The sequence below is a fragment of the Acinetobacter sp. 24-47-66 genome (assembly GCF_056779755.1).
Genome location: NZ_JBWYIL010000010.1, coordinates 1 through 56,302, shown reverse-complemented (window position 1 = coordinate 56,302; position 56,302 = coordinate 1). Strand labels below are relative to the sequence as shown.

Sequence of the window (56,302 nt, the reverse complement as noted above, 5' to 3'; positions counted from 1 at the left end):
GGTCACATTACCTACCTTTCTGAAGAAGCCATGAAACAAAAATTTGGTCGTGATTTAAAATCTGGCAAATTCATGTATGGTTTCGATGTTGAATTCCAAGTTGAAAGTTATCTTCGCTATCAAGGTGAACAATTTAGTCGTAACTTTGATGCGAACACCTACTTGATCATGACTAAAGCTTTGGATTACTTCGATCCTTCTCGTGAGTATGAACAATCTTTAGTTAAAGCAATGTCGAATACAAAATGTAAATTCCTTGTGATTTCATTTACTACGGATTGGAGATTCTCTCCTTCCCGATCTGTTGAGATTGTGGATGCATTGATTACCAATCATAAGCCTGTGAGCTATGTTGATATTGATGCAGAACAAGGTCATGACTCGTTCTTGTTCCCTATCCCTTTATATGTCAAAACTTTAAGGGCTTTCTTAGGTGGTGTAGACCATCTTGCTTCAACCCCTAAGGAGACCGTGTAATGCGTATCGATCAGAAGCTTGCAGAAAAATGGATTAAACCTGATTCAAGCATTTTAGATCTTGGTTGTGGCGATGGTGAGTTACTGGCTCATATGAGCAAAAAGCACAACATTCGTGCATACGGATTAGAAATCGATCAAGAAAAGATTGCAATTGCAGTCAGTCGAGGGTTAAATATCATCCAACAAGACTTGAACCTCGGTTTGGGACGCTTTGCAGACCAGTCATTTGACTATGTTGTCATGGCACAAGCTTTGCAAGCTGTAGATGCACCTGATGTGCTTTTGCGCGATATGGTGCGTGTTGGGAAACAAGCAATTATTACTTTTCCTAACTTTGCACACTGGAAAACACGCTCTTTCCTTGCTTTAAAAGGGAAAATGCCTGTTTCGGATGCCTTACCCTATATGTGGTATAACACTCCAAATATCCATCTGTGCACGTTTAAGGATTTCGAAGCACTTTGTGCTGAGAATCAAATTAAAATTATTGACCGTTTAGCCGTGAATGGGAATCAACAAGGGAGTTTGCTCAGCAAGCATATCCCGAACTTGTTTGGCGAGGTCGCGATTTATCGAGTGAGCGCTCTATGAAAAAGTTATTCTTAGGTACTTCATTATTTCTAGGGTTGTTGAGTTTCCAAGTTCATGCAGATTATGTACCTCAACAACCATCAACTTCTGCACTAGCTGCACAGTATTCACGTATGCCTGTATCTGAGCTCCAAAAAGCTGCTCGAGCAGGTCAACCGGCTGCCCAGTTTTATCTGGCAACACATTATCAACATGGTAAAGATGTTGCTAAAGACCTAAAGCAAGCTTTCGTTTGGTATAAGGCAGCAGCCGATCAAGGTATTTCATCTGCTCAGCTGAATGTGGGTCGTATGTATGCTGACGGTATTGGTGTTGCTAAAAATGAAACCTTAGCTCGCCAATACTTCGAAAAAGCAGCAAGTCATGGTGACAATCGTGCAAGCTTCAATTTAGCCGTTATGGAAGAGCAAAAGAAAAACTATATGAGTGCTTACCAATGGTATGAGCTTTCTACACGTGATGGCATGTTAGATAATAAAGTGATCAATATGTCTGAGACAAAAAAGACGGCTTTGGCTGCCAACCTGACACCAGAACAAATTCGTACTGCACGTGATCGTGCTGATCAATGGATTCAAAGCCGTTAGTAACGCTTATAAGTTTGAAGAAAGCACCTATCGGTGCTTTTTTTATTCGATCATCTTCTTCATTCTTATGAATTTCAGATCTTCGAATATGTCCACTTCACTCTGTGAAGTAAAACCTAATTTTTTATAAAAATGAACAGCCCCTATATGCGCATTGACTGTTATCTGCTGGATATCCGTTTGATTTAATTGATCTAACACATAATTAAATAAAAGAGTTCCAACGCCTTGAAATTGCAGATTTGGATGAACAAAAAAATGAAAAATATGAGTGGGTTGTTTGTAAGCAATCATCCCAACAAGCGACTGCTTTAATTCTGCAACAAAGTATTTTATCTCTTGATGATTGATGTGCGATACAAGAGCTTATTTTGAAAATAGGGACTTACTTTTTGGTATTTCATCAAAGTGGTTCAAAGCTAAAGCAATACAGGACGCAATATTTTCAACATCTGCGATCTCTGCTTGACGAATATGAATGCTATTTAAATTTCTCATGTTTAATGATTGGTTATTTTAAAGATGAGTTCATCTGTATCATCGCAAATATCCGTTAGAATAGCTTCAAATTTGAAACAGAAAGTGATTCAACATGGCGTCTAAAGATTGGTTAGATCAAGGTACTTTGGTTTTAGCGAGCAACAATAAAGGGAAAATAGCTGAGTTCGAAAAGTTATTTGAAGAATTAAAACTCCCTGTTAACGTTGTGCCTCAAGGACAACTGAACATTGAGGATGCGGTGGAAGATGGGTTAAGTTTTGTAGAAAATGCCATTATCAAAGCACGACATGCTTCTAAGATTTCGGGTAAACCAGCTATAGCAGATGACTCAGGTATTTGCATCCCTGCACTTGGTGGTGCTCCTGGTATTTACTCTGCACGTTATGCTGGTGAGCATGGCGATGATGCTGCCAATAATGCTAAATTACTGGCAGATTTAGCACCATTACGTAACAATGGTGACGTGATTGAAGGGATGTTTGTGTGTGTACTCGCCTTAGTTCAACACGCTGAAGATCCTTTACCTCAGATTTTCCAAGGAATCTGGAAAGGTGAAATTTTGGAAGTAGCACGTGGCAAAAATGGTTTTGGCTACGACCCACTGTTTTGGCTACCTGAACTCAATATTAGTAGCGCTGAAATGACCAAAGAAGACAAAAATAAGATCAGTCATCGTGGTCAAGCCATGCAGTTATTCAAAGCAAGCCTCGAAACGAACTAAACGATCAGTCCATGATAAACCATGGCAAATAAACCAATTGTCATGCAACTTACGATGGTACCCGCTGCGATATATTGGGCTGAAACACCTGTTCCTGAATAATGTGTTTCTAAAGCAACAATATTCGCTGCGGGTGGTAATAAAAAAAACATAGACATCAGTGCAATAACAACCAGTTCGTGAGGAATCGGTAGAAGAAAATAGGCTACCGCACAGCACACTAAACCAAATAGAAATTTAATCAAAGCAAGTTTTAAACTTTCAATTAAATCGGACAAGTGAATTTTTACTTGAGATAACCACATCCCAAGGACACACATCCCTGTAAAGGTCATTAACCACTTATCCAATATATACAATGATTGAATCATTGCATTCTGCTGAAAATGACTAACATTCCATAACGAAAGAAAACCAGCAACTAATAAAGCTAAAATCGGTGGAGAGAAAGTCAATTTTCTCAAAATCTCCATCGCAGACTGCTTTTCAGCACTTAATACGGTCACTGCACAAATATTACCAAAAATAGAGCCCCCGACATAAAGTGCAACCATAGGACTAGATGCTTGCGCACCAAAAATAGCGAATGCAAATGGAAAGCCAAGCCAAGCCATGTTCAGGTAACTGGAACATAAGGAGACTAATTTGTCTTTTGTACGGTAATAAACAAATAAATACAGCAAAAATGAAGCGATAAAACTAAATAACATCAACCATATACTGCCCTCTTGGTAAAACACCATATTGTAAATAATGATGAGAGGAATCAGCACTTTCGCCAACAACATCGCCATAAAGGGACGAATTTTTTGTAAATATTCTACGCCAAAATAGCCGATGAGAAAGGAGACTAGTGGGAGTAGAAGAACCATATTAAATATGAAATAGATTTTTTCTCATCTTAGCACAACATCTATTTCACTTCAGAATAAGTCTCTTGCACACATAAAAAATCCATGACTTCAAACTGAAATAATTCCGTCAACTTGCTGTCATAAAGAACTGTTGAAATCATTCAAGATCATTTTCAATAAGGAATATATCATGGCTGGATTATCAATTTGGCACGTACTTATTTTCGCAATTGTCGTTTTACTTTTGTTCGGTACGTCTAAGCTAAAAAATTTGGGTAAAGATGTTGGTGGTGCGGTTAAAGATTTTAAAAAATCAATTAAGGATGACGAAGACCAGAGCACATCTGCTCAATTAAAAGAACCACGCACGATTGAACATCAAACATCTCATGATTTGAACTCAACAGCGAAACATTAAAGGTAGGTAACAGTAATGCTGAATATTGGTATGGCTGAACTATTAATGTTTGGCATCATTGCATTGCTTGTTCTTGGACCTGAAAAGCTTCCTGAGGGTGCGCGATTTGCTGGTAAATGGTATGGCAAAATTAAGCGTATGGTCAGCAATGTACAAAATGATATTGATCGTGAACTAAGAATGTCTGAACTTAAAGAACAAATGCAGACTGAAATGAAGCGCATTCAAGAATTAGAAGAAAAAATGAAAGCGCAAATGCAGGAAATTGAAAAACACACAGTATTAAGCGATGAATATTTAAATCCACCTATCGATCAACAGGTTCTCTCTGAAACAAGATCTATTTATGTGTATTTAAGCGTTCAGCAAAGTACAGCAGTTCCTTTTAGAGGACACGCTACACCTAAGCAAAGTTTTATTCATATTCAAAATTCGGCGCAACACAATAAACCGTATGTAGTCTTAGCGGAGGCAGTATGAGTCACAATACTCTCCCAAATATCATCTCTTCAAATGAAGATAATCCTCAGCTTGAAGAAATGCCAATAACCAAGCATCTTATTATTTTAAGAAAATATTTATTTAGAATAGTTGGGGTCATTCTCGTTTTATTCTTTTGTTTATTACCATTTGCAAATCAAAGCTATCAAATGATGTCTGAGCCTCTTAGAGCTCAACTCCCAATAAATTCATCAATGATTGCAACTGATGTCACCGCGACATTTATGGCACCATTTAAGTTAAACTTCTTCGTTGCTCTAATGATCGCCATGCCATTTATCATTTATCAAATATGGGCTTTTGTCAGACCGGCGCTATATAAAAATGAGAAAGCTTTAGCTCTACCATTACTCATCGGAAGTATTACATTATTTTATGCGGGTGTTGCTTTTGCTTACTTTGTAGCCCTCCCTTCGATTTTACATTTTTTCATTAGCGTTGCACCTGAAACGGTAGCACCCATGACTGACATTAATAGCTATCTGAGTTTCTGTTTAAAGTTATTCTTGGTTTTTGGTTTAACTTTTGAAATTCCAATTGTGACTTTATTACTCATTATGATTGGGGTAGTTACCACAGAACAATTGGTTGAAAAAAGACGTTTTATTATTGTAGGTTGTTTCTTCGTTTCTATGTTTGTGACGCCACCTGATGCACTATCGATGATTATGTTGGCGATACCAATGTGGATGTTATTTGAATTGGGACTTTTCTTTGGAAAATTACTCGAAAATAGAAGAGCAAAGTCAATACTTTGATATTTTGACCCTTTTAAACATAGGCGAGTCTTAAGACTCGCCTTTTTCATACTCTTTAAATAAAAGCTTAATTCAACTGACATAAATCTATCATTTGATTGTCATGATTGCGCATTAAGTTGTTTGTGACGCTAAAAACTACCAAGCAAGATGCTAGGAACGAACATGACTGATTTAATACCTTTTAACGATGATTACGATAGCAATGATTCGGGGAATCCAGAATTTCACCATTTACTTGAAAAGCAAATTACGCGTAGAGATCTCATTAAGAAGACTGCTGGTGGTGCAGTAGCATTGACAGTAGCGGCTTCAGTCGCAGGCTGTAACAGTGACGACAATGACAATAACAACTCAAATCCTTCACTACCTGAATTCGACAAATCAAAAACGCCAACTGAACTAACATTTAAAGCGGTTGATAAAAATATTAAAAATGAATTCACAGTGCCTGAAGGATATGAAGCACGTGTTATTTATGCACTAGGAGACCCGCTTTTTGAAGGTATGCCTGAATGGGATGCAGATAATATTCCGAGTGGTGCTTCATTTACCATGCGTTCAGGTGAATGTCATGACGGTATGACATATTTCGGCATGAAAAATAGCCGTTATGATCAAAATGAGTCAAATGTAGGTTTACTGGTACTCAACCATGAATATGTAGATAACAAAGCAATTTTACATCCAGCGAATAATACCATTTCAGCGGATATTCGTTCTGAAGATGAAGCATTACGTGAAATCAACTGTCACGGCGTTTCAGTGATTGAAGTACAAAAAAATCCAACAACTCAACAAGTCACTCTAAATAAACGCTCTGTATTCAACCGTCGAATTACAGCTGCAACACCAATCGATTTCGCTGGTCCTGTAAAAGGGCATGAATTGGTGCAGACCAAGATCAGTCCAGAAGGCACATTTACATTAGGTACGATCAATAACTGTGGTAACGGTTATACGCCTTGGGGCACGTACTTAACCACCGAAGAAAACTTTAATCAATACTTTACTCGCGATGACAAAGATCGTTCTGAAAAGGATTTGGAGTCATTAAAACGTTATAAAATTGCTTCAAATAGTTCTTATAAGTGGCACACTGTTCAAGCACAACTATTCCCTCAAGATGTCTATGAGCGCTGGTTAACCAAAGTCTCTGCATCTTCTGCAACTCAAGATTTTAGAAACTCACCAAATACATTTGGTTGGATTGTTGAAATTGACCCATTTGATGGTCGTCAGCGCCCAGTAAAACGTACAGCTCTTGGACGTTTCGCTCATGAAGATTGCCGTGTGAGTCGTGCCATTCCTGGGCAACCACTAGCCTTCTATATGGGGGATGACTCTCAAGGCGAATATATCTATAAATTTGTTTCAGATGCGGTTTGGGACCCTAAAGATATCAACGGCGGTTATGCTGCTGGTGATAAATATATGAATAACGGTAAATTCTATGTTGCTAAATTTAACTTTAATGAAGCAACTCAAAAGACGTCTGGTGAGTGGATTGAACTCAATATCTCCAATCCATTAATTGCTAATTATTCAAAATACAAATTTACAGATCAAGCTGATGTATTGGTAAATGCCCGTTTAGCAGGTGATGCAGTTGGTGCAACCAAAATGGATCGTCCAGAATGGGTTGCAGTAAACCCAGAGAATGGTGAGGTTTATGTCACCTTAACCAATAACTCATTACGTGGAAGTGAGCATACAATTGATGCTGCTAACCCTCGTAACTATGCTGATAATGATAAAGGTGGTACTCCTCGCGGGAATATCAACGGACATATTATTCGTTTCCGTGAAACTGGTGATACTGTTACAGCAAAAACATTTGTATGGGATATCTTCTTATTTGGCGCAGAAGAAGATTCACTTCCAGGTGTAAACCTATCTGGACTCACATCAGCAAATGATTTCTCAAGTCCAGATGGCCTATGGTTTGATCCACGTGGTGTCTTGTGGATACAAACTGATGATGGCGCTTATACAGATGAAACGAATTGCATGATGCTCGCTGCACTTCCAGGTCAAGTAAGTGATGGTAAAGTGACTTCTGCAAATGCTGGTTCAAATAATGCCACTCAACTTACTCCTGCTGGCGCACAGCTTGATGATTCAAAGTTACGTCGTTTTTTAACAGGTCCTTCAGGCTGTGAAATTACAGGTGTAACGATGACACCAGACTATAAAGCTATTTTTGTGAATGTTCAGCATCCTGGTGGTACTTGGCCTGCAAATCACAGCAATAGTATCAGCGGTGGTAAAGGTACACGTCCTCGCTCTGCGACGGTCGTGATTACTCGTAAAGATGGTGGCGAGATTGTTGGGGAAAGTCTAGAAAAGAAAGAAAACACTCCTGCTGCTTAATTCAAACATTGAAATAGAAAATGCCGACTACGATGTCGGCATTTTTTTTGAGAGATGCAAATCAATTTTGACTATGTGATTCTGATACGTACCTTGCTGCGTTTTTTCAAGCCAAGTCCATTGATTTCTTTTCATCAATAAATAGTTTGAGCATCGTGTTCCATATATCGGGCTTCGTATAAAAGTAGAAGATAACAGCTGCTCCATTTCCACTGATATTCCTGTTTGAGGTAATAAATCTAAATCAATTTTTCTTTCATCTTGTAAGATACCCCAAACGGCGTACTCTAAATCATACGCTTTTTGAGCATTGGGATTTAATTGCAATAATGGTAAGAACTCTTGTGTAAAGCGTTTACGCAAATGTTTGGTTTTTTCCCATGGATCACTTAATACACCATTGGAAACCACATATACACCTTTGGCAAGAACTTGTGGAGATTCACCACGATTACTCATATAAACCGCTTGATCAGAGGTTCCGATAAAAAGGTTAAATCCAGCGTAATCACATTGCTTTTTTTCTAATTCTTGGGCAAATCGGATCGGTGCTAATTCAGACTCCAGATATTGCTGAATGATATGTCCTCTTGAAGTTGGATATTCCTTCTTATCATTTGCATCACGGTAATTTGTCACAAGTGCCCAACGCCCTGCAGCAGTAATCCCCATCCATGTCCCACCAGATTGTAAATCTTGACCTGCAATAATTGGGCTATTTTCCCACTTATGAATTTGTGAAGCAGGTCGGTGATAAAACTCATCCCGATTTGAAATTAAGCATAATGGTGTTTCATCCAACACTTGCCATGCGATTGCTACAATACACATCGTTGCATCCTTAGAACTTTACACATTGAATGTACAACATTTTTTCAGTCTTTCCGTTAGAATCGACACAAAACATAATATAAAGGAAAAGCAATGCTGACCTATCCTTCTATTGACCCAGTGGCAATATCTGTGGGTCCATTACAAGTTCACTGGTATGGACTCATGTATCTACTCGCATTTTTATTTGCGTGGGGCTTGGCAACATTCCGTGCTAAGCAACGAGGATGGACACCAGACATGGTCTCTGATCTCATCTTTTACGGTGCATTAGGTGTCGTGATTGGTGGTCGAGTAGGCTATGTGTTCTTTTATGGTTTTGATCAATTCCTTGCAAATCCGATATGGTTATTCCAAGTTTGGACAGGTGGCATGAGCTTCCATGGCGGCTTCTTAGGTGTCATGTTTGCCATGTTATTGTGGTGTAAAAAATACAAAATGACTTGGTTCCAAACACTGGATTTTATTGCCCCATGTGTTCCAACAGGTCTGATGTTTGGTCGTATTGGCAACTTTATTGGCGGCGAACTTTATGGCCGACAAGTCACAGATCCAAATTTCGCATTGGGTATGGTTTTCCCTACAGATCCTTTACAACTCGTACGACATCCATCCCAACTTTACCAAGCACTCTGTGAGGGTTTGATTCTTTTTATTGTTCTGTGGTGGTTTAGTTCTAAACCTCGTCCACGCATGGCTGTTTCTGCTCTATTCTTAATTGGATATGGTATCGCTCGCTTCACAGTTGAATTCTTCCGTGAGCCAGATAATGGTCAATTATTTATCGGATGGATGAGCAAAGGACAATTCCTTACAGTTCCAATGATTCTCATCGGCCTATGGATGCTTTGGTATGCCTACCAAAAGAAAGTATATGACTGGGGTCCTTTACAAAATAATGGCAAATAAGTAAATCATGCCCTCAAAGGTGAACATCTTGTTCACCTTTTTTTGTGCTAGAGTTTTGACTTATTTACTTTGATTCAGATTACTATGCTCGAGTTTTGGTTTGATCCTAAAGTTTCAATACAACACAAAGCTTTATTTTTTATTTTGATTGCGAGTGCTACCGCTACGTTATATTGGATGCAACCGCTTAACTTCGATGCCATCTTAATGTTTGTGGGCACAGGTATCGTTTTTCTTATTTGCCGTTACTGTAAAATTCATTTCGCTTCACACCATCCAACAGGGTTGATCTACCGATTATTTACTTGGATTCCTATCGCTCTGCTACTTGCCTTAATTTTCATGCATGCAAAGGATGGAGAAATTCTTTTACCTGGTGCTCAAGGATTAGGATTTATGGCTTTATCTATTTGCTTATTTTCTCCACTGTCTCTACTTCATCAACATCAGCATTAAGACGTCATTATGTTAAATTTCTGGTATTCGGAACGATGCACACGCACGCTTAAATTGATCATTTGTATATCAACGTGTGTAATGATTCTGTTGACAGCTGAAATTAAAAAACTTGATTTTCTATCGACACTCATGAGCTTATGTTTAGGCTTAAGCGTACACATTATTCATCATGTTTTGATCCAATCTAAGCGTCTAAAGCATCAGCTGAAAGCATATTATGCTTTTAGTCCTTTCGTCTCGATTGTATTTTTTATCGTCATGCTTTCAGCGCTGAACTTTCAAAATAGCAGAGAGTTTTTTGCACTTTTTGTACAACTCATAGGTTATAGCGCAGTGGGATTGTTCGTAGTGAGTTTATATGCATCTCGTACACCCCGCTGAATTTCAAAACAACTAAGCAAATGAAAATAAATATAAAATTAATCACACTCACTTAACGCTTTGCTACAGAACAGTATTATTTCTACTCCAAAACTGTGCCTATACTCAAAGAACGTATCTAATTTAGATTAAATGGAGTACATCATAATGAGTCAAAATTTAACGACCGTATCTAACTTCCAACTTGAACGCTATTTAGGTACTTGGTATGAGATTGCACGCTTACCAATGAAGCATCAACCTGAAGACAGTACGGATATTTCAGCAGTCTATACCTTAAACAGCGATGGAACCGTACGTGTTCAAAATCGTTGTCTTGATGGCAACAAAGAACTGGATGAGTCTATTGGCGAAGCCACAGTTGCAGATGCTGAACATGGCAAATTAGAAGTCAGCTTTTTGCCTGAAGGATTTCGTTGGATTCCATTCACTAAGGGTGACTATTGGGTACTTAAGATCGATGAAAATTATCAAACTGCTTTAGTCGGTGAACCTAATCAAGAATATCTTTGGATTCTGCACCGTGAACCTGTGTTCAATGAATCTATCAAACAAGCGTATCTTGCATATGCTCAATCCATTGGTTATGACCTAAGCGATCTAATTCATACTGTACATACAGGACACAAAACTGCTTAAGCCCTAAAATTTTGTGTTAAATGAGAGCACCCTAAAGGGTGCTTTCTTATTTCTTTAATTACTCGCTTTCAAAGAGTCTATTCCGTAAGGAAGATATTAAAATGCATGCTGCTTTAGTATAAACTGATGCCAATGAAATTTTTGGCATTGGTTTATTCTTCAAATGCCACATTCAAATCGATCAGGACATTTATGAAAGCGTATTTAGACCTACTACAACATATCCTCGACAATGGCGGTGATAAAGGTGACCGTACTGGTACAGGTACTCGTTCTGTATTTGGTCATCAAATGCGCTTTGATCTTTCTAAAGGTTTTCCTCTACTGACCACAAAGAAAGTTCACTTCCGTTCAATCGTGGTTGAATTACTTTGGTTCCTTAAAGGTGATACCAATGTTAAATATCTCCAAGATCATAAAGTTACAATTTGGGATGAATGGTCGACAGCTGAGCAGACTGCTCGTTTTGGACGTCCTGAAGGAGAGCTAGGTCCAGTATATGGACACCAATGGCGTAACTTTGGTGCAACTAAAAAAGACGATGGTTTATACGAGCAAGATGGTTTTGATCAAATCAAATGGTTAATTAATGAAATTAAAACCAATCCAAACTCCCGTCGTTTAATCGTATCAGGTTGGAACCCAAAAGAAGCTGGACAAGTGGCACTCCCTCCTTGTCACACGCTTTTCCAGTTTTTTGTTCAGGATGGAAAATTATCATGTCAGCTTTATCAACGTAGTGCTGATGTTTTTCTTGGCGTTCCATTTAATATTGCAAGTTATGCACTTCTCACCCATATGATTGCGCAAGTCTGTGATCTAGAAGTCGGTGATTTTGTGTGGACAGGTGGTGATACTCATCTTTACGCCAATCATTTCGAGCAAGCACAACTTCAATTAACACGTGAACCACTTCCATTGTGCCAACTCAAACTGAATCCTGAAATTAAAGATATTTTTAATTTCAAATTTGAAGATATTGAAATCGTAAATTACGAATCGCATCCCGCAATTAAAGCACCTGTTGCAGTTTGATTTTAACTAAGGTCTTTTGGGATCACCGTTGGTACCAATCGTGATCCAACTTTACATTTCCCTCTTTAACTCATATTCGCTGGAAGAATAATCATGGCATTTCAAGGTTTAGAAGTCGTACACGTCGTTGCAATGGATCAACAACGTTGTATTGGCAAAGGAAATGATTTGCCATGGCATATTTCAGCTGATCTCAAACATTTTAAAGAAATTACTCAAGGTGGTGTTGTGGTCATGGGACGTAAAACACTTGAGTCTATGGGTAGAACACTTCCTAAACGTGTAAATTGGGTCATTACACGAGATACGTCATGGCAGTTTGAAGGAACAAAAATCGCGCATACAATCGAGAGTGCACTTGAGCAGGCAGTCCATGATGTAAAAGCTTCTGAAAAGCCTGGATCTATTTTTATCATAGGTGGTGGAGAAATTTTTAGCCAAACGATCTCTATTGCGGATCGCTTAGAACTCACGCATGTTGAATTAGACGTTCAAGGTGATGCTCATTATCCCGAGATTCCACCTGAATTTAAAAAAGTGGCATCAGAGCAACACATTGATGACAAAACAAATATTGCATTTGAGTTCGCAACCTACCAAAAATAAAGCTTTCTTACATATAGCCAATAACAATGCATAACATCGGTAAAAGAGAGTTTATTCTTGCACTTGCAAAGGGAGCTTTTCACTCCCTATTTAGTTTATTTGTCATCTTCTCTTCGATTTGGTTATGTATGGCCTTATGGGTTCAAGAGCCATTTGGCTGGTTAGTCAGTCGTATTATCATTGGCTTTTGGGTCGCTTTTGCCTTAAGTGTTTTAGGCATATATGCAACACAACATTTTTTTAGCCGTAGTAAAGATGTTGTCTTATACATTATCTTTTTTGCGTTCAGTTTAGTTTGGTATTTTAGCATCCCTGCCAAACAAGACCGTGAGTGGAATCCTGAAGTCGCAAGAATTCTCAATTATGAACGTCAAGGTGATTGGGTCACTTTACACAATGTGCGTAATTTTGCATGGAATGAAGACGGAACCTATCAAGAACGCTGGGATACACGTCAGATTGATTTGAATCAAATCAGTGGCATTAACATCATTACTTCATATTGGATGGGACCACAAATCGCCCACACTTTAGTCAGCTTTGATTTCAAAAACTCTAAACCACTGACCTTTTCGATTGAAATTCGCAAAGAAAAAGATGAAGAGTTTTCTGCTATTGGTGGTTTTTTTAGAAAGTACGAAGTCAGTTTAGTTGCTGCTGACGAGAAAGACATTATTTATACACGTAGCAATGTACGTAATGAACAGGTTTATTTTTTCCCAATCAACATGAAAGCTGCTGAAATGAAAGCTTTATTTGAGGAATATTTAGAGCAAGCAGATCAACTTAATCAAGAACCAAAATGGTATAACACCTTGACCAGTAACTGCACCACTTTGGTTTTTGATATGGTTCAAGCGATTTCCAAACATGAACTGCCAGTGGACTACCGATTATTAGCCTCAGGTTATTTACCTAATTATCTGTATGACTTGGGGGCATTACAACATCATTGGGATATCAAAACATGGTACAACAAGGCACATGTCAACCCAAGAACAGACCAATTTAATCAATTTAAATATCAAAGTAGTGAAAATTATTCAAAAATGATTCGTCTGGGTCTCCCTCAGAGTCAGCCAGAGCTTGCACCTTAGCGTATCAGTTGATATACATAAAATTGACTTGAATTTAATTTACATTAGAAAGAAATAACACAGGGGCATTTCATATGTTAAAACAACTTTTAGCCGTATCCGTTATAGGTTCAGCATTACTTTTTACAGCATGTACCACAACACCATCTGCTGAAAAGCAGCAACAAGCACTTAATCAATTGCAAAATAAAACTTGGATTTTGACACATATCGGCGCAACAGAATTTAAAACCGACCCTACTGCACACAATGTTCCAAGTATTCAATTTGATGCAGCATCTAGTCGTTTGAGTGGTGCAGATGGTTGTAACCGTTTTATGGGTGCATATAGCATTAAAGCTGACAAAATTAGCTTGAGTGAAGTTGCGACTACACAAATGATGTGTGTGAATACTCAAGAACTTGCAAATCGCTATAATGCTGCCTTGGCAAAAGTCGCGGCATTCCAAGTCTACGACAAAACGCTTCGCCTACTCGATGAGAATGGTAATCCAGTATTGCAATATGAGTCTGCAATTCAACCGCGTTAACAGTTAAGCAACCATTCCATTGGTTGCTTTTTTTGTTCTACACCCCATTATTTCAGTCATTGCAACTCAATAAGGTGAATCTCATGCAACAAGCTTTGCTCGGTGGCGGATGCTTTTGGTGTGTTGAAGCAGTTTTCCTTCAACTCAAAGGTATCACTAAAGTCGTGAGTGGTTATGCGGGTGGGTATACGGTCAATCCAAGCTATGAAGATATTTGCAAAGGAGATACCCATCATGCTGAAGTGGTTTTAGTGGATTTTGATGAAAGTCAAATTAGCTTTGCTCAATTGCTTGATGTATTTTTTGCAACACATGATCCAACCACACTCAATCGCCAAGGTAATGATATAGGCACTCAATATCGCTCTGTCATTTATTATTTTGATGAAGAACAGCGCCAGATTGCAGAGAAAGCGATTCAACAGTTAAAAGCAGAAGGTTTAGATATTGTTACAGAACTAAGCTCAGTACCGACCTTCTACCCTGCTGAAGAATATCATCAAAATTTCTTTGCTCGTAACCCGACTCAGGGTTATTGCAATTTTAGTATCCCACCAAAACTTTTAAAGCTTCGCTCTAAATTTGAAGGTTTACTCAAAGACTAATACAGGTATAAAAAAAGCGACCTTATGGTCGCTTTTCTCATGTTAATCAGTTAATTATCTGTGGCAAAGGCAATGTCAGCAAGCCCGGCTTCGCTTGCACGTGACATCACTTGAGCAACAGTATCATAACGTGATTCTTTATCTGCTTTAAGAATAATCGTCGGTTGTTGTGCTGAACCACCGGCATCGTTAAATCTTTTTTGCAATTCATCTAAGCTGATAATTTCTGAATCCCATGCAATCTCACCCTGTGAGTTAATGCTTACTTGAATCGATTCAGGTGGTGGATCAATGATATCCGCTGTCGTTTTTGGTAAAGTTAATGGAATTGATGGGTTAGCAACGGTCGCTGTCACCAAGAAGATGATCATCAAAACCAACATAATGTCAATTAACGGGATGAGGTTCATCTCCGTCATGCCTGTATCGTTGTCTTCACCCAATTGAAAAGCCATTAAGCTTGACCTCCAACGTAACTTTCTTGAGTCGCTTTCACTTCAACTTTCTGCGCAGAAGAATCTTGTTGCAACATCGTGTCGATTAACAGACTGTGAGCATGATCTTGTAGTTCATTACTTAATGTACGATTAAAGCGAATACAAATGTTGTATGCGATCACTGCTGGAATAGCAACTGCTAGACCAATACCAGTCATAATCAGGGCTTCACCCACAGGGGTTGCAACTTGTGCAAGTCCTGCTTGACCGCTTTTACCTACTGCAACCAATGCATGGAAGATTCCCCATACTGTACCAAATAGCCCTACAAATGGTGCAAGTGAGGCAATTGTTCCGAGTACAGCAACACCTTTTTCAGCAGATGCTTTTTCCAAAGCAATCTGACGCAATAAAGCTTGCTCAGCCACAGCTTTACGTTGTTCAAATCCCAAAGGAGCGAGTTTCGCTTTTAATCCTGCTAATGCTTTAGAGAGTTGAGCATAAGCAACTTCTTTCAGTTGACGTGTTCCCATCACACGTAAAACGACAATTGTCCATGTCGCAATAGACATTGCGAGTAAAACGAAATAAAGCGTCTTACTGACTGCATCAGCATGTTGCCAATAAACTGAAAAGTTCATACTCGAACTCCTAATAAAAGTTAGCCGTTAGAATTCAACTTAAGTTCAAATGGTTGTTCCGCTCTAAACGGATAAGCCACGCCATTTTCCTTATAAGGTCTGAATTTTGCATTACGCACTGAGCGTAAAATCTTTTGATCAAGCGAATCAATTCCACTTGATTTTGTGATTCTGGCATTCACTACATTACCGTTAGTGTCCGCTTCAATCGATACTACAACAGTACGATCAGAACCTTGTAAATCTCGGTTGGTATATGATGGCTTCGGTGTACGAGACCATGATATTTGCCCAATACTTAAATTCTTTGGTGTATTACGTGCTTGCTGCTCACGACGTTCTTGTTCGCGTCTTTCATTTTCCAAGCGCTCACGTTCTTGTTGCTCACGTAGCTGTTGGTCACGCAATGCTTGCTCACGTCGCTGCTGTTCAAGCAACTCACGATTTTTACGTTCTTGCTCTAAACGCTGTTGTTCCTGCTTTTGCTTTTCTAATTTATCTTCTTGAACAATTGCTTTTTGTTCGACAGGTTTAGGCTTTTCAGCAATGACTTTGGGTTTAACCACAGGAGGTGGTTCAACGACTTTAGGTTCTGGTTTTGGTTGAACTTGAGGTTTCACAGGTTCAACAGGAGGTGGCGGCGGTGGCGCATCCTCTTTAATCTGAACAAAACGAACCTTAATTGGATCTTTATCAATAGGTTTTAATTCAGGTGTTTTCATCTGACTCACGGCAAATAAAACACCAATATGCCCGATCACCACTGCAATGAGCGAAGTAAGCACTTTCTTTTTCATTGAGATTGGATTTTGCATCATAGGAATGGAAGATGGGCTCATTAAAATTTATGACCTGATATACATTGACGCTGTCTTCAGAAGGAAGATTTCAATCAAACTTATCGGTTAGTACAATTAAAGTACGCCAATAATAAATGAGAAGTGTTTTCATTTGCAACTATTAATTCTGCAGTTTTGATGAGTTTTTTTGATCATCAATAAAAAAGGCATGCTCACGCATGCCTTAATAAATCAGTGATATTTAATTAAAAATCACTGGAATACCACAGTTTTATTACCATCAACAATGATACGGTCTTCTAAATGCCACTTAACAGCACGCGCCAAGACATTACGCTCAACGTCTTGACCTAATTCACGTAATTGATCAACTGTAAAATCATGGCTGACACGCTCGACATCTTGTTCAATAATCGGACCTTGATCCAAATCAGCTGTCACATAATGCGCTGTTGCACCAATCAGTTTTACGCCTTTTTCATACGCTTGCTTATAAGGGTTAGCACCCACAAAAGCTGGAAGGAAAGAATGATGAATGTTGATCACTTTCATTTCCCACTTAGAGACGAACTCTTCATCAAGAATCTGCATATAACGTGCGAGTACAAGTAAATCATTACCTTGCATTAACTCATCAATTTTTGCATATGCTTCGCGCTTGTTCTCTTTATTGACAGGCACAACTTCAAAAGGAATACCGAAGTTTTCCACAGACTCACGTAGATCTTCATGATTCGATACAACCTTAGTGATTTCACAAGGTAATCCACCACGTGCATGACGCCACAAAAGCTCAAGCAAGGCATGGTCGACTTTCGATACCAAAATACCGACTTTCTTTACATCTGACACTAAAGCTAAACGCCAATGCATGTTGTAACGTTCAGCTACGTTTGTGGCGAAAGTTTGTAGAATATTTTCCTTACGGCTTTGCAAATTGTCGAGTTCAAACTCAACACGCATGAAATAACGCCCGCCCTGAGCTTCTGTTGCATATTGATCAAGCGCAGTGATGTTTGCCCCTTGATGATACAAAAAGCTCGATACAGCCTGCACGATTCCTGGTTTATCTTCGCAAGTAATCAGTAAACGTGCTGTGTTAGCAGTTGTCATATTCATGATGATTTATATCACTTAACAGTTAAATTGAAAAACAGCCGCGTATTCTAACTCTTTTTTTAATGCTTTCAAATTATCTTTGCTGAAATCAATCTTCTCGATCAGCAGAAAGACTGGCAAATAATTCAGATGTTCCCAGCGTTTCAAGCAAGCGCTCATAAGTCTGACGACTTTCACCACGTAAATAAGGACCTTCAAGAAACACCATTTGACGCAGTGCCTGCCAAACCCACTTTTCATCTAAATGGTTGGAATCTTTTAAATGACCAGACATATAGAGAAAATTCGTCCAGTTCGTTAGGACGATCCATAGGTTGATGATCAACGCTTCAATTTCAGACTCTGTCATTTGCATGAGACCTGCATTGACGAAGGCTCTGTAAATCTTTTGACCTTGTTGCATCACTTTACCTGCGAAACGCGGGTAAATTTTTCTAAAGTCATCATTATTTTCTGTTAAATGATATACATCACGATGCAGAAAACGATAGGCCCATAACTGACTACTGAGTACTTGAAAGTATCGGATTTTATCATTGGCATTTACATCACGGTCTTCTGGCAATGCTAGCAGCTCTAAAGTTGCATGCTGATATTGCTCCATCAGCTCTTTAATGATCTCTTGCTTGTTACGAAAGTGATAATAGAGATTACCAGGACTAATACCTAACTCTGCTGCGATATGGTTAGTTGTGACAGATCGCTCTCCACGTTCGTTAAAGAGTTGCAAACTAATTTGCAAGATTCGGTCTTTGGTTTTTAACGTTTTGGAATGCGACATCCTAATACCATCTATAACAAGAATAATGACGTTTAGCCCAAGCTAACATAAAAGTGACTTGACTTTTAGAGTATTTACTCTAAAAATAAAAATCACATCAACCCTTACATTAGTGGTACTGGTCATGAACAGTCAAACAAAAACAAATTTAATGACGACTGAAGCATCGGAAGTTCAGCATTTACATGATCTTCTAGCGCTTCAGAAAGCAGCCTATCGACGTTATCCGAACCCGACAGCAAAACAGCGTATTGAACGTTTGGCTCGTCTTAAAGCAGTTTTGATTAAATATCAGGACCAAATTGCAGAAGCAATTAGCCAAGATTATGGTAATCGTTCGGTTTCTGAAACTAAAATTGGTGAACTGCTCACTTCACTCGAGCAAATCAAATATTACAGCAAACATTTAACAGAGTGGATGAAGCCTTCTAAACGCCATATCGGTATTTTACATCAACCTGCAAAAGGTTGGGTTCAGTATCAACCTTTGGGTGTTGTCGGTATCATTTCCCCTTGGAACTACCCTTTATTATTGGCGATTAGCCCATTAGTATGTGCCTTGGCAGCGGGCAACCACGCCATGATTAAAGTTTCAAGCACCTCACGTAATTTTGGTTATGTATTACAAAATGCTCTATCTGAAGCATTCCCACAAGAGTTAGTTGCCGTTGTTACAGGTGGTGGCGTAATCTCTGACACATTCAGTCATCTTGCATTTGATAAATTAGTCTTCACAGGCTCTACCAATGTTGGTAAGACTGTGATGAAAGCAGCATCTGAAAACTTAGTTCCAGTTATTCTAGAACTTGGTGGTAAATCACCAGTTATCGTGCACCCTTCAATTGACTTAAAGGATGTCGCGGAGCGTGTTGCATTCGGTAAATTATGGAATGCGGGTCAAACTTGTGTCGCACCAGATTATATTTTCTTACCACGCGGCAAAACTTCGGAGTTTATTCACCAGTTTGAATCTGTTGCGAAAACGATGTATCCAACATTACGTGACAACCAAGATTACACCTCTATAGTGAGCGATAAGCAAAATAAACGCTTACAAGGTTACTTAGAAGATGCGATTCAAAATGGTGCTCAAGTCACTGAAATTAACCCATTAAAAGAAGAGCTTGCTTCTGTACGTAAAATTGCGCCAACCCTTCTGACCAATATCACCCCTGATATGGAAATTATGAAGAACGAAATCTTTGGTCCAATTTTACCAATCTTAGAATATGATCAAATAGACGAAGTTATCGAGTTTATTAATGACCGACCACGTCCACTTGCATTATACTATTTCGACTTTAACGATGCTCGAGCAGAATACGTTTCGCAACGTACTCACTCTGGACACTTTGGTCAAAACGCTGTTGTTACTCATGTTGCACAAGATGATCTACCATTCGGTGGCGTTGGTGCATCTGGTATGGGCAGATACCATGGTCCCGAAGGCTTCTTCAGTTTATCAAATGAACGCTCAGTTATGTCTATTCCAAAGCTATTCAGCTTGAAATACGTACTGCCTCCGTTTAATAGACCGATCCCTAGTCTTATCCGTAAAGCCTTTCTTCGTTAAATGATCAAGGCATGATCTATCAAAACAGGTCATGCCCTGTTTTTATCAATTTCGCTTGTCTTTTAAGCGTATTTTTGATATAAAACGCCCCTTGAATGAATTCAATCCGTTTTATTTTGACTGGCCATACAGATTTGCTGTTGGCTAAATCAATGGAGTTACACCATGTCTAAGGTTTGCCAAGTTACCGGCAAGCGTCCAGTCGTTGGTAACAACGTCTCACACGCCAACAACAAAACTAAGCGCCGGTTCGAGCCGAACCTGCACCACCACCGTTTTTGGTTAGAAAGCGAAAAACGTTTCGTACGTCTTCGTCTAACTACTAAAGGTATGCGTATTATCGACAAATTGGGCATCGAAAAGGTTGTTGCTGACCTACGTGCTCAAGGTCAAAAGATCTAAGGAGCAACGAAAATGCGTGATAAGATTCGCCTAGTTTCTTCTGCTGGTACAGGTTATTTCTATACCACTACTAAGAACAAACGTACTATGCCGGAAAAAATGGAAATCAAAAAATTTGATCCAAAAATCCGTCAACACGTAATCTTCAAAGAAGCTAAAATCAAATAATTTTAGTTCTTTAAAAAAATACGACCCATTGGGTCGTTTTTTTTGCCTTTTTTTTCTTCAGGTTGTTAAAATTTAATCTCAGTTTGGCATTTTTTATGCTTATACAGCTCAAAAGCCAATTCATAATTTATAAATATTTAAGGGGTGATTAGTGCCACATGATGTAGATTTAATTATATTGCTTGCGGTTGGTTTTGGCTTAGCCCTTATTTTTGGCTTTATCGCCGCACGTTTACGTCTACCCCCTCTTGTTGGCTATCTCATTGCCGGCATTATTATTAGCCCCAAAACCCCCGGTATCGTCGCCGATATCACACTAGCCAATCAACTCGCAGAACTGGGTGTCATGTTTTTGATGTTCGGTGTCGGGATGCACTTTTCACTGAAAGATTTAATGCAAGTTCGGCGTATTGCTGTCCCTGGTGCAATTTTACAAATCACAGTGGCTACCATCCTCGGGATTGGCGTCTCCATGCTATGGGGATGGAGTTTTGGGTCAGCATTGGTGTTTGGCTTAAGCTTATCTTGTGCGAGTACTGTGGTACTCCTGAAAGCTTTGGGTGACCGAGGCTTACTGGATTCAGTCAATGGAAAAATTGCTGTGGGATGGCTACTCGTCGAAGACCTAGTCATGGTGCTCGCTTTAGTTTTATTACCCGCTACAGCTGTACTCCTTGGCGGAACAGCACTGGAAGGCGCTGATCCAGATCAAAATGTCTTTGTGACTTTAGGAATAACCTTACTTAAAGTTGCGGGCTTTATTGCCTTTATGCTGATTATTGGTAAGCGCCTCATCCCTAAAATTATTCAGTTTGTCGTACGCTTAGGTTCTCGCGAGCTATTTACATTGACTGTGGTTGCAGCAGCCGTATCCATTGCCTATGGTTCGTATGCAGTTTTTGGCGTTTCAATGGCATTAGGTGCATTCTTTGCTGGGATGGTGGTTAAAGAGTCTGACTTCAGTCATCGTGCTGAAGAAGAAACGTTACCACTGCGTGAGATATTCTCCATCCTATTCTTCGTCTCTGTCGGAATGTTGTTTGACCCAACAATTATCGTTGAAGAACCACTTCATATTCTGGCTGTGATTGGCATTATTATGATCGGAAAAACATTGGCAGCAATGGCGCTGGTTTTATTCTTCCGCTATCCATTAAATACCGCACTTACAGTAGGTGCCTCACTCGCTCAAATCGGTGAGTTCTCCTTTATCTTGGCAACACTCGGTCTATCTATAGGATTATTAACCCCTGAAGCTCAAAACTTGATTTTAGCCGGGGCATTATTTTCTATTTCGCTCAATTCTGTTTTATTTTCAGCCATTGAACCCGTACAGAAATGGATTCGTGAGCGCTCGCATTTGGCTCGTTTGCTTGAGCGTAGTGGTGATCCATTGGCGATGTTACCTGACGAGGTCTCACAGGACTACCTGCGCGATCAAGTGGTCATGGTCGGTCATGGAGAAGTTGGACGTCGCTTAACAAAAACACTGATGGAAAATAACATCAAAGTGGTGATTGCTGAAGAAAATCGAGAAATTGTTGAAAAACTACGTGCAAAAGATATTGCTGCAGTATCAGGTTCAGCAACAGAACCGGGCGTATTAATTCAAGCGCATATACAACATGCGAGGCTTTTAATTATCTCGCCGATGGATATTTTAGATATTCATAAGATTGTAGATACTGCCAAACTTCTGAATCCACAGATTCAAGTTTTGATCTGTGCGGAAAGTAAAGAAGAAGCTGAAGCAATACGTGCAGATGAAATTGGTGAAGTGTATTACGCGAAGGAAGAAATGGCGAAGAACATGAGTAATCATATTCTAAATCAAATTGAAATCGCACATCATCATGCACCATCTCACTAAGTAAAATAAAAACCGCGCTATTTGCGCGGTTTTTTCTTAGCTATAAAACTGTGGTTTTTCATCTACGACTTCCGCATGCCATTCATTCGATTGTTTTTCGAGAAGTGCAAATAACGCAGCCTGAATCATGTGTTGGGCAATCAAAGGCATATGATCACCTAATAAAGCTTTCACTTCATCATTAAATTGAATTTTCACAAGTGGCTCATCTTCAGATGCAGATGCAGCGTGACGAAGCGCTAACTCGCCATTCTCAAGTTGCACCAATTCTAAAATTGCTTCTTGTGTTCCGAATAATTCTTTCAATTGCTCTATAGACATATACCCTCCATGATTCACATGGTGGCAAAATGCTGAATGCACTTTGCATTGCTTAGACTATTTTATATAAGTTCTAAAATTTATATTTCAAGTCTAATCGTTTAAAACTGTCATGATTACAATTAAAACTCAACCATTTCGTTACGAAAACCGTCAATAAGATGGGTTAAGTCACGATGCCACTCTCGAAGAATTTGAATGTCTGGCAACCACGCTTGAGGTGTCTGCGTGACTTTAATAATAAGATTTGAAGAAGTCTCATCCTCAGGTTCTGGTGCACTTGGTTCAGGTGCATACTGGCACATACGATAAGCGCGCTTTAGTTCTGCAATAAAACCATCCTTTGCAAGATGCTGTAACACGGTGATTTCTGGAGAAATTTGCCCTTTAGCGGCCATATGCTCTTCAATAGATTTTAATGTCGGTGAAAAATCATTTAAACGGTAATAACGCACCAACTCTTGCAAAAATGCCAAGACCGCTCCATGCAAATGAAAGACTGCCGCTTCACGATGGGCTTGAGCTTGTTGAATATGATCTGTCTGTTCTGCTTGCTGACATGACAGACGAGCAAAATAGAGTTTTTGATTAGTGCGATCTGCATGAAAACGAGCAACACGAGACATGAAAACTTCCTAACAACATTTATGTCATACAACTTAAATGTTGACGCCATATCACGCAATGCTTTTAAGAAAAAAATCAAGATTAATTTTAGATCAACAAGATTGATTGAAAGCCTGATTATTAATGCATACTGCTTAAATAAAAAAGCCAGCCAAATGCATGGCTGACCCTTTCGAATGAATCTAAGGTTATATTAGCGAACAATACCCTTAAAAATTCCTAATGGATTATAAGTCCCATCGCCTTTTTCATTGTCATAATGAAATTTGACCTGATCTTGATCGCCACCTAACAGTGTTCCAGCCCTGTAAAGACCTTCTGAAATCGCAAGGAAGCCAACATCAATTGCTTGATGAACTGTACCAACACCAGGAATTAGGCTCAATGGCTTCCAAATTGGAGCTTGAACATTCAATGTGCTCGAAAATAGGTTTGATGCGTTTTGAAGCGTGTCACCGATTAACGTACCTGCACCTGATACGATTTCTGTTTCTAGATGATTTAATTCTTGAATAGACATTTTTATAACCTTTTGGGGTTTTATAATGGAGCTTTTATACTACACACTTCACTCAAACTTATTCAATCTATTATTAAGATATACTTCACAATAATTTGTATATAAATGTGATTTTAAGTGTATATTTTTAATAAAAATATTAATATATAACAGAAATGCATTTCAAAAATATGTCAACTCTTCAAAGTACAAAAGTTGGTCAAAAAAGCTAAAAAAGATTCATATTTATTAGTAAAATTAAATAAAATATCAAATAAAAAGGAGCAATAACTGCTCCTACTTTATTTAGACATCAAGTTATGCTTCTGGCTTTTCGTCTGCAGCTTTTACTCGAATACCTGCACCTTTAACTTTACGGGTGTTCAGCCCCTTAATTGCTTTCACAGCTTCACGGCCATGTGGCATTTCAACAAAGGCAAATCCTTTCGATTTGCCTGTTGCAGCATCTAATACCAATGTACATGAGTCTACTGTTCCAAACTGCTGAAATAACTCCAGAATCTCAGCTTCAGTAATGCTGCGCTCTAAGTTACGAACTAAAATTTTCATGAAAAAACCTTAAGAAGATAGGCAAAAAAACCAAAAAGTACGCGCCTACTCTACTTTTTGTATGAAACAATCTAGATAGTTTAATCGAGATCAATCCCAAAATCTAAATTAATCGACTGTCGCTCAATCAAAGCACTCTTAACCGTTTGCTGTCTGGTTTTATAATGTGTTTCACTTGTACACAAATGTCTTGAAAGATCATTGAGAAAATAGCTTTCGATTTTTCGCCCCTGTTCATCGACTTGTTCCCTCGCCCACGTCACCAAATTTTGCTTGGTTAGAATCAATTCATTTTGTGCACGGGTAAGTGCTACATAAAGCACACGACGTTCTTCTTCAACTTCATCAAAATCCCCTTGAGCTCTTGCGTGTGGATACTGACCAGGTGTCACATTCGCCACGTAACAAACTTTTTGTTCAGTTCCTTTCGCAGAATGTATCGTGATCAAAGTCACAACATCAGTCTCTGATTGACGCTCGATTTCACTGATTGAAACTGGATCAAGCACGTAGGCTTCTAAAAACTCACTTAACTGAGTATGTTTTGAAGCTAACTGTTTCACCAACTCAAAGTCTCCTTGACGACGCCCCCAATCCTTTTTGTAATTTTCACTCAACTGAATTTCTATTGCCTGAATTGCCAAGCTTACGCAAGCTTTAACTTCGGTCTTTAACACATTCAACTGCTTCATAATGAGTAGAGCCTCAGCAGGAATACGTCCAAATTTTTCTAGTTTTTCCGCAATGACGTCATCTTGAGGGTCCTGTAACAACTGTTGCGCTAAACGGCTTGCGCCAACATCACCGACCCCATCCCAAAGCGTCAAAAAACGCATCCATGCAATATCGTCTGAAGGATTGGCAATGACGCGTAGTAAGCTCAGTAAATCCTTAACATGCGCAGTTTCAAGAAGTTTCATACCACCAATAAATCGATATGGAACATTGGCTGCAATGAAAGCTGCTTCAATATGACGAGCTGCAAAACTTGAACGCACCAAAACCATATGATCGCGCCATGGACTGCCTTCTAAAAAATGTCGTTCTTTAATATCTATGGCAATCCATTTAGCTTCATCAAACTCATTCGGGAAAATATGAATTTTAGGCTTTATGCCTGTACCTCGATACGCATTTAAGCGCTTGTCATATTTAATCTCACTTTGATCAAGCAACCAATTTGATAAATCTAAAATTTCTTGAGTAGATCGGTAGTTTTTTTCTAATTTAAAGATCTGTGCTGCTGGCACACGCTCTTTAAAATGATGAATGTTTTCGAAATCTGCTCCACGAAAACCATAAATCGATTGAGCATCATCCCCGACACAAAACAAACTTACTCGATCCTTTAAAGGCTCTAATAGCGCCCATTGCAATGGATTGGTGTCTTGCATTTCATCCACAAGCATATGTCTGCAAATCGAGGCCACATAATCGACTAGTCCCTCAGACTGTGCTAAAGCTGATGCCACGATCGCAAGAATATCGTCATAATCAAGAAAGCTACGTGCCTGCTTTCGAGTTTCATATTCTTTCATGATTTCTGCAATCAGGTCTTTCATTGCTAAGAATTCAGGCATTTGCTTTTCTATGACAACACTTAGCTTTTGACGCGTATTTCTAGCATATGAATACAGATCACATAATTCAGCAGGCTTCGGGAGCTGATTGGGATTCTTCTTATCATCTTTACCACGTATCAAACGAAACATCATGAGTTGATCATCACGATCAATAATTGAGAATTGCGCTAAGCCGAAAGCTTTTGGTATACGACGCAGCAAGTACATACAAAAAGTATGGAATGTTGATGCTCGTAATCCTTTTGCTTGTTCACCGAGTGCCAATTCGACACGCGCCACGATTTCACTGGCAGCACGACGCGTAAACGTCAAAATTTGAATTTGATTGGCGGGTACACCTTGATCAATGAGATAAGCAGCACGTGCCACAATCGTTTTGGTTTTACCACAGCCCGCACCCGCCAACACCAAACTATGTAAGGCTTCTGTGGTTGCAGCTTGTTTTTGTTGAGGATTTAATTCATCAATCAGGCTGTCTAAACTCATCGCTACTCATCAATTTTACAATAACAATAGTTTAACAGAGCTAGATTTAGAAAATACAAACACGCTTCAGTTTTAAACCTCAAAGCCCACTTACATAGAGAATTAGATATACTGCCTTACGATATTTTGTACCGTTAAATCTAAATTCTGAACTGCATTTTTCAAGGATTCTGACAAACTTTGATCCAGTGGATTAATACTACAAATGTGATGAAACCCTTGTTCGTACAATGGTTCTACCCCTTCACCAACTCTACCAGCGAATGCAAATACAGGCTTGTTGTGCCGATATGCAACTTGAGCAACGGCAAATGGGGTTTTACCAAATTGAGTCTGAGTATCAATTTTCCCTTCACCCGTAAATACATAATCAGCTTGCGCAATTTTTTCAGCCAATTGAGTTTCCTCAATGATTAATTCAGCACCGGATCGAATATCTGCGCCTGTAAATGCCATCAAACCAAATCCCAAACCACCTGCTGCACCAGCACCAGATCGATGACGTAAATCGACTAAAAGCTGCTGCTCTACCACCCCTGCAAAGTGTGATAAATTATGATCCAATACTTGCACCATTTCAGGTGTAGCCCCTTTTTGCGGACCAAAAATATACGATGCGCCAAGTGGACCACATAATGGATTGTTTACATCTGAAGCGATAACAATTTCTGTTTTAGTCAATCTTGGGTCGAGTTGTGACACATCAATGGAATCGATTTGGTTTAAGTTTCCACCTGTTGGCTCAAATGCTTCATGATATTGATTAATAAATTTCACGCCCAAAGCATGTGCCATACCCGCACCACCATCATTGGTCACACTCCCACCTAATCCGATGATGATCTTTTTCACACCGAATTCAAGAGCTGCGACAATCAGTTGCCCTGTCCCTACAGTATTAGTGAACAAAGGATTTCTTAAATGAGGTGGTATTAAATGAATGCCATTGGCTTTCGCCATTTCAATGACTGCTGTTTGTCCCTGATCAATTAATCCAAAATGAGTCATGACACGCTCATCAGCGAATGGGCCTTGTACTTCGCACGCGATTTTTAATCCTGATTTTGCCATGACCAATGCATCAATGGTTCCTTCACCACCATCTGCCATTGGATTCAAAATACATTGTGCATCGGGTAAGACTTTATGGATTGCATTTTTCATAATCATGCATACCTGCTCAGCAGGCATGCTTTCTTTGAAAGAGTCGGGAGCCAAAATAAAAGTTTCTATCCTTTGCTGCATACTTTATTGCTATTCTCATATTTAAATTAATTCAGATACTTATTTATTACATTGAGATTTTCAATTTTTCAAATAGAACCCTTATATATATTGTAATAAACTTACAATTCCCCAAAAAAAATAACGGTATAACAATGCAAAAATATCAAATATTTAAAAAAACTTTAGTGCTGTGTACATTCATTTTTGTATGTAATCAAGCTACCAGCTCGTCTGCAACCAATTCACACAGTAGTGAAAATATTCAATTATCAGCACTTTCAGCCAAATGGAAATGTACTGAAGAAATGGATTACATGGGTTATGCTGCGAAAAGCGAAATAGTGTCTGAGTTCAAACCAAATGGTCAATATTTTGAAAAAAATCAAATGACCTTTATTAAAGATAACGAGAAAGCAATTGCTTATACCCAATCTGAAGCTCAATGGAGTTTACAAGAACATATACTCACAATTGATCAAAATAAATTACTGAAATTTGAAATAGACAATGCTCAAGTTGAAGAGCAATTAAACCTTAAATCAGCTTTAGCTGATCCTGATGCTGTGAAATTACTAATTAAAAAACTCGATAACAAAGAAATGATTGCGAATTTCATTCTATTTGATACAGAAATAGAAAATCTCTCAAGAGTATGTGTAAGACAATAAATTTAATGTCATAAAAAAATGCTGACCTAAGTCAGCATTTTCTGTTATTTAAACGTTAAGCTTCAATCCATTTACCATCTTGGTAAATCAAAGACCATTTCGTTTGTTTACCTTCAGGCGTTTCAGAACCAATATATTGCGCTTGATTTTTACGACTAAACTTCACTAAAGTTGGGTTTCCATCAGGGTCAGTATCTGGCGCTTGCAGAATAAACTGATACTTTGGATCTAGCTGTTCAGCAACCGTACGCAATTCCGCAACCTTAGGAGCACGAGTTTCACGCACTTTAGGGAATTTACTTGCTGCTAAGAATAAGCCTGCTGCTCCATCACGTAATACGAAAAAGTCGTCATGTTTCGTTGAGCGCAAATGTTCCATTTTAATCGGGTCGACACGAGGAGGTGCTGGTTGACCATTCTTCAATACTTTACGTGTATTTTCACAGCTTGTGCAGGCAAAATAAGGACCAAAACGCCCTGTCTTTAACTGCATCTCACCATCACATTTGTCACATGGAATTGTTGGACCATCGTACCCTTTAATTTTGAACTCACCTTCTTCAAGCTCAAAACCTTCGCAGTCTGGATTGTTCCCACAAATATGAAGTTTACGACCACCATCAATAACGTAACTATCCATTGCTGTTTCGCAAATTGGGCAACGTTTTTTCGACATTAAATCTGCGGTTTCTGCAGACTCATCATCAGATAATGCGGCCAAGGACTCTACTGGCGTTAAGTTGAGTGTACCTTTACAACGTTCTTTCGGTGGTAAGTTATAGCCAGAACAACCTAAGAATACACCTGTGGTACCGGTACGAATCTGCATCGGACGATCACATTCTTTACAATGCACAGCATCAACTTCAACAGGCTGATTACGGCGCATGCCATTTTCACCCTGTGCAGTAGTCAGACGTTTCTTAAAATCACCATAGAAACTATCTAATAATTCTTTCCAATTACGCTCACCATCTGCAACTTTATCCAGTTGACCTTCTAAATCTGCAGTAAATGCATAATTCATTAAGTTGTTAAAACTTTCGTCCAAACGATCTGTTACGATTTCACCCATCTTCTCTGCATAGAGACGACGGTTATCCAATTTCACGTAACCACGATCTTGAATCGTTGAAATAATCGCTGCATAAGTCGAAGGACGACCAATACCTTTTTTCTCAAGCTCTTTCACCAAAGATGCTTCTGTAAAACGTGCAGGCGGTTTAGTGAAATGTTGCGAAGGATCTAACTTTTGAAGTTGTAGAACTTCACCCACTTTCACAGCAGGCAGTAAAACATCATCATCCGACTTGTTCTGGCCACGTACTTTCGTAAAGCCATCAAATACCAAAGTACGACCTTTAGCTTTAAGCTCTACACCGTTTGCATCGACCAAGATCGTCGAAGACAAATATTCAGCAGGTGTCATTTGACATGCAACAAACTGACGCCAAATCAGATCATATAGACGCTGAGCATCGCGATCTACGCCTGCAAGCTGATCACCCTTCAACGCAACGTTTGACGGACGAATCGCTTCATGGGCTTCTTGCGCACCTGCTTTATTTCCAAAACGGTTTGGCTTTGCAGGAAGATATTTTTCACCATACTCGGTTTCGATATGTCCACGTACCATATTGACCGCATCATCACTCAAGAATGTAGAGTCGGTACGCATATAGGTGATATAACCCGCCTCATACAAGCGCTGTGCCATCGTCATCGTTTTCTTTACAGAGAAACCAAGTCGAGTACTTGCTGCTTGTTGTAAGGTCGATGTGATATAGGGTGCGCTCGGATTAACTTTGGTCGGTTTATCTTCACGGGCAGCAACTTTAAATTCAGCTTCTTTTAAGACATCCAATAAAGCATCTGTTTGTGCTTTGTTTTGAAGTTTTAATGTCTTACCTGACTGTTTGACTGCTTCTAAACGAATATCATCTTTTTTAGATTTGGTATCTGCAAAAACTTGCCAATATTCTTCAGGAATAAAAGCACGAATTTCTCGCTCACGCTCAACCACAAGTTTCGCAGCAACTGACTGTACACGACCCGCAGATAAACCACGTGCGATCTTCTCCCACAATAGTGGTGAAATCATAAAGCCAACAATACGATCAAGGAAACGGCGTGCTTGTTGTGCATTGACTTTATCAATATCTAAACGAGCAGGCTGTTTAAATGCTTCTTGAATGGCATTTTTAGTAATTTCGTTGAAAACCACACGTCTATAACGAGAGTCATCACCACCAATAACTTCTTTTAAATGCCAAGCAATCGCTTCTCCTTCGCGGTCCAAATCGGTTGCGAGATAGACCTCGTCAACCTGCGAAGCAAGCTTTTTCAGTTCTGAAACAACATTTTCTTTACCAGGAAGCACTTCATAGTGTGCTTTCCAACCGTGCTCAGGGTCTACCCCCATACGATTGATCAGTGCCTGTTGAGCTTTTTCAGCTTTCTCTTCAGCAGTCTGTTTGGTACGTGTTACTGGTTTCTTTTCCGTACTTTTTGAAGCACCTGTTGGTAAGTCACGGACATGACCCACAGATGATTTCACAATGTAGTTTGAACCTAAGTATTTATTAATGGTCTTCGCTTTAGCAGGCGACTCGACGATCACTAAAGCACGTTTTTTTCCAGCTTCTGACGATTGAGCTGTAGCGCTTTTGGATGTGGACTTAGGAGCATTCGCCATAGTGAACCGTTATTCCTATAAGATTAAAAAATTAAATTTCAGCCAATTTGTGTAAAAGTGCTTTCATTTCATCAAGTTGTGTAGCATGAAGATCTTCTTCTTCCTTCCAGTACAAACCGACGCAATTAGACTGCATATCAATAGCATAAATCCCTTTTAATGCAATGGGGAAATCATTAAATTTCTCATTCCCGTGAACAACCTTAAGTTTTTCATTTTCAACCAATGCGCGCATTAAAGGTAGGCGACCATCAGGAATGATAACGCTGTAATACGCTACCATACTGGCACGATTTTCTGATGCCATTGGAATATTGGTCCATGAAGGTGCAGCAATCAAACGCGGGTGTAATCCCATTTTTCGCGCTTTCTCACGCATGATCCCCAAAGCTTTTTCTCTTGGATTTACACGTAATCCGAAGATCGAGCCCAGCACAAAAACAACGATAAGAATCGTTATCCAAAGTCCAGCATTTTCCATAGTTCACCTTTTGCTTCTTATATTAGAGTTGCATAAGCCGAATATAAAAGGCAAGTTGAAAATTAAAAATACGATTTATAGCGGCATGAAACCAGTATTGAGACCTGAACCAAATAAGGCATGATGTGGTATAACTCACCTAAGCACAGTGCAACTGAAATAAAAAAAAGCGATAAAATCATCGCTTTTTTCCTAGGCATTTTTAGTTCAAAAACATCTCATGGCTATAAAGTACTTCATGACCATTCCAATAAATATATCCTTTATCAATCATTTCCTTAAGCAATAACCGCACATCTGATTTTGGAAATAGCTGTTCTAATAAATCACGGAGTTCATAAATATCTTTAGGCTTTCCGGATTTTAAAGCATTCAATTTTTGGATGACTTCCAGCTGGACAGGATCTATTTTTTCAAAATTTTTAAACAAATCACTCTGAATATGTTGAATGTCTTGTGACTCTTCAATTTCAGCTAAAATGTCTTTTGCTTCGATATGTAGCTTCGCCAATAACGCATCTACCTGACCAAGCTTGTGGTCTGCTACTACATCTTCATCAACATTCATATCCAATTGAGCCCACTGCTTTAATACCTTTTTACGAAAGGAAATTTGCTCACCTTCTTTTTTAACTACCTTTAAATTAATCAGCATGCCAATCAATTTAGCGCTGTGCTCGTCATTTATTCTCAACGTATTCTCGATCGAGTTTTTAAGCTTAGCTAAGGTGTTGGGCTTCCCTTCCATACGAACCACAACATCACAATACTGCTTTACTTTAAATAAATCATGATTTTGACGAATAGTTTCAACTGAAGGCACGTTGTATTTGAGTTTTGACACAGGTTGCTCTGGTTGTACCTGTATCAAATTACATTGAATGCCAGAAGCTCGCATCATGTCAGCCAACATGGTGCTACAGTCTCGTGCAGAAATCACATCAATCTCTGCGCCATGCTCAACCAATGCCAAGATTTGCCCCACAATCACAGCGTACTCAAATTCTTTTTCTTTTGCCTCAAGCATTTCTAAAATGACAATTTGACCACTACTAATCCAACTCGCAAATTCAGTCAAATCAGTGAGACTGTAATGAAAACTCCCTTTCGAATGAAATAGATAGGTCGTGGTGTAATGTTGCACAATCTCCCGAAATAACGTCGAAGTCGGCATGTTATTTTCAAGATCTATTAGGACAACTTTAGCGCTCATAGGATAAGATTCAGAATTCGGCAAGTGAAAAGACTATTACAACGACCTTCATATCAAAGGTCAAACTATTTACGCATACTTCTTAATAAATAATCAGTATTTATGTCACGTCTTAATAATGTGGCGGTTTATCCAAAATTGGATCAAATGGAGCAACACCATCGTCAGCATGAGTAGCTTCAACACGTTGATACAAAATTTGCATTTGTTTCTTTAAATCGCTGATTTCACGGCTTTGTAATGCAATTTGAATATTTAACTGATCAACTAATTCATCTAAAAATGCAATTCGGACTTGCAAATCTTCTATGGGTGCGGAAAATGACGCCTGCTCATTTAGATTTTTTTGATTCGACATTATAAGTCCTCATCAGGGGATTTCAGGAAACATTATGGCCTATATTACCTTAAGGGACGTCCAACTCGCATTTGGTGGACCGTACTTACTCGACGGCGCGAATTTTAGTTTAGAGCGCGGCGAACGAGTGTGTTTGATTGGCCGTAATGGTGAGGGTAAGTCTACTTTACTTAAACTCATTGATGGAAGTTTATTGCCTGATGCTGGTGAAGTTTCCCTGCAAAATGGCATCACCATTTCTATGCTGGCTCAAGACGTGCCAATGGACTCGGGACGTGTTGCAGATATTGTGGCAGATGGCGCAGGTGAAGCAGCTTCTGTTCTTAGAGCTTATCACGAAGCAAGCGAAGCTTGCGTACTCGGCGATATGGAAGCTTGCGATCGCATGGGTAACTTGCAACATAAAATGGATCAATTAGATGGTTGGGCACTTGAAACTAAAGTGAATTCAATCCTGAGTAAAATGGGGCTTGATCCTGATGCTGATTTAGCTGATCTTTCAGGTGGTCGTAAACGTCGTGTGCTTCTTGCACGCGCACTACTCACCCAACCTGATGTTTTGTTACTCGACGAACCAACGAACCATTTAGATGTTGAAAGTATCGAGTGGTTAGAAAAATTCTTACTCGATCAAAATAATCTAACATTACTCTTCATTTCGCATGACCGTTCATTTGTAGACAGTATTGCTACACGTATTGTGGAACTGGATCGTGGCATCTTACGCAGTTATGAGGGGAACTATTCACGTTACCTCGAACTCAAAGCTGCGCAAATGGAAGCTGAAGAAAAGCAAAATGCGCTGTTCGATAAAAAACTCGCAGAAGAAGAAGTTTGGATTCGTCAAGGCATTAAAGCACGTCGTACCCGTAACGAAGGTCGTGTTCGTGCCCTAAAAGCATTACGTGAAGAATCTAAAGCCCGCCGTTCACAGCAAGGCAAAGTGAGCATGGCCACCCAAGATGCTCAACGTTCAGGCAAAGTGGTCTTCGAGATTGAAAATCTCAGTGTGCAATTTGGCGACAATGCACCGATTATCAAAGATTTCAATGCACTGGTGCTCCGTGGAGATCGTATTGGTCTCGTGGGCGATAACGGTGTCGGTAAAACCACGCTAATCAAAGCAATTTTGGGTCAACAAGAACACTCAGGTACGGTCAAAACAGGGACACAACTCGAAGTGGCTTATTTTGACCAACTTCGTAATGTACTCGATCTTGAAAAATCGGTAAAAGATAATGTGGCTGAAGGGTCAGACTTTGTCGATATCAATGGCGGGCGTCGACATATCTATAGCTATTTACAAGATTTCTTGTTCTCACCTGAGCGTTCTCGTACGCCTGTAAAAGCCCTTTCTGGTGGTGAACGTAACCGTATCTTATTGGCGAAATTACTGCTTAAACCATCGAACCTCATCGTGATGGATGAGCCAACCAATGACTTGGATATGGTCACGCTTGAACTACTTGAGGAGATGCTCAGCGACTACAAAGGAACATTACTTCTTATTTCACATGACCGTGCCTTCATGGACAATGTTGTGACTTCAACTTGGGTATTTGATGGCAAAGGCAATATCGATGAATATGTGGGTGGTTATCAAGACTACCTCATGCAACGTCCTGATCAAACTGTTGTCGATCAGAAATCTGCGGTGAAGAAAGCGGCTGCAAAAGCTGAAGCGGCAGCAACCCCTGCACCAGCGGTGAAAAAAGTAAAACTAAGCTATAAAGATCAACGTGCTTTAGAACAACTTCCTGCTGAAATGGAAGCTTTGGAAAAGGAACAAGCTGAAATTAATGCGCTTTTAGCAGATGGATCTTTATTTGTGACAGATAGTGATAAAGCAACTCAACTTTCAATTCGCCTTACTGAAATTGATGAATTACTTTTAGAGAAATTAGAGCGCTGGGAAGCGCTTGAAAGTCTTGCGAATGGTAGCTGATTACCCTAGTAAATAAAAAACTCCGCGCTTGCGGAGTTTTTTTATTTTGCCAAGTTTGATCACGCTAAGCCAATTACTGCAACCAATGCTGCTAGCACACCTACAATCTTTTTACCTTGTGGAACAAATTTCACCATCAATGCCCCTAAACCCAGTCCAAGAGCATAAATCATTGCCATGGCAGTAATCATGCCTAAAATCTGAACGCCAACATTTCCATTCATCGCTAATTCAGCTCCGTGTGCTGAACCATGAAAAACTGATAGAAACACTGCTGCAACTGGAAAAATTCTGTTCGATTTGGTCCATAAACTTACAGCTAAGATGAACAATGAACTTACAATTCCAATTTCTGCAACGCCATTCGGAATAATTCCATGCGCACCTAAACTGAATCCAGCAACGAGCGCTGTAAGCAAGCCCCATGCCCCAATCATCTTCCAAATTTTAGACATGCTCCACATCAAAACACCGAAACTGAGTGCCATCATCAAATGATCCAATCCTGTAAACGGATGAATGAAGCCCGTCCAAAAATTAGCGTCATGGTGATGATGGCCTGGATGTGCCATTACAAGGCTCGGAACACCTGCCAAAATGAATAGACCGAATTTATTGTATTGTTTCATCCTTTAAGCCCTCTTGTTTAAGCTTTGAATAAACCTTGTTTTTCAATAAAACTGATAATCTCGTTTAAACCATCTTCAGTTTTCATGTTTGAAAACAAGAACGGTTTATCTCCTCGCATACGCTTGGCATCTTGGTCCATCACCTGCAAATTCGCTCCAACCATTGGCGCCAAATCTGTTTTATTGATAATCAGTAAGTCCGACTTGGTAATGCCTGGACCGCCTTTACGTGGAATTTTTTCACCACCAGCAACATCAATCACATATAGCGTCAGATCAGACAGTTCAGGGCTAAACGTTGCTGCCAAATTATCGCCACCACTTTCAATGATAATTAACTCTAGACCATCAAACTTTTCACATAAGTCATCAATCGCTGCCAAATTGATTGAGGCATCTTCACGAATAGCCGTATGAGGACAACCGCCAGTTTCCACCCCCACAATACGATCGGGTGACATGGCTTCATGACGAGTTAAGAAGTTGGAATCTTCTTTGGTATAAATATCATTGGTCACCACCGCCATATTGTATTTATTACGCAATGCACGGCATAAATTTAAAGTCAGTGCTGTTTTACCAGATCCGACTGGTCCACCAATTCCGACACGTAAAGGAGAACGTTCTGACATGATTGATTCCTTATGATAATTTTTAAGATCTAAATAAACGCGAATATTGTGTTTCATGAGACATGCTGAGCATGGCATATTGAGGTAAGGCACTGCTAAGTTGATGATCTTCTATACACATTGCATGCGTTATGGCGTCTGGGACTAAGCCATGTAAATGCCACAAAATTCGTTGACCACTCATCTGACCGAGCGGCACAGTTTTGACTGCGCCAAGTACTTGGTTTTCTAAAACAGTAAACGTATACGCCGTTAAAACATCTTCGATATTCAGATCCAATCGCCCACATAACTGAGCATATACAGGTACAAATCCAAGTTGTTTTTTGACCGTAACGGGCATTTTCAATACATCTTTAATCCATGCGTTCAAGGAAAATGCCAACTGCTGCGATTCAGCCAATAACTCACGACTTTCACGACTGGCTCGATACAACTGCGCCCAATGATTAAACTGCTGTTCATCATCATGGGCCTGCATCAAACGCTTCAATACAGGTAGCTCAAAACGAACCAAAAGCATTTCCAGAACTTCTTCGAAGTACGCAATACTGGATTGCTCATCATGGATCAAACCTTGATCGATCGCACTTTCAACACCTTGCGAATAGCAATAAGCGCCTACAGGCAAAGCTGTAGAGGACAAAGTTAACAGTTTGAGTAAGTGAGCTGCATTAGTGATGCGCATGAGCATGAATCGCTTTGATTGGGCTTAGACGATGATCATGTGCATGCTGAGCATAAGCACCACTTTCTGGCTCAAATGGATGATCCACTTCCGTGACCATTAAACCCAATCCTTCGACCATTTCGGCTAAGACATGATCAGGTTCAAAATATAGTGCACTAGGCGTGAGCATAAGAGGGACATGACGATTCCCTAAATGATAGGCTGCTTTCAAAAGCTCAAATTCAGAAGAAGCTTGAACACACATCAGGCGTTCGGGCAATGCGTCCACCCGCAGTAAGTCACCTGATTCAGTTGCAATAAATGATCCGCCGCGAAGAATACCTGTGCGCGGTAAATCTGCACCAATATCGCACCCTGAAACTAAAGTTGCACGAAAACGGCTCTTTTGTCGTGTATCAAAGTTGAGTTGCACAGTTTCGAAAGCTTGATCTTCTGTCACTGCTTCTATTCTTTGAGTATAGATTTTCATGCCTTTCCTATTGTCGCTTGAATACTTTGCTTTAATTTCAACTCGCGAAATGTCTTGTTCAACATCAATCCATTTACGCATCAAAATTAAGCATTATTCATGCCAACATGAAATCTATTGGTGCATCCCCTTCTTCTTATTAAAGAATATTCAATGATCTATAAAAATGTTTAAGCCCAAATCACCAAGATTGCTGCAATCACAACTAAAGCTAATCCCCAATGTTCGGCTTTCGCTAACTTTTCTTTAAAGAAATAAGCGGAGATCAATAAGCTAAACAAAATCTCAATCTGACCGAGCGTTTTGACCACTGGGACACTCATCATACTCATGGCAGTAAACCATCCGAGAGATGCCATAAAACTACATACACTGACTTTAAAGATCAGTCCTAGACGTTGCCACATCGCCAGCAAGGTTTGACGACGGAATAAGCTGAGATACAAAAGCATGCTCAGACATTGAAAGCCAATCACCGACAGTAATACCCATGCAGCACGATGAATTGTTGGCAACATTGTCAGTTCAAGACTGGCCTCTCTAACCAATAGTGAAGTGATAGCAAAACACAAACCACTCACGATGCCAATCATCAGTGTTTTGGGTGAAAATCCAGTAAAACCATGTCCCCGACTCAACAGAAACACAGCAAAACCACCCAGTAACACCCCAAACCATGCCAACCATGACAAATGATCAGAGAGAAAAGCAACGCCAATGATTGCAGCTAAGATCGCTTCACTTTTAGCCAGTCCCACGCCAATGGCATAGTTTTTTTGTTTAAATAACTGCACCATCAATGCAGTGGCTAAAATTTGGCTAATGCCTGCGATAAAAATATAAACCCAATATTTTGTCGTAAATTGAACAGTCGCTGTTACAGGTGAGAAGTGATAAAGGCTACTCAAATAAATCAATGCAAAAGGCAAGGCGAAGATAAAGCGTGCAAGGGTGACGCCCCATACATCGACAGTGGTACTCAATTGTTTTTGAAAGGCATTGCGCCAAGCCTGCATAAAAGCAGCCATGAGGGTAAAGAGAATCCAACTGAACGCCATAAAAATATCACTTTAATGAGTAGGACTGACGGGTTTTATTCTATGCCTCATCCAGTGTAATGACTAATCAAAAAAGGATTGTATGTAGATAGCATAAAGTTTGATTTTATTCGTTAGATAAAAAGATGATATTTTTTGAGCTAACATTCCTCGTGTAACTGTCACCTAAATCAGTTGAAGTAACATGGTATCTAAATTGCATAACATTGAGATCACTGATAAATTTATCACATGAATATTTTTATATGTTAAAAGTATGTAATTAGACCCTAAGTCTAATTGCAAGATGCTGCCCCTTAATGCAGTATTTACTTATAAAAAAAATGATTTATCAGTGACGATATTTCACCCTATACCCGATAGCCGGAAGCCATCTCAGGTAAGGACCTACAATGACCAGCTTACAATATTATCAAACTATTTTTGATAAAGCGGGCGATGCAATTTTTGTACATGATATTGGCAGTGTCCAATTTATGGATGCCAATGAAGCCGCTGTAGAACTTACTGGATATAGTAAATCTGAATTGACACAAATGAACGTTGAAAAGATCAGTGCTTTTCAACATGGTTTTGATTTGCATCATGCACTCCGAAAAGTTCAACAGGCCGCCAATACAACAGACGAAGCAATCACATTTGAATGGTTAATAGAGTCTCAAGACCAACGTCATATCCCAGTTGAAGTATGTCTTAAAAAAGTTGAGATTGAAAATGAACCAAAGCTTCTCGCTCTAGTACGTAACATCAGCGAAATCAAAAAGTATCAATATGCTCTACAGTCTAAAGATCAATATTTCAAAATGCTGCTTGAGCATTCGGGAGATGGAATTGCTATTCTCGACTTACAAGGCAAACTACTTTATGCCAGCCCATCATTACAAGGTATTCTTGGTTATCGGGATCGCTTTGTACTCAATAAGAATGTGTTAACTGCAATTCATCCTGATGATCGTATTAAAGTCAGACAGCTTCTATTTAAGAAAACAGAACAACGTGCAGTTGGTGTGATTCATTACAAAATCTTGCACCACAATGGAAAATGGCGACACCACGAGGCAACCTATCGTAACTTATTAGATCACCCTGATATTCAGGGAATATTGGTGAATTATCGTGATATCACTGAGCGTATTGAAGCTGAAGAAAAAGCACGTGCTCGTGAAAAGCAACTTGGTCATATGTCACGTTGCAAAACGATGGGCGAACTGGCTACAGCGCTCGCCCACGAATTAAATCAACCACTGGCTGCACTCAACAATTACGTTGGAGGTAGTATTATTCGCATTCAAAACGGTTTAGCCAACACACAAGAGACTCTTGATGCCCTCAATGCTGCTTTAAATCAAACACATCGCGTCAATGGCATTATTCACAGCATGAGAAGCTTTTTACGTAAAGGCGAAGCGAATTTCCAGATTCATTCTGTGAGTCATCTTATTCAAGAGTTACATCCTTTGATTAAGCTTAAAGCAGATCAAGGTGGATGTACCATCCATTATGAATTAAGTGTTTCGCCTATTTTTATATCAGCAGATGAAACGCTCTTTAGCCAAGTCATTATCAATCTCATCTTCAATGCGGTCGATGCTCTACAAACTAACCCTGAGGGTGAAAGGGACATTTATATCCGCACTTGGCAACATAACCAACATGCTCGAATTGCAATTGCAGATAATGGGCCTGGACTCGAAGGGCAAAATCCAGAACAAATTTTTGAATCTTTCTATTCAAGTAAAAACAACAGCATGGGTATTGGCTTAACTCTGTCTCGAAGCATCATTGAAAACCATCATGGTTATTTATGGGTCTGTGAAGGTGAGTCCGGCGCTATTTTTAATATCTCTCTGGCAGCACAGGAGCGTACAAAATGTATTTAACCAATTCTCATGTTCCCGAGCCCATTGTGTATGTGATAGATGATGATCAAGACATTTGTAATTCACTCACATGGTTGCTCGATTCCGTGCAACTCGAAACCAAAACATTCAATAGTGCTACTGAATTCCTGAATTATCAGCGCCCGCAAACGCCTGCATGTTTGATTCTTGACATTCGTATGCGAGGAATGAGTGGCTTGCAATTACAACAACAATTGAACCAACAAAAAACCCGTATGCCGATCATTTTCATGACTGGCCACGGCGACATTCCAATGTCGGTCAACGCGATGAAAGCTGGAGCATTTGATTTTTTAGAAAAACCTTTTAATCCACAACATATGCTTAATCAAATCCAAGCCTGTCTACAACTTGCTGAACAAGATTTTATCGAAGAAGAAAAACGTCAAGAACAGATGATTAAATTGAAATCTTTATCACCAAGAGAAAGTGAGATTATCAATTTATTGGTCGATGGACTTTCGAGTAAACATATTGCACAAATGTTGAATATCAGCCATAAAACAGTAGAAATTCACCGCACTCATATTCGTCAGAAGTTAGGAACTGAATCTATCGCACAGATCGTCAATATGGTCTTGATGTGTCGTGATCGCTCAGTACCGGCGATGGGTTAACCATCGCCTGAGCGGGAGAAAGATGATATGTTCGATTAAAAAAAACGATCAAAATGAATTTGTTGTTGTGGAATACCAGCTTGGTGAGCCATTTGTTCAATTGATTTCACCATCGGTGGTGGACCTGCACAATAGATTTCATGCTCAATCAATTGTTCACCTAATACATCTTGAATGACATCATGAATAAAGCCTGAACGGATACCTTCAATGAATTCAGAGGAGGTTGCAGGTACATAATTGAGGCGTTCCCCTAATTCTGTCCAGTCACGTAATTGATTTTCAGTGAACAAATCACGCTGTTCACGTCCACCATGGAAAAACCAGACTTTGTGATTTTTCAAATGTGGATTGACTGCAACACCACGTGCAATCGCTAACATGGGGGCAAGACCTGAACCGCCTGCCACACAGACAATCGGACGAGGTTGTTCTTGTAAATGTGCTAAACCGTATGGACCATCAATTTGTATTTCTGCTTGTTCACGCAACTGTTCATCAAACAGTACATTGGTCATCTTACCATCAGGAACACGGCGGATTTGGAAGACCCATAAACCGTCGTCATTCGGCAGATTGGACATCGAATAGGCACGAAGTAACTCTTGATTCACCCAAACTAAGGCATATTGTCCTGGGATAAATTGTGCAGGTTCATCGGATTGCAAATGCACTTCCAAAATATCATGAGTCACCAATTGCACATGTTTAAGCTTCACTTTTTGTACTTTTGGAATCACTTTGGGTACGCATTTTTCATCTAAACGAAGCTTAATCACGCAATCCGATTTAGGACGACATTGACACGCCAGTAACCGACCTTTACGTTTATCACGATCGCTTAATCCAGGTGCATCTGCCCATAAATTTTCCACTTCACCTGACAGGACTTCGATTTTACACGTCCCGCAACCACCAGCATTACATTCGTAAGGAATGCCTAACCCTTCACGTAAGCCACCGCGGAGCAATACATCATCCGCTGCGCAGTTGAATGTGCCTTGACCTTCAATTTGAATTTTATACATCGGCATCACTCTACCAAATAGACTTTATCTTCACGCACGATGGATTGATAGGTTTTCAGTGGAATCGTACATGGCGCCCCACAAGGTTCACCTGTTTTGATATCGAATGCACCTGCATGAAATGGGCACTCCACTTCACAGCCATCAATTTCACCATCTGCCAATGATGCATCACCATGTGTACAGGTATCATCGGTGACATAGAACTCGCCATCTTCTAAGTGAAATACTGCCAATGGCGGATAACCGTCAATGATGACTTGTAGTCCCTCACCCTGTTCCAAATCAGAGGTTGAACACAAAAATTTCTCAGCAACATTGGTCATTTTAATGTTCATTGGCTTAACTCCTCTATGGGTGAATCTGTGGCTTCAGGACCTAGAATGTGATAACCACCATCGGCATGAATCACACTGCCTGTCAGTAATTTTGCTTTCGGGCTACACAACAAACTTAATGCTTGTGCGACTTCCTCTGCATCCGCAATACGCCCTAACACATGGAAACGTCCTGCCACGCGGTCCGTCTTGGTACGGTCTCCGCCAGAGATCATTTGCATTGGTACTGACCAAGTCCAACCTAATGAGAGTGCATGTACACGAATACCATCTTGCGCTAGATCAAGCGCCATGCTTTGTGTGAGTTGTTCTAAAGTTGCTTTAGACGCTGGATAGACCCAGCGTTCTTTTTGTGCAATGCGTGCACTGACACTGCTAATATTGATCACTGCACCATCAACGCTGGCCTGCAGCAAAGGTCGACATGCCTGGACCAGTGCTGCATGACCAAACACGGTCACATTAAAAGTATTTTGCCAATCTTGACGTGTTGAGGCAGATCCATGATCTTCATACAAACACGCCAAATTCACCAAAATATCTAACTGTGTTAATTTGGCACTTAATGTGCGAATACTGTCATCATTAGCGAGATCTAAAAATTCATATTGCGCTTGGGTTGCGTCTGCCACTTGCTGACCTTGTGTTTGATTAATGTCGGCAACAATGACTTGTGCACCTAAGCTTTTTAATTCTTGCACCACGGCTTGACCAATGTGCGTTGCACCACCTGTCACCAGGACCACTTTGCCATTTAAGTCTGTCATGAAACCTCCTTGTACTCAAGCCATTCATTAAATTGACCTTTGCAGAACAACAGTGGACGTTGGTTACTGTGACGACATTGCTCAATTTTTCCTAAGAAAATTTGATGATCGCCTGCTTCAATTTGTTGTTCACGTTTGCAAACAAACTGCACCACACAACCTTCTAAAATAGGTGCTTTCGAACCTTGAATTTTCCACGTACCATACTGAAATTTGTCCGCAATCGGCTTAGCGAAGTTTAAGCCTACTTCCTGCTGATGTGCACCTAAAATATTAATGGCGAAGTATTCAGCATTTTCAAAAATAGATCGGCTTGGAGAGTGATTGACTAAGCTCCATAACACCAATGCAGGATCTAAAGACACTGAACTAAAGGAATTAATCGTCAACCCTACAGGTTGTTGATCTTGGTCTAGGCAAGTGACGATCGCCACTCCTGTCGCAAAGCCACCAAATGCCTGACGGAGCGATTTCGCTTCCGCCAGATCAACATCCTGCCAAAGTAATTCAGGCAGCTGCATGTTGAAACTCCTTTCGTGACAAGTATTCTTTTGCCCCAGCTTCACCATCTACCGCTGGCCAGAAACCACATGGATTGTTGAAATGCCCCATAAAATCATCTGCAATGGCTTGGTTTTGCGATGCTGCGCCTAACACTTGCAATAAGCTTTCACTTGGTGGGTTTAACAGCAAGTTGGTAAATTCTGTGGTATAACGACCTGACTTTTCCCAGAATTGCTCGAATACTTCTGTCATCCAATCTGCACTAAAGTCTTCATCACCTCGTGCTAAAATCGCAGCTAAATAATGCTCCACCATACGAGTTGCATTGTTTGCGCCTTGTCCTGCGATTGGATCATTTACAATGACAGTGTCTCCAATCCCCCAAATTTTTGCACCGTTATCTAAGGTTGCAACAGGATCTCGAACTTCAGGGCGGAATGCACCTTTGAGCCATGCATTTGGATCACTTAATTCCATATTATCGACCATACGGAAGCTTTGATCTGGTGTTACTTTGGCAACCGCTTCTTTCATGCGTTGGACCATTTCTTCGCCAGACGTCACATCATCGAAGATATCCATTGGACCATTCGGTACACATTCAAATAAGAAACTACGACATGGACCATGCGTGTGACTATAGAACGGCATACTGAAGTATTCACCTGCACCTGCAACAAAATTAAAATGCAAAGTCTGAGATGGTTGACCTTGCCAACTATTTGGACCACACAAATCATCACCTACGACGAGTGCAGCAGCCAATTTACGTGGCGGCGTTTGATGCACTGAACGTGTTTCATTGCGTTTGAATAAACTCGTGATATTGCCCTTACCTGCCGCCAAAATCGTCAAATCATTTTCAGCAGTGATTACTTCCAAATCTTCTGGACTGACATTTTGAATGATGAGCTTGCCACCACGGCGCGGATATTCCTCTAACCAACGGTGATATTTGGTTCGTTGGTCCATGGCAATACCGTCATTATCATGTAAAAAACCAGTCACAGGTAACATGATATCGCCGTTTGGTGCACGAAAATCGACATGCAATGCTTGACCACGATGCGCTTTCCCATCCCAGAAATTCAAACCAAGTTTGCGTTCAAACTCTAATGTATTGGCGAAGAACATCGTGGTACTGACCATACGACCGTGTAACAATTCATCCGCAGGGCGATCTACATATAAAGTGACATCATATTTATTTTCGAGTAGCGAGAACGCGAGTAATAAGCCTGCTTGTCCACCACCGATAATTGCAATTTTTCTCATCTTAAATTCCCCTTAGGCCGTATTGATTCAGTGCCTATTTAACTGTGTTCGGATAGGGTTGATTGAAGGTCAAATTCAATTCGACGCGTTCAAATTTCCATTCACCCTGCTCATTCCGACTTACTTCTGTTTTATAAAATCCACCTAAGCAACAGGTCGTTGCAGGTTTAACTTGATCTGTTGCGGCTGTTGTTGATTCCTCGGCTAAATTACAGACTTCCCATAACATCCAAGTTGCCTTTGCATGGTCTTGATCTAGGAGCTGTATATCGGGCATGGCCATAATATGTAAGCTCCATAACACTTGAGCCTCTGCAATATTGGACAATGCCTCTAAAATATTTTGACGTCCTTGATACTCCCCAAAACCCTTAGCACACCAAACGGCATTTTGGTGAAATACATGCTGTAAAATGGCTGGATTGTTGCGCTGATCAGCCGCTGTTGCATAGCGACCGATCAGGCCACGAATCGCCTCGCAGGCCTCCAGATAATGCAAACGCTGTTCTAGATTGTGCTGGCTCATCCTGTATTCCTCTTAAACGTTGACCATGTCACCAGTTTCATAAATGAAACGGTTCTCCGCAAATGCATACGGTACGCCAACTGAACCCTTATAAAGCTCGATGTGTGGTGCAACTTCAGCAAAGCTGAGACTTAACCAATACAACTTATGAAGCTCTTCAGGTAAGGTCCCTAGGACATATTGATCGAGTGCGGCAAGTAGCTTGCGCATTTCGGGCAAAATAGCATCGTAAAATGCTTGCAATTCTTCTTTGGTTGAGTTCAAACGCGCTTCATGGCGTTGCTTACCCGTTCCTAAAGCCCATTTCGCAACAAAAGGTTCTAAGCTTGCAAAGTCAGCTGGCAATTGTGAAATGATGTTTGACATGTGCATTCTCCTTATGCGCGATTCAGGTATTGTTCAAGAACGTGGTAACCGTGACGAATCAGGATTTCTTCGTCTTGTAGATGCATCACTTTTTTCGCTCGAGACTCAAGTGCTTCTTGGGTATCTTCCATGGTGGCAGTATCTTCTAACCACGCATTACGTTGTAATACTTGTGCAAACTCTTGCGCCCAACGCTCTGAATAGGTTTTCGCTTTAGGCAGGTAATAGCGACCCTCCCAACGGGTTTGGTTATGGCCGACCGGCCAGAACTGATGGGTGAACCATACTCCTTCAGTCACATGCACCAAGATATTCGGGAAAATGACAGATAATTCAAACGAGAAGTCATCACGATCATTTGGATTGACTGATTTAGGTAGCTGAACACGTTCATAGTGATTCACCAATGATGCGCCAGTGATCTCACCTGACAATGCAGCCGCTGGTTTTGGATTGGCGTTTTTGGTTAAGCACACAGCGCAAGTACGATGATCACCAAACAATTGCACTTCTTGTAAACCTGATGCGAATACATTCGGGAAAGAGCCTGCATGAATGGTCGCCACGTGATACGCTTCAGCAAATGCGTCATGAGCGACTTTCCAGTTACAGTTCAGAACTGTGTTATAGGCAAAGCATTCTTCCATTTCATGGAATGGATAACCGCCTAAATGCTGTCCCATACCGCCTAAGAATTCTTCTACCGATTGAGTGCCGTCATTATCCAAATTGATGAAGATAAAACCTTCCCACACTTCGGTGCGTATTGGTGCTAAACCGTTATGACCTTTGTCAAAGCAAGATGTGAATTTTTCTTCTTCAGGTACGCTGACCAAATCACCTTTAGCATCGTAAACCCAACCGTGGAAACGACACGTCACGACTGCGGCTTTGTTTGAACCAAAGGTTTCATTGCCGGTTTCCACCACAACTTTGTTACCACGGTGTGAACAAATATTGTGGAATCCACGGATTTCACCATCTTTACCATGCATTAAAATGACTGAGGTTTTAGCAAAATCTAAGCGTTTAACTTTATAGTCGCCTTTCTTTGGTATTTCTTCTACACGCCCCACTTTCAACCAAACTTTTGAGAAAACTTTTTCAATTTCTTCCTGATAGATCTCTGGCGAAATACATGGTTCGGTTGGAATAGGCTCAATACCAAGTTCTGGATATAAATCGCCCCAACGGAGTTTTGCATTACTGTTCATATGACATTCCTGTTCAAGTTCTCGTTTCTAAGTTTTAAGTTCAGTAAATTTCATGCTTTTTTCGAACAGCGTTTGAATCACCCGAATCAACCGCCGTTCACGTGATGAATTAAAGTTGGTAATGTTCGCGAACTAAGTTTGCGATCCCCAATTTTTCTAAAATTGGCATTGGGCATAAGAAGGTTGCACGTACCATTCCTGGTAAACGGCTGATTTCGATAGAGCCTGTAATTGTGCAACGGTTCATAACCTCATCCACACTTAAACCTGTGACTTTTGCCGCTCGATTTAAAGCATTGTCCGTTGCATCATTGAGGTTCTTACCTGTTCCCATAAATGTGATTGGACCACTTTCCTCAATTTCAGTTTGTCCCCAACGCGCACCTAAAGCTTTCACTTTTTCACGCTCTTCCTTGGTAAATGGACGTGCCATTGGTGGTAAGTCATCTGGTGCTTGAAGTAAAATTGGACCATCAATAGTTAAGCCTTTAATCACTTCCACTTGTAATTCTGTTTCGCCTGAAACGTCCGTGGCATGCCCTGCAATTTCACCATTGCCTTGTTGCGCATGCATATCTCCCATGTAGACACCTGCACCTGGTACTTTCACAGGGCAAATCAAAATACAGCCTGGACGAATCGAATTGGTATCCATGTGACCGTCAGTTTTGGCTGCGATAAGCTCTTCTTCAGTCATCCCGAATTTATGCGGTGCATTAATCAAGTACTGACCGAAGTCGTGACAGTTATGAGAGTCTGGTAAATCACGTGAAGGTGTCGTACCAATATTTCCGAGGAATGGACGCATGTGTGCAGCAACACCCGGCATGTCAGCACGCGCTAGTGATAGAATAGAATGCTGTGCAGCATGTTCAGGTAATGCAGAAAGCTCATTGGCATTACCAGCTAACTTGTTGGCAATCTCTTGATTGACCGTCAAACTCACTTTATTTTCTTCGTCCAACACGATCACATAACCATGTGAAAAGCGAAAAGCACTGACTTCTGCACCACAGTTTTTACAGTGAATCGCGTCGTCGCCAATCCCTTCTACATAACTTGCAGGCTGTTCAGTACCACATGCCTCACAATATTTCGCAACAAACGGATCGCCTTTATAACGCCCCTCAACAAATTGCATCACACCAGATGAGGTCGCCGTAGAGGTCACATGCATGTGTTTTATCTTTAAAGCGACAGCATCGCCCACCTCTGCACCTTCAATAAAGACAGGCAGTGTTACTTCATGCCCACCTTGGAATGCAGGTGTAATCATGGGACCCCAGCATCCTGGAGGTGTACCAGTTTTAAGTGTCCCACCATTTTTTAAAGGGCCAAGCATACGTTGGCTCGGTCCGACGATACCGCCTGAAAACTCATTCACCACTAAATAATCGACAGCTCCAGCACTGCCTGCTGCATATTCTTGATTCTCAATTTTCATGGCCTTACCTCTATATGCTTGCTCTAATGTTTGGGTAACAATGTTTTAAAATGGAATGGTGATATCAATTGCGAACTTCTGACCTTCTGGTCGGTTTTCAACATCAAATTCTTTTTGATATTTCGCTGCGATTGCATACCCTTTAGGGAATTGATAGCGAACCTGTGGTCCTACGCTGGCTGCTTTAGCTTTAAAATCACCTAAAACAGCACCTTCACCTGAGTCACCTTCAAGCTGACGATGTACGTAACCACCAACACCAACCGCCAAAGGTCCCATGTGTTTCGCGACTAAGTAATCGACATGCAAAGCATTACCCGACTCGTATTTGGTATCTTTATTCTCGAAATTGATGTCATACATCCACTTGGTACTGACTTCGATACCTTGTTTATTTAAGTATGTGGTCGAGATAATCGGTTGAATGGTGTAATAATTACGTCCAATATTTGCGAGTCTATTTTTGTTGTAAGAGCCAACTGGAATATAAAAGTCGACACCTGTCGCCACATGCCAATCCCCTTTATGCCAACCCAATAAGAATGGATCGATAATGAGATCACCCATTGCCATGTGATCATCTTGACGACCACCTAATGTAAGATCTGCATGGGCATATACAAGGAATGCATGCATGCCCCATGTCGCGCCTAAAAATGTTTTGTCACTGACATAGACACCACGAGCAACTGTGGCAAAAGTATCAATTTTAAAATCATCAAATACTGGATGATCATTTTTAAATTTATCTGCGTTGTAGTATTGGTTATAACTGACGAGATACATCCCAGGTGGCGGCATTGCGCCACCAAAAAAACTCTCTGTCCCATCTGGATAAGCACTTCCGCCATTTTCAGCGGCAAGCGCTAAACTTGCGCTACTGAAAAGACATGTGGTCAATGCCACAGAAGTTAGATATTTCCTTACCATTTACCGCATCCCCCTCGTTGCTAAATTCCTTGCTGGCGATGTTCTAAATCGTCTAGCGCATGTCTTAATCTAGTCTTGAAAGGAGGCTGGGAAATATAAGGATGAATCTATGTTGAATTAAGGGATTATCTTGTAGAAATATTGATTTATTCTCACTGGTATAGAGGTTTTAGAGAAATAAAATAGGTTTTCTTCACTATAGTGATAGGTAAAATCCCCTATAAATGTGAATGATTTTTTATTTAAATTACATGTTTTGAAACATTTGAAAGTTAGCGTTGTCATATCGCTGTTGTACTTTGTAGAACACAGAGCAGCTAGATGTGCACAATCATGAATATTAAAAGCAACTCCATCATCGGCGTGGGCATCATGTTGATTGATCAACGTCAAAAAGTTCTATTGGGTTATAGAAACAAAAATGATGAACCTGCCTCATGGTGTTTCCCGGGTGGAAAAATGGATGCCCATGAATCAATTGAAGATGCTGCAGTACGCGAATTGTTAGAGGAAACTGCTTTAGATCTGAGTCAATATATTGAGTCTATTCAACCCTTAAATACGATCATTGATCAAAATGCTGAGGCGGTGAAGATTACGTTCGGAACGATTTATCAACTTTTAGATGAACGTTTAAAAACTCAAATTTGCGTGACAGAATCTGAGATTTTTGAGCGTTGGGAATGGTTTAGCATTGATGAGCTTCCACAACCACTTTTTTCTGAAACTGAAGTCATGATTAGACATTGGCTCAAACAATTTCAAGATAAAAAATGGTCTGTATATTCCTTGTCTAAGAAAGATTAGTTTTAATAAATTAATTTCAAAATTATTTTATAAAGGTATCTTTATTTATTTCATATAAAATATGATTTTCAAGAATATGCCCTGTAGGTAATTCTGGATGCTTGAATTGCTTAACTTCGGTCATACCTAGCCTTTTCATAACTGCTTCTGAAGGCTTATTTGTCAAAGCTGTAAATGCAACTACTTTATTTAAATTAAGCTCTTCAAAAGCATATATCAATGCAGCTCTTGCACCTTCTGTTGCGTACCCCATTCCCCAATATCTTTTTAATAACCGCCATCCAATTTCAACACATGGAGAAAATTCGAATAACACTGGTTGATTGTGCAATCCAATAAAACCAATAAACTCACTAGTATCTTTCAACTCTACAGCCCAAAAGCCCCACCCGTTTCGTTCAATTAACTCATAAATTTTTTCCGCCATCTCAATATTCTGTTGTGGGGTCAAAACTTCATGAAAATATTTCATAACATCTGGATCTAAACCCATTTTTATAAAAGATGAGTAATCTGCTTCCTTCCATTGTCTTAATATTAGTCTCTCAGTTTCAATCATTAGAGTACCTCTATGAATCTATTAAATTTAATATTTCTTGTGCTTGGAAAACTTCTAATATCGATTAAATTTAAAATTTATATATTTTAATTCAGTGTTTAATTTCTTTTAGCAAACGCGTTTATTCCGCTGAAATTTTTATGTATTTAAAATAAATCGATGAATTCTATCTAATGATAAAGTCTTATTAATTACATAAGACTTTATCACCTATCACAGTAATTATCTTTTCTAGAGACAACTTTAAAACAAGAAATACCGCTGTGCCATCGGCAATACTTCCGCAGGCTCACAGGTTAGCAATTTCCCATCGGCTCGCACTTCATAAATTTCAGGATCAACCTCCATCACAGGACAATAGGTATTTAGTTTCATATCTTTCTTCTGAATATCGCGTGTACCTTTACATGGACTGATCAACTTTTTCAGACCCAATTTTTCATGTACACCTGCCTCAATGGCGACTTGGGATAAAAAGGTGATACAGGTGTTATGCACACCGCGCGCATTTGCCCCAAACATCGGACGATAATGCACAGGCTGTGGTGTTGGAATCGAAGCGTTAATATCTCCCATCGGCGCAGCTGCAATCATGCCACCTTTAATAATCATCGAAGGCTTCACCCCAAAAAATGCAGGCTTCCACAACACTAAATCGGCAAGTTTCCCCACTTCAACCGAGCCAATTTCATGGCTTAAACCATGCGTAATGGCAGGGTTAATTGTATATTTGGCGATATAACGTTTGACCCGATTATTGTCATGTGTCGCATTATCACCCTCTAAAGGTCCACGCTGCACTTTCATTTTATGCGCGGTTTGCCACGTACGAATCACCACTTCACCGACACGCCCCATCGCTTGCGAGTCTGATGACATCATGGCAATGGCACCTAAGTCCTGCAAAATATCTTCCGCAGCAATGGTTTCACGGCGAATACGACTTTCTGCAAATGCCACATCTTCAGAAATCGCAGGGTCTAAATGGTGACAAACCATCAGCATATCCAAATGCTCATCAATCGTGTTGATGGTATACGGACGAGTTGGATTGGTGGAAGATGGCAACACATTCGGCTGACCAATGGCTTTTAAAATATCAGGCGCATGTCCACCGCCTGCACCTTCGGTATGGTACGTGTGAATGGTACGATTTTTAAATGCCGCCAAGGTTTCTTCCAAGAAGCCACTTTCATTTAAGGTATCGGTATGAATCGCCACTTGCACATCAAATTCATCGGCAACACTCAGGCAATTATCAATCGCTGCCGGGGTTGAACCCCAATCTTCATGCAATTTTAAACCGACCACACCTGCTCGAATTTGCTCACGAATCGGCTCAGGCTGACTCAAATTGCCTTTACCCAATAAACCAATATTCATCGGTAAATCATCAATGGCTTGCAGCATGGTTGAAATATGCCACGGACCCGGTGTGACAGTGGTTGCAGAGGTTCCTGCCGCAGGGCCTGTACCACCACCAATCATGGTGGTCACACCGGACATCAGTGCGGTTTCAACTTGCTGCGGGCAAATCCAATGAATATGCGTATCGACACCGCCTGCGGTGAGAATCTGTCCTTCACCAGCGATCACTTCCGTCGCTGCACCAAGTGGAATGGTGATATCTGGTTGAATATCAGGATTGCCTGCTTTCCCAATTTTCCAAATACGACCGTTCTTCAGCCCCACGTCAGCTTTAACTATGCCCCACCAGTCGACAATGAGTGCATTGGTAATGACCGTATCGGCAACATCGTCTGCCAACAGTTGTGATTGTCCCATGCCATCACGAATGACTTTACCACCGCCAAACTTCACTTCCTCACCATAGGTAGTGAGGTCTTGTTCAACTTCAATAAACAGCTCAGTATCCGCGAGACGAACTCGATCACCTACCGTTGGACCAAACATTTCCGCATAAGCACGGCGTGACATTTTCATTATTATTTTCCCTTAATCCAACTTACCCATAACACGACCCGCAAACCCATACACCTCACGCTTACCTGCGAGTGCAACAAGTTCAATATCTCGACTCTGTCCTGGCTCAAAACGCACCGCTGTACCTGCCGCAATATTCAGTCGATATCCTCGTGCTAACTCACGATCAAACTGCAACGCATCATTCGCTTCAGCAAAGTGATAATGTGACCCAACCTGAATCGGTCGATCCCCTGCATTTGCTACCGTCATTTTGAGCGTTGCCCGTCCGACATTCATTTCAATGTCTGTATCGGACGTAATGATTTCACCTGGAATCATATTTAATTTTTCCTCTCAGACATCACACAATCGGTTGATGTACAGTGACCAGTTTTGAACCATCAGGAAATGTCGCTTCCACTTGGACCTCTGCGATCATTTCAGCTACGCCTTCCATTACTTCATCCCGTTTTAGCAATGTTGTTCCAAAATGCATGAGGTCACTCACACTCATTCCATCACGTGCACCTTCTAATAGTGCGGCAGAAATGTAAGCCACTGCTTCTGGATAATTCAGCTTTAAACCACGGGCCTTGCGTCTTTCCGCTACAAGCCCCGCAGTAAAAATCAGCATTTTGTCTTTTTCTGTAGGTGTTAGTTCCATAATGCTTTCCTCACTATCTTTAAATATTGATGCAAGATGTGTGCTCAAATGTTTGTGTTAAAACAACTTAACTAGGTTGCTATGACAAGAATAAATTTATGTGCGCCAAATTCTTGGGAACTCTTCATCAAGATCAAACCAATAACGACGAAGCTTTGCACGAATTGCAGCAAATGCATCATGACACTCACGTACATCATGTCCGAGATAACGTGCGGTCACGACGTAACCGAGTAACGTCAATGTGACGTTAATATTCATACGCATGATTAATTCACGAATTTGATCAATATGTTGATCAAGATAGAAATTTGACCGGTATTGTTCTGGAGGCACTGCCCAAAAACTGGCCATCACTGCATGACCGTTCATCCCTAAACAAGACTTTAACCAACGATCATTGCCTTTAAAATTTAAACAGTCTGCAACCAATATTTTCTGATTTTGATAAAGCTGAAATTTATTTTGGTAAGCACCCTGCGAGAAGGTTTCATGTCGTGCTTGCCGTCCAATTACCAACATATCCCAACCGATAAAACTGGCAGCAGCGTCCAAACGTACGATCGTCTCTGAATTTGCATTCGCACCATTAAAGAGCATCGTCTCTTGAGGAAGCCATTCGAAAATCGCCTCATCTTGTACATGAATATGAATATGTTGAAATGCTTGTTTAAGATTGGTTTTGTACCACTTCCCTGCGCCAGGTGTGGTAACCAAAGCATGCGAATCCTGATCTATTTTCATTTCAAAGGTGAGATGATCTCCACCAGCAATTCCAGCAGGTGGATGAACAATAATGGCATGACATACTCCTGTTTTTTCAGGCCACAGCATCTTTTGCACGCGAACAGGTCCAAAGTGCTTACGATGCGCCAAAATTGTGCGATTTGAATCTTTGGTAAAACCTAACTCTAATTTAGCAAACCAATACTGTGCATTTTTGACTGGCTCATTGAACAATACTTGATTCATTCACGGTCATCTTCGTATTCATATCATTTTCAGTAAATGTTCTGCAAAAATTGCACCAAGTTTGCTCAAGCTAATTTTGGTTAAAGGTTTTTAGGCACTTAATGTTGTTATTGATGAGTAATTCATGTGAAAAATCTAAGAACGTTTTTCTAAAGAATCCGATTGTTGCCTTCGCCGAAAAAAAACAGTTCGTGCTAATATAGTGAATTACCTTAAATTGTTATCAAGTTTGAATATGAGTAAACAGAAAAACTACCAACCGGGAGAGTTCCAGTGGTCTTTCTTAATGCCAAAATATTGGGGCATTTGGATTGGTATTATATTTCTGATGCTCCTTGCGATATTACCTTGGGCAATTCAGCATCGTTTAGCTTATCTGATGGGAAATGTAGCTTTCAAATACTTGCGTTCACGTCGTGAAACAACTTTAAGAAATTTGGAAGTCTGCTTTCCTGAATGGATGCCCGAACTTCGTTATGAAAATTCTCGCCAAGTCTTTATTGATCAAATGGTCGGTGTTTTTGAAACACTGAATGCTTGGTATTGTCCCAAATGGTTTAAAGATCGTGTAACGATTGAAGGTTTAGAACATATTCAACAAGCGCAAGCTGAAGGGCGTGGGGCTTTACTACTTGGTACACACTCTACCCTACTCGATGCAGGTGGATATGTCTGTGCCCAGTATTTTGATCCAGATGTCGTATATCGTCCGCAAAATAATCCTTTGCTAGACATGCTGATTTACCGTTGTCGTGCCACGATTTATACCCATCAAATCGACCATGATGATATGCGTGGATTAATCCGTCATTTAAAAGAAGGACGACCTATTTGGTATAGTCCCGACCAAGATTTTGGTCTTAAACAAGGTGTTATGGCGCCCTTTTTTGGTGTACCCGCAGCCACTGTAACTGCACATCGCCGTATATTAAAAATGACCAAAGCTGCTGCGATTCCACTTTACTTCTACCGTAAAGGTGATATTGCAAATCCGAAATATCATATTTTGATTGAACCTGCGTTAGACAATATGCCAAGTGAAGATGAAATTGCAGACGCGACACGAACAAATTTGATTATTGAAAATCAACTTCGTTTAGCACCAACCCAATATATGTGGTTCCACCGTAGATTTAAAACACGTCCGGAAGGTTTTGAAAAAATTTATTAAAAAAAGTGGCTGAGCCGCTTTTTTATTGTGTTTTTAATACATCTGAATTTTTATCAGTATCAGGCTTTTTCGCCTCTACCATCTTATAGCGGTTGATACGGCCTAACTCATCTTTTAAAGTGATATGCTGCATGTCCAAGACATTTAATATCAGCTTTTCTGAAGTTTTATTTTGATTCTGATCTGTCCAATTTACATTGAACTCCGTACCTAAACGAGTCCATTGATTTGCATGAATTTCCCCGACAGCAACAGGGGTTATAAATTTTGGTACTTTTCCGTTGAGATCAATTTGAATCTCTTTTAAATCCACCCTTGGACATTGCTCAGCAAAACATTGATAGGCTGTTGGTTCAGGCGTTAATTTTTGAGCAAAAGACTGTGCTTTAGCTTCTTTAGCTTCTTTAGCTTCTTTAGCTTCTTTAGCTTCTTTAGCTTCTTTAGCTTCTTTAGCTTCTTTAGCTTCTTTAGCTTC

The 56,302-nt window shown here is 40.1% G+C and carries 66 protein-coding genes (1 of these 66 cut by a window edge); 27 read left to right on the top strand and 39 right to left on the bottom strand.

Annotated features, from left to right (window positions below):
• The 3 genes in view from metX to AC1M84_RS10355 are tightly spaced (each overlapping or abutting the next) and all read left to right on the top strand, a layout consistent with a single transcriptional unit that may run on beyond the window.
• Positions 1–477: the 3' end of a homoserine O-succinyltransferase MetX gene (gene metX / locus AC1M84_RS10365; protein ID WP_035265259.1), read on the top strand. It extends 684 nt beyond the left edge of the window; only the last 477 of its 1,161 coding nucleotides appear in the window; its start codon lies beyond the left edge, outside the window; it ends in the stop codon at positions 475–477.
• Positions 477–1,070, top strand: coding sequence for a methionine biosynthesis protein MetW (gene metW / locus AC1M84_RS10360; protein ID WP_092766759.1), 594 nt, complete (start codon positions 477–479; stop codon positions 1,068–1,070). The genes metX and metW overlap by 1 nt, the downstream gene beginning before the upstream one ends.
• The gene (locus AC1M84_RS10355; protein ID WP_180028340.1) at positions 1,067–1,657 is read left to right on the top strand and encodes a tetratricopeptide repeat protein; all 591 of its coding nucleotides are present in this window, start codon (positions 1,067–1,069) and stop codon (positions 1,655–1,657) included. Before metW ends, AC1M84_RS10355 begins: the two co-directional genes overlap by 4 nt.
• A 42-nt stretch (positions 1,658–1,699) precedes the next feature.
• On the opposite strand, the gene AC1M84_RS10350 is transcribed toward AC1M84_RS10355, so the two are convergent.
• The gene (locus tag AC1M84_RS10350) at positions 1,700–2,008 is read right to left on the bottom strand and encodes a GNAT family N-acetyltransferase (RefSeq protein ID WP_180028369.1); all 309 of its coding nucleotides are present in this window, start codon (positions 2,006–2,008) and stop codon (positions 1,700–1,702) included.
• Between the two features lie 241 nt (positions 2,009–2,249).
• Between AC1M84_RS10350 and rdgB the strand changes: the two genes are divergently transcribed.
• A complete protein-coding gene (rdgB, locus tag AC1M84_RS10345; RefSeq protein WP_481593303.1) occupies positions 2,250–2,879 on the top strand; it encodes an RdgB/HAM1 family non-canonical purine NTP pyrophosphatase in 630 nt (209 codons plus the stop codon).
• On the opposite strand, the gene AC1M84_RS10340 is transcribed toward rdgB, so the two are convergent.
• On the bottom strand, positions 2,876–3,751 hold the full coding sequence (locus AC1M84_RS10340) for an AEC family transporter (protein WP_180028341.1): 876 nt from the start codon (positions 3,749–3,751) through the stop codon (positions 2,876–2,878). The two genes, rdgB and AC1M84_RS10340, sit on opposite strands and share 4 nt — an antisense overlap.
• 172 nt (positions 3,752–3,923) lie before the next feature.
• Between AC1M84_RS10340 and tatA the strand changes: the two genes are divergently transcribed.
• The 4 genes from tatA (at position 3,924) to AC1M84_RS10320 (ending at position 7,783) form a co-directional block, all read left to right on the top strand.
• Positions 3,924–4,151, top strand: a complete 228-nt coding sequence (gene tatA, locus AC1M84_RS10335) for a Sec-independent protein translocase subunit TatA (RefSeq protein ID WP_035266725.1) — start codon at positions 3,924–3,926, stop codon at positions 4,149–4,151.
• A 15-nt stretch (positions 4,152–4,166) separates the two neighbouring features.
• Positions 4,167–4,631: a Sec-independent protein translocase protein TatB gene (gene tatB / locus AC1M84_RS10330; RefSeq protein ID WP_051586559.1), complete on the top strand. Its 465-nt coding sequence runs from the start codon at positions 4,167–4,169 to the stop codon at positions 4,629–4,631.
• A complete protein-coding gene (gene tatC, locus AC1M84_RS10325) occupies positions 4,628–5,410 on the top strand; it encodes a twin-arginine translocase subunit TatC (RefSeq protein WP_092766754.1) in 783 nt (260 codons plus the stop codon). The genes tatB and tatC overlap by 4 nt, the downstream gene beginning before the upstream one ends.
• A gap of 165 nt (positions 5,411–5,575) precedes the next feature.
• Positions 5,576–7,783, top strand: a complete 2,208-nt coding sequence (locus AC1M84_RS10320) for a PhoX family protein (protein WP_481594947.1) — start codon at positions 5,576–5,578, stop codon at positions 7,781–7,783.
• A 27-nt stretch (positions 7,784–7,810) separates the two neighbouring features.
• Here AC1M84_RS10320 and AC1M84_RS10315 read toward each other — a convergent pair whose 3' ends face one another.
• Positions 7,811–8,614 carry an NRDE family protein gene (locus AC1M84_RS10315; RefSeq protein ID WP_481594946.1) on the bottom strand — a complete coding sequence of 268 codons (804 nt, stop codon included), beginning with the start codon at positions 8,612–8,614 and terminating at the stop codon, positions 7,811–7,813.
• A 93-nt stretch (positions 8,615–8,707) separates the two neighbouring features.
• Here AC1M84_RS10315 and lgt point away from each other — a divergent pair, with 93 nt between their 5' ends.
• The 9 genes from lgt (at position 8,708) to msrA (ending at position 14,875) form a co-directional block, all read left to right on the top strand.
• A complete protein-coding gene (lgt, locus tag AC1M84_RS10310) occupies positions 8,708–9,523 on the top strand; it encodes a prolipoprotein diacylglyceryl transferase (RefSeq protein WP_481593299.1) in 816 nt (271 codons plus the stop codon).
• 84 nt (positions 9,524–9,607) lie between these two features.
• Positions 9,608–9,979 (top strand): hypothetical protein, encoded by a 372-nt coding sequence (locus AC1M84_RS10305; RefSeq protein ID WP_481594965.1) that lies wholly within the window; start codon positions 9,608–9,610, stop codon positions 9,977–9,979.
• Positions 9,980–10,060: 81 nt separating this feature from the next.
• Positions 10,061–10,363, top strand: coding sequence for a hypothetical protein (locus AC1M84_RS10300; protein WP_481594945.1), 303 nt, complete (start codon positions 10,061–10,063; stop codon positions 10,361–10,363).
• A 147-nt stretch (positions 10,364–10,510) separates the two neighbouring features.
• Positions 10,511–11,002 (top strand): lipocalin family protein, encoded by a 492-nt coding sequence (locus AC1M84_RS10295; RefSeq protein ID WP_481594944.1) that lies wholly within the window; start codon positions 10,511–10,513, stop codon positions 11,000–11,002.
• A 192-nt stretch (positions 11,003–11,194) separates the two neighbouring features.
• Positions 11,195–12,037, top strand: a complete 843-nt coding sequence (gene thyA, locus AC1M84_RS10290; RefSeq protein ID WP_481594943.1) for a thymidylate synthase — start codon at positions 11,195–11,197, stop codon at positions 12,035–12,037.
• Positions 12,038–12,130: 93 nt separating this feature from the next.
• Positions 12,131–12,643, top strand: a complete 513-nt coding sequence (locus AC1M84_RS10285) for a dihydrofolate reductase (protein WP_035266739.1) — start codon at positions 12,131–12,133, stop codon at positions 12,641–12,643.
• Positions 12,644–12,669: 26 nt separating this feature from the next.
• Complete coding sequence (locus tag AC1M84_RS10280) at positions 12,670–13,740, top strand: Lnb N-terminal periplasmic domain-containing protein (protein WP_481594942.1); 1,071 nt, start codon at positions 12,670–12,672, stop codon at positions 13,738–13,740.
• Positions 13,741–13,814: 74 nt separating this feature from the next.
• Positions 13,815–14,270 carry an META domain-containing protein gene (locus AC1M84_RS10275; protein WP_035266743.1) on the top strand — a complete coding sequence of 152 codons (456 nt, stop codon included), beginning with the start codon at positions 13,815–13,817 and terminating at the stop codon, positions 14,268–14,270.
• Positions 14,271–14,353: 83 nt separating this feature from the next.
• Positions 14,354–14,875 carry a peptide-methionine (S)-S-oxide reductase MsrA gene (gene msrA / locus AC1M84_RS10270; RefSeq protein ID WP_481594941.1) on the top strand — a complete coding sequence of 174 codons (522 nt, stop codon included), beginning with the start codon at positions 14,354–14,356 and terminating at the stop codon, positions 14,873–14,875.
• A 50-nt stretch (positions 14,876–14,925) separates the two neighbouring features.
• Here msrA and AC1M84_RS10265 read toward each other — a convergent pair whose 3' ends face one another.
• From AC1M84_RS10265 to AC1M84_RS10245, 5 genes are all read right to left on the bottom strand, one after another.
• Positions 14,926–15,330, bottom strand: a complete 405-nt coding sequence (locus AC1M84_RS10265; RefSeq protein ID WP_035266746.1) for an ExbD/TolR family protein — start codon at positions 15,328–15,330, stop codon at positions 14,926–14,928.
• A complete protein-coding gene (locus AC1M84_RS10260) occupies positions 15,330–15,953 on the bottom strand; it encodes a MotA/TolQ/ExbB proton channel family protein (protein ID WP_180028347.1) in 624 nt (207 codons plus the stop codon). The genes AC1M84_RS10265 and AC1M84_RS10260 overlap by 1 nt, the downstream gene beginning before the upstream one ends.
• 20 nt (positions 15,954–15,973) lie before the next feature.
• Positions 15,974–16,792 carry an energy transducer TonB gene (locus tag AC1M84_RS10255; protein ID WP_035266750.1) on the bottom strand — a complete coding sequence of 273 codons (819 nt, stop codon included), beginning with the start codon at positions 16,790–16,792 and terminating at the stop codon, positions 15,974–15,976.
• A 213-nt stretch (positions 16,793–17,005) separates the two neighbouring features.
• Positions 17,006–17,872, bottom strand: a complete 867-nt coding sequence (purU, locus tag AC1M84_RS10250; protein WP_092766746.1) for a formyltetrahydrofolate deformylase — start codon at positions 17,870–17,872, stop codon at positions 17,006–17,008.
• A gap of 88 nt (positions 17,873–17,960) precedes the next feature.
• Positions 17,961–18,653, bottom strand: coding sequence for a TetR/AcrR family transcriptional regulator (locus AC1M84_RS10245; RefSeq protein ID WP_035266753.1), 693 nt, complete (start codon positions 18,651–18,653; stop codon positions 17,961–17,963).
• Between the two features lie 124 nt (positions 18,654–18,777).
• Between AC1M84_RS10245 and AC1M84_RS10240 the strand changes: the two genes are divergently transcribed.
• The 4 genes from AC1M84_RS10240 (at position 18,778) to AC1M84_RS10225 (ending at position 22,666) form a co-directional block, all read left to right on the top strand.
• On the top strand, positions 18,778–20,226 hold the full coding sequence (locus AC1M84_RS10240; protein WP_481593296.1) for a coniferyl aldehyde dehydrogenase: 1,449 nt from the start codon (positions 18,778–18,780) through the stop codon (positions 20,224–20,226).
• A 165-nt stretch (positions 20,227–20,391) separates the two neighbouring features.
• On the top strand, positions 20,392–20,628 hold the full coding sequence (gene rpmB, locus AC1M84_RS10235; protein ID WP_000048256.1) for a 50S ribosomal protein L28: 237 nt from the start codon (positions 20,392–20,394) through the stop codon (positions 20,626–20,628).
• 12 nt (positions 20,629–20,640) lie between these two features.
• On the top strand, positions 20,641–20,796 hold the full coding sequence (gene rpmG, locus AC1M84_RS10230; protein WP_001205031.1) for a 50S ribosomal protein L33: 156 nt from the start codon (positions 20,641–20,643) through the stop codon (positions 20,794–20,796).
• 151 nt (positions 20,797–20,947) lie between these two features.
• Positions 20,948–22,666 carry a cation:proton antiporter gene (locus tag AC1M84_RS10225; RefSeq protein WP_481594940.1) on the top strand — a complete coding sequence of 573 codons (1,719 nt, stop codon included), beginning with the start codon at positions 20,948–20,950 and terminating at the stop codon, positions 22,664–22,666.
• A gap of 36 nt (positions 22,667–22,702) precedes the next feature.
• On the opposite strand, the gene AC1M84_RS10220 is transcribed toward AC1M84_RS10225, so the two are convergent.
• The 6 genes from AC1M84_RS10220 to AC1M84_RS10195 form a co-directional block, all read right to left on the bottom strand.
• A complete protein-coding gene (locus tag AC1M84_RS10220; RefSeq protein ID WP_481594939.1) occupies positions 22,703–22,987 on the bottom strand; it encodes a hypothetical protein in 285 nt (94 codons plus the stop codon).
• A 122-nt stretch (positions 22,988–23,109) separates the two neighbouring features.
• Positions 23,110–23,613, bottom strand: coding sequence for a DUF6586 family protein (locus AC1M84_RS10215; RefSeq protein WP_481594938.1), 504 nt, complete (start codon positions 23,611–23,613; stop codon positions 23,110–23,112).
• A gap of 194 nt (positions 23,614–23,807) precedes the next feature.
• A complete protein-coding gene (locus AC1M84_RS10210) occupies positions 23,808–24,134 on the bottom strand; it encodes a hypothetical protein (RefSeq protein WP_481591569.1) in 327 nt (108 codons plus the stop codon).
• A gap of 297 nt (positions 24,135–24,431) precedes the next feature.
• Entirely contained in the window at positions 24,432–24,683 is a 252-nt protein-coding gene (locus AC1M84_RS10205; protein WP_035266766.1) for an RNA recognition motif domain-containing protein, read from the bottom strand.
• A gap of 80 nt (positions 24,684–24,763) precedes the next feature.
• The gene (locus AC1M84_RS10200) at positions 24,764–26,752 is read right to left on the bottom strand and encodes an ATP-dependent helicase (RefSeq protein ID WP_481594937.1); all 1,989 of its coding nucleotides are present in this window, start codon (positions 26,750–26,752) and stop codon (positions 24,764–24,766) included.
• 102 nt (positions 26,753–26,854) lie between these two features.
• Complete coding sequence (locus tag AC1M84_RS10195; protein WP_481594936.1) at positions 26,855–27,997, bottom strand: glycerate kinase family protein; 1,143 nt, start codon at positions 27,995–27,997, stop codon at positions 26,855–26,857.
• 134 nt (positions 27,998–28,131) lie between these two features.
• On the opposite strand from AC1M84_RS10195, the gene AC1M84_RS10190 reads away from it, so the two are divergent.
• The gene (locus AC1M84_RS10190) at positions 28,132–28,647 is read left to right on the top strand and encodes a hypothetical protein (protein WP_481588666.1); all 516 of its coding nucleotides are present in this window, start codon (positions 28,132–28,134) and stop codon (positions 28,645–28,647) included.
• Positions 28,648–28,702: 55 nt separating this feature from the next.
• Here the strand turns inward: AC1M84_RS10190 and topA are convergent, their stop codons facing one another.
• The 4 genes from topA to AC1M84_RS10170 form a co-directional block, all read right to left on the bottom strand.
• Positions 28,703–31,342 carry a type I DNA topoisomerase gene (topA, locus tag AC1M84_RS10185; RefSeq protein WP_481591572.1) on the bottom strand — a complete coding sequence of 880 codons (2,640 nt, stop codon included), beginning with the start codon at positions 31,340–31,342 and terminating at the stop codon, positions 28,703–28,705.
• Between the two features lie 31 nt (positions 31,343–31,373).
• Positions 31,374–31,823: a hypothetical protein gene (locus tag AC1M84_RS10180; protein ID WP_035266779.1), complete on the bottom strand. Its 450-nt coding sequence runs from the start codon at positions 31,821–31,823 to the stop codon at positions 31,374–31,376.
• A 202-nt stretch (positions 31,824–32,025) separates the two neighbouring features.
• Positions 32,026–33,036 (bottom strand): hypothetical protein, encoded by a 1,011-nt coding sequence (locus tag AC1M84_RS10175; RefSeq protein ID WP_035266782.1) that lies wholly within the window; start codon positions 33,034–33,036, stop codon positions 32,026–32,028.
• Between the two features lie 112 nt (positions 33,037–33,148).
• Positions 33,149–33,394, bottom strand: a complete 246-nt coding sequence (locus AC1M84_RS10170) for a SlyX family protein (RefSeq protein ID WP_035266784.1) — start codon at positions 33,392–33,394, stop codon at positions 33,149–33,151.
• Positions 33,395–33,428: 34 nt separating this feature from the next.
• Here AC1M84_RS10170 and AC1M84_RS10165 point away from each other — a divergent pair, with 34 nt between their 5' ends.
• A complete protein-coding gene (locus AC1M84_RS10165; protein WP_481594935.1) occupies positions 33,429–35,339 on the top strand; it encodes an ATP-binding cassette domain-containing protein in 1,911 nt (636 codons plus the stop codon).
• Between the two features lie 59 nt (positions 35,340–35,398).
• Here the strand turns inward: AC1M84_RS10165 and AC1M84_RS10160 are convergent, their stop codons facing one another.
• The 5 genes from AC1M84_RS10160 to AC1M84_RS10140 form a co-directional block, all read right to left on the bottom strand.
• Complete coding sequence (locus AC1M84_RS10160; protein WP_481594934.1) at positions 35,399–35,968, bottom strand: HupE/UreJ family protein; 570 nt, start codon at positions 35,966–35,968, stop codon at positions 35,399–35,401.
• Between the two features lie 17 nt (positions 35,969–35,985).
• Complete coding sequence (ureG, locus tag AC1M84_RS10155; RefSeq protein WP_035266791.1) at positions 35,986–36,600, bottom strand: urease accessory protein UreG; 615 nt, start codon at positions 36,598–36,600, stop codon at positions 35,986–35,988.
• A 22-nt stretch (positions 36,601–36,622) separates the two neighbouring features.
• Complete coding sequence (locus AC1M84_RS10150; RefSeq protein WP_481590387.1) at positions 36,623–37,288, bottom strand: urease accessory protein UreF; 666 nt, start codon at positions 37,286–37,288, stop codon at positions 36,623–36,625.
• Complete coding sequence (gene ureE, locus AC1M84_RS10145) at positions 37,275–37,760, bottom strand: urease accessory protein UreE (RefSeq protein ID WP_180028353.1); 486 nt, start codon at positions 37,758–37,760, stop codon at positions 37,275–37,277. The genes AC1M84_RS10150 and ureE overlap by 14 nt, the downstream gene beginning before the upstream one ends.
• 170 nt (positions 37,761–37,930) lie before the next feature.
• Positions 37,931–38,818 (bottom strand): DMT family transporter, encoded by an 888-nt coding sequence (locus tag AC1M84_RS10140; protein WP_481594933.1) that lies wholly within the window; start codon positions 38,816–38,818, stop codon positions 37,931–37,933.
• Positions 38,819–39,210: 392 nt separating this feature from the next.
• Here AC1M84_RS10140 and AC1M84_RS10135 point away from each other — a divergent pair, with 392 nt between their 5' ends.
• Together AC1M84_RS10135 and AC1M84_RS10130 are read left to right on the top strand one after the other, a co-directional pair.
• Complete coding sequence (locus AC1M84_RS10135; RefSeq protein WP_481594932.1) at positions 39,211–40,698, top strand: PAS domain S-box protein; 1,488 nt, start codon at positions 39,211–39,213, stop codon at positions 40,696–40,698.
• Positions 40,689–41,336, top strand: a complete 648-nt coding sequence (locus tag AC1M84_RS10130) for a response regulator transcription factor (RefSeq protein WP_481587611.1) — start codon at positions 40,689–40,691, stop codon at positions 41,334–41,336. Before AC1M84_RS10135 ends, AC1M84_RS10130 begins: the two co-directional genes overlap by 10 nt.
• 35 nt (positions 41,337–41,371) lie before the next feature.
• On the opposite strand, the gene AC1M84_RS10125 is transcribed toward AC1M84_RS10130, so the two are convergent.
• The 10 genes from AC1M84_RS10125 to AC1M84_RS10080 all read right to left on the bottom strand — a co-directional run bounded on the left by AC1M84_RS10125 (position 41,372) and on the right by AC1M84_RS10080 (position 49,728).
• A complete protein-coding gene (locus AC1M84_RS10125) occupies positions 41,372–42,364 on the bottom strand; it encodes a 2Fe-2S iron-sulfur cluster-binding protein (RefSeq protein WP_481594931.1) in 993 nt (330 codons plus the stop codon).
• Between the two features lie 5 nt (positions 42,365–42,369).
• Positions 42,370–42,702, bottom strand: coding sequence for a non-heme iron oxygenase ferredoxin subunit (locus AC1M84_RS10120; protein ID WP_481594930.1), 333 nt, complete (start codon positions 42,700–42,702; stop codon positions 42,370–42,372).
• Positions 42,699–43,469 (bottom strand): SDR family oxidoreductase, encoded by a 771-nt coding sequence (locus AC1M84_RS10115; protein WP_481594929.1) that lies wholly within the window; start codon positions 43,467–43,469, stop codon positions 42,699–42,701. The genes AC1M84_RS10120 and AC1M84_RS10115 overlap by 4 nt, the downstream gene beginning before the upstream one ends.
• Complete coding sequence (locus AC1M84_RS10110; RefSeq protein ID WP_481594928.1) at positions 43,466–43,990, bottom strand: flavin reductase family protein; 525 nt, start codon at positions 43,988–43,990, stop codon at positions 43,466–43,468. Before AC1M84_RS10110 ends, AC1M84_RS10115 begins: the two co-directional genes overlap by 4 nt.
• Positions 43,977–45,248, bottom strand: a complete 1,272-nt coding sequence (locus tag AC1M84_RS10105; protein ID WP_481588658.1) for a styrene monooxygenase/indole monooxygenase family protein — start codon at positions 45,246–45,248, stop codon at positions 43,977–43,979. The genes AC1M84_RS10110 and AC1M84_RS10105 overlap by 14 nt, the downstream gene beginning before the upstream one ends.
• A 34-nt stretch (positions 45,249–45,282) precedes the next feature.
• On the bottom strand, positions 45,283–45,774 hold the full coding sequence (locus tag AC1M84_RS10100) for a nuclear transport factor 2 family protein (RefSeq protein ID WP_092766726.1): 492 nt from the start codon (positions 45,772–45,774) through the stop codon (positions 45,283–45,285).
• Between the two features lie 12 nt (positions 45,775–45,786).
• Positions 45,787–46,140, bottom strand: a complete 354-nt coding sequence (locus AC1M84_RS10095) for a hypothetical protein (RefSeq protein ID WP_092766725.1) — start codon at positions 46,138–46,140, stop codon at positions 45,787–45,789.
• An 11-nt stretch (positions 46,141–46,151) separates the two neighbouring features.
• Entirely contained in the window at positions 46,152–47,354 is a 1,203-nt protein-coding gene (locus AC1M84_RS10090; RefSeq protein ID WP_180028360.1) for an aromatic ring-hydroxylating oxygenase subunit alpha, read from the bottom strand.
• A 109-nt stretch (positions 47,355–47,463) separates the two neighbouring features.
• Positions 47,464–48,798, bottom strand: coding sequence for an acetamidase/formamidase family protein (locus AC1M84_RS10085; protein ID WP_180028361.1), 1,335 nt, complete (start codon positions 48,796–48,798; stop codon positions 47,464–47,466).
• 45 nt (positions 48,799–48,843) lie between these two features.
• On the bottom strand, positions 48,844–49,728 hold the full coding sequence (locus AC1M84_RS10080) for a SphA family protein (protein WP_481588657.1): 885 nt from the start codon (positions 49,726–49,728) through the stop codon (positions 48,844–48,846).
• A 333-nt stretch (positions 49,729–50,061) separates the two neighbouring features.
• Between AC1M84_RS10080 and AC1M84_RS10075 the strand changes: the two genes are divergently transcribed.
• On the top strand, positions 50,062–50,535 hold the full coding sequence (locus AC1M84_RS10075; protein ID WP_481588656.1) for a nucleotide triphosphate diphosphatase NUDT15: 474 nt from the start codon (positions 50,062–50,064) through the stop codon (positions 50,533–50,535).
• A 22-nt stretch (positions 50,536–50,557) separates the two neighbouring features.
• Here AC1M84_RS10075 and AC1M84_RS10070 read toward each other — a convergent pair whose 3' ends face one another.
• The 5 genes from AC1M84_RS10070 to AC1M84_RS10050 form a co-directional block, all read right to left on the bottom strand.
• On the bottom strand, positions 50,558–51,094 hold the full coding sequence (locus tag AC1M84_RS10070) for a GNAT family N-acetyltransferase (RefSeq protein ID WP_481588655.1): 537 nt from the start codon (positions 51,092–51,094) through the stop codon (positions 50,558–50,560).
• Positions 51,095–51,337: 243 nt separating this feature from the next.
• Positions 51,338–53,038, bottom strand: a complete 1,701-nt coding sequence (ureC, locus tag AC1M84_RS10065; protein ID WP_481588654.1) for an urease subunit alpha — start codon at positions 53,036–53,038, stop codon at positions 51,338–51,340.
• Positions 53,039–53,050: 12 nt separating this feature from the next.
• On the bottom strand, positions 53,051–53,359 hold the full coding sequence (locus AC1M84_RS10060; protein ID WP_035270651.1) for an urease subunit beta: 309 nt from the start codon (positions 53,357–53,359) through the stop codon (positions 53,051–53,053).
• 22 nt (positions 53,360–53,381) lie between these two features.
• Positions 53,382–53,684, bottom strand: a complete 303-nt coding sequence (ureA, locus tag AC1M84_RS10055) for an urease subunit gamma (RefSeq protein ID WP_035270654.1) — start codon at positions 53,682–53,684, stop codon at positions 53,382–53,384.
• A 96-nt stretch (positions 53,685–53,780) separates the two neighbouring features.
• Complete coding sequence (locus AC1M84_RS10050; RefSeq protein ID WP_481588653.1) at positions 53,781–54,656, bottom strand: urease accessory protein UreD; 876 nt, start codon at positions 54,654–54,656, stop codon at positions 53,781–53,783.
• A gap of 235 nt (positions 54,657–54,891) precedes the next feature.
• Here AC1M84_RS10050 and AC1M84_RS10045 point away from each other — a divergent pair, with 235 nt between their 5' ends.
• Positions 54,892–55,827, top strand: a complete 936-nt coding sequence (locus AC1M84_RS10045; protein WP_180028366.1) for an LpxL/LpxP family acyltransferase — start codon at positions 54,892–54,894, stop codon at positions 55,825–55,827.
• A gap of 22 nt (positions 55,828–55,849) precedes the next feature.
• On the opposite strand, the gene AC1M84_RS10040 is transcribed toward AC1M84_RS10045, so the two are convergent.
• A partial coding sequence (locus tag AC1M84_RS10040) for a hypothetical protein (RefSeq protein ID WP_481594927.1) occupies positions 55,850–56,302 on the bottom strand: 453 nt, incomplete at its 5' end.

Excerpts from the sequence above, each read along its gene's own strand:
- metW (WP_092766759.1), top strand. The coding sequence starts at position 477 with ATGCGTATCGATCAGAAGCTTGCAGAAAAATGGATTAAACCTGATTCA.
- AC1M84_RS10355 (WP_180028340.1), top strand. The coding sequence starts at position 1,067 with ATGAAAAAGTTATTCTTAGGTACTTCATTATTTCTAGGGTTGTTGAGT.
- rdgB (WP_481593303.1), top strand. The coding sequence starts at position 2,250 with ATGGCGTCTAAAGATTGGTTAGATCAAGGTACTTTGGTTTTAGCGAGC.
- AC1M84_RS10340 (WP_180028341.1), bottom strand. The coding sequence starts at position 3,751 with ATGGTTCTTCTACTCCCACTAGTCTCCTTTCTCATCGGCTATTTTGGC.
- tatA (WP_035266725.1), top strand. The coding sequence starts at position 3,924 with ATGGCTGGATTATCAATTTGGCACGTACTTATTTTCGCAATTGTCGTT.
- tatB (WP_051586559.1), top strand. The coding sequence starts at position 4,167 with ATGCTGAATATTGGTATGGCTGAACTATTAATGTTTGGCATCATTGCA.
- tatC (WP_092766754.1), top strand. The coding sequence starts at position 4,628 with ATGAGTCACAATACTCTCCCAAATATCATCTCTTCAAATGAAGATAAT.
- AC1M84_RS10320 (WP_481594947.1), top strand. The coding sequence starts at position 5,576 with ATGACTGATTTAATACCTTTTAACGATGATTACGATAGCAATGATTCG.
- AC1M84_RS10315 (WP_481594946.1), bottom strand. The coding sequence starts at position 8,614 with ATGTGTATTGTAGCAATCGCATGGCAAGTGTTGGATGAAACACCATTA.
- lgt (WP_481593299.1), top strand. The coding sequence starts at position 8,708 with ATGCTGACCTATCCTTCTATTGACCCAGTGGCAATATCTGTGGGTCCA.
- AC1M84_RS10305 (WP_481594965.1), top strand. The coding sequence starts at position 9,608 with ATGCTCGAGTTTTGGTTTGATCCTAAAGTTTCAATACAACACAAAGCT.
- AC1M84_RS10300 (WP_481594945.1), top strand. The coding sequence starts at position 10,061 with ATGATTCTGTTGACAGCTGAAATTAAAAAACTTGATTTTCTATCGACA.
- AC1M84_RS10295 (WP_481594944.1), top strand. The coding sequence starts at position 10,511 with ATGAGTCAAAATTTAACGACCGTATCTAACTTCCAACTTGAACGCTAT.
- thyA (WP_481594943.1), top strand. The coding sequence starts at position 11,195 with ATGAAAGCGTATTTAGACCTACTACAACATATCCTCGACAATGGCGGT.
- AC1M84_RS10285 (WP_035266739.1), top strand. The coding sequence starts at position 12,131 with ATGGCATTTCAAGGTTTAGAAGTCGTACACGTCGTTGCAATGGATCAA.
- AC1M84_RS10280 (WP_481594942.1), top strand. The coding sequence starts at position 12,670 with ATGCATAACATCGGTAAAAGAGAGTTTATTCTTGCACTTGCAAAGGGA.
- AC1M84_RS10275 (WP_035266743.1), top strand. The coding sequence starts at position 13,815 with ATGTTAAAACAACTTTTAGCCGTATCCGTTATAGGTTCAGCATTACTT.
- msrA (WP_481594941.1), top strand. The coding sequence starts at position 14,354 with ATGCAACAAGCTTTGCTCGGTGGCGGATGCTTTTGGTGTGTTGAAGCA.
- AC1M84_RS10265 (WP_035266746.1), bottom strand. The coding sequence starts at position 15,330 with ATGGCTTTTCAATTGGGTGAAGACAACGATACAGGCATGACGGAGATG.
- AC1M84_RS10260 (WP_180028347.1), bottom strand. The coding sequence starts at position 15,953 with ATGAACTTTTCAGTTTATTGGCAACATGCTGATGCAGTCAGTAAGACG.
- AC1M84_RS10255 (WP_035266750.1), bottom strand. The coding sequence starts at position 16,792 with ATGAGCCCATCTTCCATTCCTATGATGCAAAATCCAATCTCAATGAAA.
- purU (WP_092766746.1), bottom strand. The coding sequence starts at position 17,872 with ATGAATATGACAACTGCTAACACAGCACGTTTACTGATTACTTGCGAA.
- AC1M84_RS10245 (WP_035266753.1), bottom strand. The coding sequence starts at position 18,653 with ATGTCGCATTCCAAAACGTTAAAAACCAAAGACCGAATCTTGCAAATT.
- AC1M84_RS10240 (WP_481593296.1), top strand. The coding sequence starts at position 18,778 with ATGAACAGTCAAACAAAAACAAATTTAATGACGACTGAAGCATCGGAA.
- rpmB (WP_000048256.1), top strand. The coding sequence starts at position 20,392 with ATGTCTAAGGTTTGCCAAGTTACCGGCAAGCGTCCAGTCGTTGGTAAC.
- rpmG (WP_001205031.1), top strand. The coding sequence starts at position 20,641 with ATGCGTGATAAGATTCGCCTAGTTTCTTCTGCTGGTACAGGTTATTTC.
- AC1M84_RS10220 (WP_481594939.1), bottom strand. The coding sequence starts at position 22,987 with ATGTCTATAGAGCAATTGAAAGAATTATTCGGAACACAAGAAGCAATT.
- AC1M84_RS10215 (WP_481594938.1), bottom strand. The coding sequence starts at position 23,613 with ATGTCTCGTGTTGCTCGTTTTCATGCAGATCGCACTAATCAAAAACTC.
- AC1M84_RS10210 (WP_481591569.1), bottom strand. The coding sequence starts at position 24,134 with ATGTCTATTCAAGAATTAAATCATCTAGAAACAGAAATCGTATCAGGT.
- AC1M84_RS10205 (WP_035266766.1), bottom strand. The coding sequence starts at position 24,683 with ATGAAAATTTTAGTTCGTAACTTAGAGCGCAGCATTACTGAAGCTGAG.
- AC1M84_RS10200 (WP_481594937.1), bottom strand. The coding sequence starts at position 26,752 with ATGAGTTTAGACAGCCTGATTGATGAATTAAATCCTCAACAAAAACAA.
- AC1M84_RS10195 (WP_481594936.1), bottom strand. The coding sequence starts at position 27,997 with ATGCAGCAAAGGATAGAAACTTTTATTTTGGCTCCCGACTCTTTCAAA.
- AC1M84_RS10190 (WP_481588666.1), top strand. The coding sequence starts at position 28,132 with ATGCAAAAATATCAAATATTTAAAAAAACTTTAGTGCTGTGTACATTC.
- topA (WP_481591572.1), bottom strand. The coding sequence starts at position 31,342 with ATGGCGAATGCTCCTAAGTCCACATCCAAAAGCGCTACAGCTCAATCG.
- AC1M84_RS10180 (WP_035266779.1), bottom strand. The coding sequence starts at position 31,823 with ATGGAAAATGCTGGACTTTGGATAACGATTCTTATCGTTGTTTTTGTG.
- AC1M84_RS10175 (WP_035266782.1), bottom strand. The coding sequence starts at position 33,036 with ATGAGCGCTAAAGTTGTCCTAATAGATCTTGAAAATAACATGCCGACT.
- AC1M84_RS10170 (WP_035266784.1), bottom strand. The coding sequence starts at position 33,394 with ATGTCGAATCAAAAAAATCTAAATGAGCAGGCGTCATTTTCCGCACCC.
- AC1M84_RS10165 (WP_481594935.1), top strand. The coding sequence starts at position 33,429 with ATGGCCTATATTACCTTAAGGGACGTCCAACTCGCATTTGGTGGACCG.
- AC1M84_RS10160 (WP_481594934.1), bottom strand. The coding sequence starts at position 35,968 with ATGAAACAATACAATAAATTCGGTCTATTCATTTTGGCAGGTGTTCCG.
- ureG (WP_035266791.1), bottom strand. The coding sequence starts at position 36,600 with ATGTCAGAACGTTCTCCTTTACGTGTCGGAATTGGTGGACCAGTCGGA.
- AC1M84_RS10150 (WP_481590387.1), bottom strand. The coding sequence starts at position 37,288 with ATGCGCATCACTAATGCAGCTCACTTACTCAAACTGTTAACTTTGTCC.
- ureE (WP_180028353.1), bottom strand. The coding sequence starts at position 37,760 with ATGAAAATCTATACTCAAAGAATAGAAGCAGTGACAGAAGATCAAGCT.
- AC1M84_RS10140 (WP_481594933.1), bottom strand. The coding sequence starts at position 38,818 with ATGGCGTTCAGTTGGATTCTCTTTACCCTCATGGCTGCTTTTATGCAG.
- AC1M84_RS10135 (WP_481594932.1), top strand. The coding sequence starts at position 39,211 with ATGACCAGCTTACAATATTATCAAACTATTTTTGATAAAGCGGGCGAT.
- AC1M84_RS10130 (WP_481587611.1), top strand. The coding sequence starts at position 40,689 with ATGTATTTAACCAATTCTCATGTTCCCGAGCCCATTGTGTATGTGATA.
- AC1M84_RS10125 (WP_481594931.1), bottom strand. The coding sequence starts at position 42,364 with ATGTATAAAATTCAAATTGAAGGTCAAGGCACATTCAACTGCGCAGCG.
- AC1M84_RS10120 (WP_481594930.1), bottom strand. The coding sequence starts at position 42,702 with ATGAACATTAAAATGACCAATGTTGCTGAGAAATTTTTGTGTTCAACC.
- AC1M84_RS10115 (WP_481594929.1), bottom strand. The coding sequence starts at position 43,469 with ATGACAGACTTAAATGGCAAAGTGGTCCTGGTGACAGGTGGTGCAACG.
- AC1M84_RS10110 (WP_481594928.1), bottom strand. The coding sequence starts at position 43,990 with ATGCAGCTGCCTGAATTACTTTGGCAGGATGTTGATCTGGCGGAAGCG.
- AC1M84_RS10105 (WP_481588658.1), bottom strand. The coding sequence starts at position 45,248 with ATGAGAAAAATTGCAATTATCGGTGGTGGACAAGCAGGCTTATTACTC.
- AC1M84_RS10100 (WP_092766726.1), bottom strand. The coding sequence starts at position 45,774 with ATGAGCCAGCACAATCTAGAACAGCGTTTGCATTATCTGGAGGCCTGC.
- AC1M84_RS10095 (WP_092766725.1), bottom strand. The coding sequence starts at position 46,140 with ATGTCAAACATCATTTCACAATTGCCAGCTGACTTTGCAAGCTTAGAA.
- AC1M84_RS10090 (WP_180028360.1), bottom strand. The coding sequence starts at position 47,354 with ATGAACAGTAATGCAAAACTCCGTTGGGGCGATTTATATCCAGAACTT.
- AC1M84_RS10085 (WP_180028361.1), bottom strand. The coding sequence starts at position 48,798 with ATGAAAATTGAGAATCAAGAATATGCAGCAGGCAGTGCTGGAGCTGTC.
- AC1M84_RS10080 (WP_481588657.1), bottom strand. The coding sequence starts at position 49,728 with ATGGTAAGGAAATATCTAACTTCTGTGGCATTGACCACATGTCTTTTC.
- AC1M84_RS10075 (WP_481588656.1), top strand. The coding sequence starts at position 50,062 with ATGAATATTAAAAGCAACTCCATCATCGGCGTGGGCATCATGTTGATT.
- AC1M84_RS10070 (WP_481588655.1), bottom strand. The coding sequence starts at position 51,094 with ATGATTGAAACTGAGAGACTAATATTAAGACAATGGAAGGAAGCAGAT.
- ureC (WP_481588654.1), bottom strand. The coding sequence starts at position 53,038 with ATGAAAATGTCACGCCGTGCTTATGCGGAAATGTTTGGTCCAACGGTA.
- AC1M84_RS10060 (WP_035270651.1), bottom strand. The coding sequence starts at position 53,359 with ATGATTCCAGGTGAAATCATTACGTCCGATACAGACATTGAAATGAAT.
- ureA (WP_035270654.1), bottom strand. The coding sequence starts at position 53,684 with ATGGAACTAACACCTACAGAAAAAGACAAAATGCTGATTTTTACTGCG.
- AC1M84_RS10050 (WP_481588653.1), bottom strand. The coding sequence starts at position 54,656 with ATGAATCAAGTATTGTTCAATGAGCCAGTCAAAAATGCACAGTATTGG.
- AC1M84_RS10045 (WP_180028366.1), top strand. The coding sequence starts at position 54,892 with ATGAGTAAACAGAAAAACTACCAACCGGGAGAGTTCCAGTGGTCTTTC.